Source organism: Pseudomonas sp. BN515 (assembly GCF_029873155.1).
GTDB lineage: Bacteria > Pseudomonadota > Gammaproteobacteria > Pseudomonadales > Pseudomonadaceae > Metapseudomonas.
Genome location: NZ_SSOH01000072.1, coordinates 112,358 through 167,972, shown reverse-complemented (window position 1 = coordinate 167,972; position 55,615 = coordinate 112,358). Strand labels below are relative to the sequence as shown.

The following is a 55,615-nucleotide window of genomic DNA, read 5'->3' as shown; positions in this document are numbered from 1 at the left end:
CCGGACTGGGCGCGGCGCCGAAGATGAGCATCTATGCCGCGTCCAAGCATGCGGTGATCGGCCTGACCAAGTCGGCGGCCGTCGAGTACGCGAAGAAGAAGGTCCGGGTAAATGCCGTATGCCCGGCGGTGATCGACACCGATATGTTCCGCCGTGCTTATGAAGCCGACCCGAAGAAGGCCGAGTTCGTCGCCACCATGCACCCGGTGGGGCGCATCGGTAAGGTGGAGGAAATCGCTGCGGCGGTGCTCTACCTCTGTTGCGATGCGGCTGGCTTCACTACCGGTCATGCCCTGGCGGTGGACGGCGGGGCTACCGCGATCTGATTTGGGGGCCGAATTGTGGGAGCGAATTCATTCGCGAATGAATTCGCTCCCACAAAAAGAGAAAGGCGCCAATCGGCGCCTTTTTCATTTGTCCTTGCCAGTGTCGACGTTGAGGACCAGCAGGGTCAGCACCCCGGCGATCAGGCCCCAGAAGGCCGAACCGATGGACAGCAAGGTCATGCCCGAAGCGGTAACCATAAAGGTGATCAGCGCCGCTTCACGCTCCTTGGGTTCCTGCATGGCGGCGGTCAGGCCGTTGCTGATGGAGCCGAACAGCGCCAGGGCAGCGATGGACAGCACCAACTCCTTGGGCAGGGCCGCGAAGAGCGCCGCCAGGGTTGCGCCGAAGGTGCCGGCGATTCCGTAGAAAATCCCGCACCAGACGGCGGCGGTGTAGCGCTTGTTGCGGTCCTCGTGGGCATGGGGCCCGGTGCAGATGGCCGCACTGATGGCCGCCAGGTTGATGCCGTGGGAGCCGAAGGGCGCCAGCAGCAGCGAGGCGATGCCGGTCACCGAGATCAGCGGCGAGGCGGGTACCTGATAGCCATCGGCGCGCAGTACCGCGATGCCGGGAATGTTCTGCGAGGCCATGGCCACCACGAACAGGGGGATGCCGATGCTGATTACCGCCGTGACGGAGAATTCAGGGGTGGTCCACACGGGTTCGGCCAGGGCGAACTCGAAGCCGCTGAAGTCCAGCAGGCCCAGCGCCGCCGCCATCACGCAGCCCACTACGAGCGCCACCAGCACGGCGTAGCGTGGCTGCAGGCGCTTGAACAGCAAGTAGCTGAAGAACATCGCCAGAACCAGGGCGGTGCGATGCTGCGCGGCGATGAAGATTTCGCTGCCGATCTTGAACAGAATGCCCGCCAGCAAAGCCGCGGCGAGGGAGGAGGGGAGACGTCGCATCAGGCGCTCGAAGCCACCGGTCAGGCCCACCAGGGCGAGCAGGGCGGCGCAGACGACGAAAGCGCCGATGGCTTCGCCGTAGCTCACACCCGGCAGGCTGGTGATCAGCAGCGCCGCGCCCGGCGTGGACCAGGCGACAACGATGGGGGTGCGGTAGCGCAAGGAGAGGCCGATGGTGGTCAGGGCCATACCGATGGACAGCGCCCAGATCCAGGAGGAGATCTGCGCGCTGCTGAGCCCCGCGGCCTGGCCGGCCTGGAACATCAGCACCAGGGAACTGGTGTAGCCGGTGAGCATGGCGATGAAACCCGCCACCACGGCAGAAGGCGAAGAGTCGGCCAGCGGGCGCAGCCGTGCGGGGTTGGCCGGGGATTCGGACACTTGGGTCATCAGATCTTTCCGTTGACGTCGACCAGGATGGGGTAGAGCGAAGCCACCAGCAGCAGGGCCATGCCTATGTTGAACAGGCGCAGTATGCGCGGTTCGGACAGCCAGCGACGCATCAGGCTGCCAGCCACCGTCCAGAGGCCGACGCTGGGGCAGTTGACCAGGGCGAACAGCGCGGCGATCAGGACCACATTGACCACGAAGTTTTCCTGCGGCGTGTAGGTGGTGATGGCGCCGATGGCCATGACCCAGGCCTTGGGGTTGACCCACTGGAAGGCCGCGGCCTGGAGGAAGGTAAAGGGCTTCGGCCGCTTCTCGGAGCTGTTGGCATCCGGTGCGCCGGAGCCGGCGATCTTCCAGGCGAGGTAGAGCAGGTAGGCGGCGCCGATGTAGCGCAGCGCGATGTAGAGCTCGGGGATTTGCTGGAACACCTGGGACAGGCCCAGGCCCACGGCCATCACCAGCACCATGAAGCCGAGGCTGATGCCAAGCATGTGCGGCACGCTGCGGCGCACACCGAAGTTCACGCCGGAGGCGAGCAGCATCATGTTGTTGGGGCCGGGGGTCACCGAGGTGACGAAGGCGAAGAGGATGAAGGCGAAGATCAGTTCCAGGCTCATGGCGGTCACCTTGTCGTTGTGTCCGCAGACTAAAGCTTGGGAACTTGCAACGTCCCCGTACAGCAACACGCGCGTTGAGCAATACAGTCGATTGGCACCTGGGGGATCTGCGGCTACTGTGTTGGTTTTCCGCCTGGAGAGACGCACATGGACGAGAATCCCTACGCCGCGCCGCGGGTGGATCTGGTCGAGGATGCCGGTCCACGGCAGATGAACGGCTGGACCCCGGGAAACCTGAGGCTGCTGGGTTGGCTGAGCCTGGTCAGCGCGGTGGGCACCCTGGTCATTACCGGTTTCGCGGTGGCCGCCGGTGTCACCGAGGACCCACGGCTGGTCAGCGTATCCGACTGGATCGGCGTGGCGCTGACGTTCCTCGGCTGCTACCTGCTGATCCGCTTCAAGCTGTTCGCCGAGGCGCGATTCTCCGCCGAAGGGCTGGCGCCGCCGATCTGGGCGGTGATCGTCGTCAGCCTGGGAATCGAAGTACTGGACCTGCTGATGGGCGATGCCAGTACCGAACCCGGCTGGCCGATGCTGCTCTACTTCGGGGTGATTGCCTTGCTGGGAGCCCTGACCGCGTGGTTCGGGATACGTCTGCTGAAGGTGCAGAACGTCTATCCGGTGTTTCGTGTGATGGCCTGGCTGGACCTGGTGGGCGGGATCATGATGGCCACCATCGTGCTGATGATGCTAGGCCTGTTGCCGCTGATCGCCAGCAGCGTGGCGATGATGCTGGTGTTCTTCCGTGGCGCGCGGGAGTTGGAGCCTTCTGCCTAGCCTTCCGAGGCTTCTCCCTGGCGTGCGGTGCACAGCGCCTGGTTGACCTCCAGCCAGCCGCGCACCGCTTCTTCACCGGCTTCGCCAAAGGCGCGTTGCAACAAGCGCGCCTGTTCCCGGCGCAGGGCCTGTTCCAGCTTCGCCCCTTCGTTGGTGAAGCCGAGCATGCGCTTACGCTTGTCGTCTATCGCGGCCACGCTTTCCACCAGCTTCAACTCGACCAACTGCCGTAGCGGTGTGTTCAGCGCCTGCTTGGTCACGCCCAGGTAGCCCAGTAGCTCCTTGACGCTGAGCCCCGGGTACTTGGCGATGAAGAACAGGATGCGGTGATGCACCCGCGACAGGCCCCGCCGGGCGAGGATTTCGTCCGGCTTGCTGGTGAAGGCCTGGTAGCCGAAGAAGAAGGCTTCCATGGCGGCTTGCTGAATGGTGGGATTTTTCAGGTCAAGCATATTGACGTATCTGTCACGGTCGTCGTAGTTTCGGTCAAGCAGTTTGACTTAATTTCCTCGCTTCCGCACCCGGTGACAATCCATGGCCTTCTCCGAACGCATCGCCCGCCTGAAAAGCTCCCTGATCCGCGAAATCCTTGCAGCCGCCCAGCGTCCGGAAGTGATGTCCTTCGCCGGAGGCCTGCCGGCCGAGCCGATGCTGCCGAAGGTGGATTGGGACGAGATGCCGGCCAGCATGGGCCAATACGGCATGAGCGAAGGCGAGCCGGCGCTGCGTGAAGCCATCGCCGCCGAAGCGCGTGCCCTCGGTGTGCCCTGCGAGGCGAGCCAGGTGCTGATTGTCAGCGGCTCCCAGCAGACCCTGGACCTGGCCTCCAAGCTGTTCATCGATCCGGGCACCGAAGTACTGCTGGAGGCCCCGACCTACCTGGCGGCCCTGCAGGCGTTCCAGCTGTTCGGCGCCGATTGCATCGCCGTTCCCCAGGAAGCCGATGGTCCCGAGATCGCCGCCCTGCGCCAGCGCCTGGAGCAGCACAAGCCGTCCTTTGCCTACCTGATCCCGACTTTCCAGAATCCGTCCGGCACCCGCTACAGCGAGGCCAAGCGCGATGCGGTCGCCGCGTTGCTGGACGAGTTCGGCGTCACCCTGATCGAAGACGAGCCCTATCGCGAGCTGGTGTTCGATGAAGGCGCCGCCACTCCCATCGTCAGCCGCCTGAAGAAGGCCAGCTGGATCTACACCGGCACCGTGTCCAAGACCCTGCTGCCGGGCCTGCGCGTGGGCTTCCTGATCGCCACGCCGGACCTCTTCCCGCACCTGCTGCGCCTGAAGCAGTCCGCCGACCTGCACACCAACCGCATCGGCCAGTGGCAGGCGCTGCAGTGGTTCGGTACTGAGCAGTACCGTCAGCACCTGGCCGAGCTGCGTGATTTTTACCGCGTGCGCCGTGATTCCATGCAGGCAGCGCTGCAAGAGCACTTCGGCGAGCTGGCCACCTGGGAAATCCCCCAGGGCGGGCTGTTCTTCTGGCTGACCCTGAAGCAGCCGCTGGACACCCGCACCCTGCTCAAGCCGGCGCTGGAGCAGAATGTCGCCTTCATGCCGGGCGAACCGTTCTTCATCGATCCGGACCAGCACCCGGGCCACCTGCGCCTGAACTTCAGCCACGTAGCACCCGAGCGGCTGGGCGAAGGCCTGAAGCGGCTCGCGGGCGTCATCCGTCAAGCCCAGGCAGCGGAAGCTGCCTGACCACCGGGGAGGAAGTAGCGATGTACAAGGTTTATGGCGACTACAAATCCGGCAACTGCTACAAGGTCAAGCTGATCCTCAATCTGCTTGGCCAGCCGTACCAGTGGATTCCGGTGGACATTCTCAAGGGTGAGACCCAGAGCGCCGAATTCCTGGAGAAGAACCCCAACGGCAAGATCCCGGTGCTGGAGCTGGAAGATGGCACGACCCTGTGGGAGTCCAACGCCATCCTGAATTTCCTCGCCGAAGGCACCGACCTGCTGCCCGCCGAGCCGCGCCTGCGTACCCAGGTACTGCAGTGGCAGTTCTTCGAGCAGTACAGCCACGAGCCCTATGTCGCAGTGGCGCGATTCATCCAGCTGTACCAGGGCATGCCGGAAGATCGCCTGGAGGAGTACAAGGTCTGCCAGGTGCGTGGGAACAAGGCACTGAAGGTGATGGAGAAGCAGCTGCAGCGCACGCCGTACCTGGTGGGCGACCAGTACTCCATCGCTGATATCGCCCTCTACGCCTACACCCATGTGGCCCACGAAGGCGGCTTCGACCTCTCCGGCTACCCGGCGATCCTCGCCTGGCTGGACCGAGTGGCCAGCCACCCGCGCCATGTGGGCATGTTCGGCTGAGGTTCTCGGGTTCACGAAAAAGCCGGCGCAAGCCGGCTTTTTCGTCTCTGGCGGACAGCGAGCGCCAGGCGGAAATCAGCTGCTCCGGACTGTCCGGTGTTCAAGGTCTGGGAACCCCTCGCGGTAAGGCGCAATACTGTTCACGACCTGGCTGCAGGTTGTTCTCATCTTATTGATTGGAATCAAGATTTTACCCGCTGCCAGCCACTAGCCTACCGGCCGTTTCGAAATTTCAGACAATGCCGGGCGGCGCGGTGAGGAGAGCAAGTGGCGTATCTCGAGTGGGAAAGTGATCTGGACACTGGCATCGAGGTCATCGATGGCCAGCACAAGCGCATCGTCGAGATGATCAACGACTTGCATGCCGCCCAGTTGCAGATGGACAAGGCGGCTGTGGCCCGGGTGATCGAGGAAGTAGTCGACTACACCTTGTCGCACTTCGCCTTCGAGGAAACCCTGCTGGAAGATGCCGGTTACCAGTTCAGCCGGGCCCACAAGAAGGTCCACGAACTGTTCATCCGACGAGTGAACGTGTTCCGCACACGTCATCAGGCCGGTGATGACGTGGCCGACGAACTCAAGGATCTGCTCGGCCGCTGGCTGTTCAATCACATCCGCAACGACGACGCCAACTACGTCGAAGCGGTCAAGGCCAACATGCAGCAGTTGACCCGGGATGACAGCAGCGGCGGCTGGCTATCGCGCTCGATGAGACGCTTCTTCGCTTGAGTGCTTGTTGCGGCCTCTTTTCGGCATTCATGGCGGACCTACCGACCCTGTACTAAGTTGGACGCTCCAGCCTGCCAACAGGCGTTTCCGGGAGTGTCGACCATGAAGTATCGAGGCAGCTGCCACTGCGGGAAGATCGCCTTCGAAGTGGAAGGCACCCTGGAGCAGGTCATGGAGTGCAACTGCTCGTTGTGCAGTCGGCGCGGTTACCTGCTCTGGTTCGTCCCGCGCGAGCAGCTCAAGCTCGCCACGCCCTTGTCCGATCTTTCCACCTACCGCTTCAATCGCATGCATATCGCCCACCACTTCTGCGCCAATTGCGGCTGCGCGCCCTTCGGCGAGGCCACCGATCCGAAGGGAAAGGACGTGGCCGCGGTGAACGTGCGCTGCCTGGAGGACGTGCCTCTGGACGGTCTCAAGGTGGTGAAGGTGGACGGGCGGAGTTTCTAGTCGGCAAAGCTCAGGCCGCTGACCAGGCCGCTATCGAACAGCCTGCCGAGCGCCTCGCCGGCTTCGGCTTCGTGCCCCTGCCAGGGGCAGGCCGCCAGCACCCAAAGGCCGGCATCGGGCTGTTCCAGCTGGCCACCGAAGCGCGCGACCAGGAGGTGCAGATGCTGTTGCAGCTTTCTCGCGCTCCGGTGCTGTGCGTGGATCAGGATTGTGCAGGGCGTTGTGGTCGACATGGTCCATCTCCTTCCGAGAGGCGTGAGCCGGGGAATGTTTGGAGATGCCAGCTTGCGCGCGCCATCGTGACAATCCGATAGCCAATCGCCCGGAATACACCGGGGCCAATCCCGTATTGGCCTCTGCGCCGAGCGGAAACAAAAAAGCCGGCTTGCGCCGGCTTTTTCGGGGGTAGCGAAACTCAGTTGTTGATCAGGCTGAGGAATTCGCTACGGGTGGCGGCGTTTTCGCGGAATTCGCCGAGCATCACCGAAGTGACCATGGAGGAATTCTGCTTCTCCACGCCGCGCATCATCATGCACATGTGCTGGGCTTCGATGACTACAGCGACGCCCAGGGCGCCAGTGACCTGCTGGATGGCTTCAGCGATCTGGCGGCTGAGGTTTTCCTGGATCTGCAGGCGGCGGGCGTACATGTCGACGATGCGCGCCACCTTGGACAGGCCCAGCACCTTGCCATTAGGGATGTAGGCCACGTGGGCCTTGCCGATGAACGGCAGCAGGTGGTGCTCGCAGAGCGAGTACAGCTCGATGTTCTTCACCAGCACCATTTCGCTGTTGTCGGAGCTGAACAGGGCGCCGTTGGTGACTTCTTCCAGCGTCTGCTGATAGCCGCGGCAGAGGTACTGCATCGCCTTGGCGGCACGCTTCGGGGTATCGAGCAGGCCTTCGCGGGAGACATCCTCGCCGAGCTGGCCGAGGATCGCGGTGTAATTCTGTTCCAGGGACATGGAAATTCCTGTGGGGGTTTACGCAAAGGCGCAGGGTAGGGCGCGAAGGGGCGGCTGGCAAGGGCGCCATGCGCCAGCGTGAGTCATTTTTCGGGCGCAGGCAGACGGCCGGCCCAGTGCTCGGCCCATTCCGCCAGCGGCAGGCAGTGCAGCGCCAGTTCTTTGCCGTCCGCCGTCAGCTCATAGCCCGCCTCGCCGTTTTCCACCAGCAGCGCCTGACGTAATTCTCCCAGGCGGGTGTTGAGAACCGAGGGTGACAGGCCTTCGCAGCGTGCCTGCAAGTCGCGAAAGGTCGCCGGACCCTGATGCAGTTCCCAGAGGATGCGCAGGCTCCAGCGTCGGCCGAGGAGGTCGAGCAGCGCCATGATCGGCCGCCCGCTGGTGGAACCGCGAACCGGTTGGCCGGGAAGGGGTGTGGTCATGTTCGTTCCTGTTGCTTCTAATTTAGTAGCTGGCATTGATTCTGGGTGCTACGTTTTCGGTAGCGTATCAGCCCAACAGGAGTACCGCCATGAACGAACCTCGCATCCAGCCCGTCGAGGCCCCCTACGATCCGGACATCCAGGCCGCCTTCGACCGGGTGATGTCAGGCGCACCACCCCTGCTGCTGTTCCGCTGCGTTGCGCGCAATCCGCGTGTGCTGCAGCGGATGATGGCCGGCGGGCTGCTGGATCGCGGCAGTATCAGCCTGCGTGAACGGGAGCTGCTGATCCTGCGCAGCACCGCGCGTTGCGGTGCCGAGTACGAATGGGGCGTGCACGTGGCGGCGTTCAACGCCAAAGCGGGGTTCAGCCCGGCGCAATTGGCCGACACCTGCCGGGTGCCGGTGGATGCTGGGCTATGGGAGGAGTCGGAGTTGGCATTGCTGGCCATGGCCGATGCCCAGCAGATCCGTGGTTACTCGTCGCGACCTTCGAGCATGGTCCGGCGCAGCATCACATAGACGGCGCCGGTGCCGCCGTGCTTCGGCATGCAGGAGGTGAAGCCCAGTACCTGCGGGTGCTGGCGCAGCCAGGTGTTGACGTGGCTCTTGATCAGCGGACGCTTGCCGTCCAGGCGTGCCGCCTTACCGTGGGTGACACGCACGCAGCGCACTTCGAAGCGGGTGGCTTCGGCGATGAAGTCCCAAAGGGTTTCGCGGGCCTTTTCCACCGTCATGCCGTGTAGGTCGAGGCTGCCCTCGAAGCCGATCTGGCCCTGCTTGAGCTTGCGCATCTGGCCTTCCTGCACGCCGTCGCGAGCCCAGTACAACTCGTCCTCCGCACCCACGTCGATGACGAACTGGTCGGACAGGCCATCCACCTTGATGTTCGTTTGCGTGACCGTGGCGTTCTGCCGACGGTTGGCGAGCTGGCGGTTGTCGATCCTGGGCTTGCCGGTGTCCGCGCGATCGTCATGGATACGCTTCACACCGCGCATCTGCTCGGTGAACAGGGAAAAATTATCGTCGTTGTGGGCGTCGTCTTGCATACAGGCCTCCGCGAAGGGCGGCTAGTGTACCCAAATGCCCGGCGCCAGGCTCAGTCGCGTTTCTTCATCAGGTGCGGGGACATGCTGAGGCCGTTGCGGTGCCTGGAACGTCGTCGGCAGAGGCGCCAGCCGAGTACGCCTATCCAGAGAAAGAGCAGGCCGAAGAGCAGCAGCACGATGGCAGCGCCGGTGCTGTCGTTGAGGGGGCCGAGGGCAGGTGGGCGGCCCAGGAGGGTGGCGGCGCCGGCCATTGCCAGCAGCACGCCGAAGCCGGCGAACAGTGCGGCCAGTGCCGCTGCGAAACGCCAGCGCCAACTGCCCGGGCCTCGGGGGCGCAGGCGGCGGGCATCGAAACCATCGGATAACTTCATCCGGACGTCCTCTTGCTTGATCGGGGTATGACCGGCGCCTTCTGGCGGTGGTTCCGGCCAACCCCGTCGCGGATGTCGCGGGATGTACGGCGCGTCCTTAGATGAGCGCCTTGGCCTGCGGCACCACGCTGGCGAAGTTATCGGCCAGGGCGATCACCTCGACTCGGTGCATTTCTTCCGCGCTGATGACGCCGCCATCGACGGTCGGCAGGTCGCGGGTCGCGCAGGCAGCGCTCACCAGCGTGCAGCGATAACCATAGTCCTTGGCGGCGCGGACCGTGGTGCTGATGCTGGAATGGGTCATGAAGCCGCAGACGATCAGGTCCAGGTGGCCAATGGCTTGCAGGCGGTCATGCAGGTCTGTGCCGGCGAAGGCGTTGGGCAGGCGCTTTTCCACCACGATCTCGCCCGGCAGGGGCGCGGCTTCGGGCAGGTGCTCGCCGCGTTCGCCACGGGGGTCGAAGATGCCGCCGGGGACGCCAAGGTGTTTCACGTGGACGATCGCGCTGCCCATGGCGCGGGCGGCAGCAAGGAGGCTGGCGATTTCGTCAAGGGCGGCATCGAGGCCGGGCAGGGCGAGAACACCGCTGCGGTACTCTTCCTGGGCGTCGACGATCACCAGGGTGGCATTGTTCAGATTGGCCGGCGGATAGCCGCGGCCACTGAGCTGGAACATGGATTTGGGAGCGGACATGCGAATCTCCAGGTACGACATGGCCACCATTGTCCGCCCTGCGACGGAATAAGTGAACCATGGACCAAGGTCCAGTTGCCTCGAGATTGTCGGCCTTCAGTTGTCATGCGGCTTGCTGGAGGGGATCGGGTGCAGCGTCGGGGAGGCCGTTCGTCGGCCACTGCGGGCTGCCCCTGAACGACAGGGGTGGTAGAATCTGCGGCCCGTTTTCTGAGGTAGCTGCCGTGTCCGAATCCCGCCTGCGCACCCTGCGTGACCACATCCGCTGGGCTGTCAGCCGTTTCCATGCCGAAAACCTGTTCTTCGGTCACGGCACCGATAACGCCTGGGATGAGGCTCGTCAGTTGGTGCTGGGCGCGCTGCACCTGCCCTATGAGATTGCCGACAGCTACCTGGATTGCCGTCTGGAAGAGGACGAGTGCGCGCACCTGCGTGAACTGCTGCGCCGCCGCATCGAAGAACGTGTGCCGGTGGCCTACTTGCTGGGCGAGGCCTGGTTCTGTGGCATGCCCTTCGTAGTGGATGAGCGGGTGCTGGTGCCGCGTTCACCCATTTCCGAACTGATCCAGCAGCAGTTCTCCCCCTGGTTGCCCCAGAACCCGGCGCGGGTGCTCGACCTCTGCACCGGCTCGGGCTGCATCGGCATCGCCTGTGCCCACGTGTTCCCCGAAGCCGAAGTGGTTCTTGGCGACCTCTCCTTCGACGCCCTGGAAGTGGCCAACCTGAACATCGAGCGCCACGGCCTGGAAGACCGCGTCTACACAGTGCAGGGCGATGGTTTCGACGGCCTGCCGGGACAGCGCTTCGACCTCATCGTGTCCAACCCACCCTACGTGGATGAGGAAGACTTCGCCGACATGCCGGTGGAGTACCACCACGAACCCGAACTGGGTCTGGCCTGCGGCAACGACGGCCTCGACCTGGTGCGGCGGATGCTGGCCGAAGCGGCGGACCATCTCACTGAGAAGGGCCTGCTGATCGTGGAAGTGGGGAACAGCCAGGTTCACGTCGAAGCGCTCTATCCGGAGGTGGACTTCCTCTGGCTGGACTTCGAACATGGCGGCCACGGCGTGTTCATGCTCAGCGCCAACCAGTGCCGCCAGCACCAGGCGCTGTTCCGCTCGCGGCTGACTCCCTGACCTGTCGGATCAGCGGGTAGTAATCCAGATCAGCAGGCCGGCCTGGAATACCGCAAAGGCGACCAGGCAGGCGATGGTGAAGCGCAGGCCGCCGTCTTCGCGCTTGTAGATGGCGATGCGCTCTTCCAGTTTGCGAATCTCCACGTCCTGCCTCTGCAGGTTCTGGTCGGCCTGTTCGAGCATGGCGGCGACTTCCTGCAACCCTAGGATCTGCACCTTCTCGCGGTGCCAGTCACCGTGCAGTTCGCTGACCCGGCCGGCGCCGTAGGTGGCTTTCAGCTGAACATTGTCCAGGTAGGTCACTTCGAAACCCTGTGCCTTGAGCACGTGGTCGCGGCGCAGGCGGGTTTCATTGTCCAGGGCGTCCTTGGCGGGCAGGGCGCCACCTTCCACCCGATAGTGCGCCCAGCGTTGCCTGGCCCAGGCAATGCCCTGGGCAAGCAGGAAGCGACCCAGGCCGCGGTTCTGTGGTTCCAGGTTAAGGCCGTTGTCTGGACCGAAGCGGACTTCCTTGCTGCGATGGTCGGCCCAGACCTCCAGCAGGTTCTGTTCCTTGCGCACCTTCTGTCCGGGCAAGCCGATGCTCAGGCGCAAAACGCTCTGCTCGCTGTTGTGGCGCTCCACGCGACCCAGCTCGACGAAACGCAGCGGCCGTGCCCCGGTATGGCGGTCAATGGGCAGGGGCGCGAGGCGCAGGAGGTCGAAGTGCTCGGCGACCAGCTCGGCCCAGGGATGGGGCTGGGGCACGGCGTCTTCGGCGCTCTGCTGTTCGGCTGGGCTTTCGGTCATCGGGAAGTACCTTGTAGGAGCCTGTGACGACGTATCTGGTACGTCAGTCCAGATTCTGTACGCAATTGCCCACGCCAGGCCAGATTTCCTACAGAACCGTTCGTCTTATCGGCCGATTCCCGCATTTCTGGAGTCGGGCAGCCCCTTGATAAACGCCAGGATGTGCGTGCTCAGTTCCTGCGCCAGGGGCAGTTGCGGATTGCGATAGGACGCCAGCTGCTGCTCCATGTCCATGGGCACGATGCGCAGCATGTGGTTCATGCCTTCGACGATCACCAGTTCGGCGTCGGGGCGGGCGACCTTGAGCTGCTCGGCATCGCTCACACTGACCTGGATATCGCTGCTGCCCTGCAGGATCAGCGCCGGAATCCGCAGTCGGCCGAATGCCTGCGCCGGGTCCTGGCGGAACAGGGAGATCAGGTAGGGCTGCACGCTGGGGCGGAATAGCGCCTCTAGCGGCTGGGGCACTTCGGCCACCTGCTGGCCGGCACGCAGGCTGGCCAGCAGTGCTTCGCTCTGGGTCAGCAGGGGCGGTGTCAGACGGCTTTGCAACTGGTCGCGCAACAGTTGGTCGATGGGGCGGGCACTACCGGAAATGCTGATCAACGCATCGGCGCCAGCCGCATCCGCCGCCAGGCTGGCGATCAGCGCACCCTCGCTGTGGCCAATGAGGATGAGCTTCGAGAAGCGCGGGTCCTGCTTGAGGGACTGCCCCCAGGCCGCCGCGTCGCGGGTGTAGAGCTCGATGCTCAGCTGGCGTTCGTCGGATCCTGCATCGCGACTGGCAGCAATGCCGCGTTTGTCGTAGCGCACGCTGGCGATGCCATTGCGCGCCAGCAGTTGGGCGAGTTTCTTCAGGCTGTCGTTGCGCCCGCCGATGGGGTTGTTGCCGTCGCGGTCGGTGGGGCCGGAGCCGGCGATGATCAGTGCCACCGGCACGGGCTGGTCGGTCTTCGGCCGCAGCAGGGTGCCGCGCAGGATGCCATTGCCGGTGTCCAGTTCAACCGGGCGTTGCAGCACGCTCTGGGGGGCAGCCTGGGCCAGGCTGGCGAGGAGGGGAAGGAGTAGCAGGAAGAGTCGCAGCATCGGGACGGAGTCGGTTGTAGGTTGGCGGGTTGGACGCGACTGGCGGCGCAAGGTTCGAGGGGTGAACTGGCCAGGCGCCGCGGGTATACTGCTCGACCTTCGAATCGAGGCCCATTTCTGCGGAGCACTGTGCATGTCCGGCAACACCTACGGCAAGCTGTTCACCGTCACCACCGCTGGCGAAAGCCATGGTCCGGCGCTGGTCGCCATAGTCGACGGCTGCCCGCCGGGGCTGGAACTGTCCCTTGAGGACCTGCAGCGTGACCTCGACCGCCGCAAACCGGGCACCAGCCGCCATACCACCCAGCGCCAGGAAGCCGACGAGGTGGAAATCCTCTCCGGCGTCTTCGAAGGCAAGACCACTGGTTGCGCCATCGGCCTGCTGATCCGCAACACCGACCAGAAGTCCAAGGACTACTCGGCGATCAAGGACCTGTTCCGCCCGGCCCACGCCGACTACACCTACCACCACAAGTACGGCATCCGCGACTACCGTGGCGGCGGCCGTTCCTCGGCGCGGGAAACAGCCATGCGCGTGGCTGCCGGCGCCATCGCCAAGAAATTCCTGGCCACCCAGGGCATCACCGTGCGCGGCTACATGAGCCAGCTCGGGCCCATCGAGATTCCCTTCAAGACCTGGGATTCGGTGGAGCAGAACGCTTTCTTCAGTCCTGATCCGGACAAGGTGCCCGAGCTGGAGGCCTACATGGACCAGCTGCGTCGCGACCAGGATTCGGTGGGTGCCAAGATCACCGTGGTCGCCGAAGGCGTGCCGCCGGGCCTGGGTGAGCCGATCTTCGACCGCCTGGACGCCGAACTGGCCCATGCGCTGATGAGCATCAACGCGGTGAAGGGCGTGGAAATCGGCGCCGGCTTCGACAGCGTCTCCCAGCGTGGCACCGAGCACCGCGACGAGCTGACGCCGGAAGGCTTCCTCAGCAACAACGCCGGCGGCATCCTCGGTGGCATCTCCTCGGGCCAGCCGATCGTCGCCAACCTGGCGCTCAAACCCACCTCCAGCATCACCACCCCCGGCCGTTCCATCGACATCAACGGCAACCCGGTGGAGGTGATCACCAAGGGCCGCCATGACCCTTGCGTGGGCATCCGCGCCACGCCGATTGCCGAAGCCATGATGGCCATCGTGCTGATGGACCACCTGCTGCGCCACCGTGCGCAGAATGCCGACGTGCGGGTGGAAACCCCGGTGCTCGGCCAGCTGTGACGGGCAGCGCGAACGCGCTGCCCTATTGGCGGCTGTCCAGTTTCTATCTCTTCTACTTTTCCCTGCTGGGCGCCACGGCGCCCTTCCTGGGCCTGTACTTCGCGCACCTGGGCTTCTCCAGTGCGCGCATCGGCGAACTGCTGGCCATCCCCATGCTGATGCGTTGCGTGGCGCCCAATCTCTGGGGCTGGCTGGGCGATCGCAGTGGCCGGCGGCTTGACATCGTGCGCTTCGGCGCCTTCTGCACCCTGCTGACCTTCTCGCTGATCTTCGTCAGCCACAGCTATGCCTGGCTGGCGCTGATCATGGCGCTGCACGCCTTCTTCTGGCATGCGGTGCTGCCGCAGTTCGAGGTGATTACCCTGGCACACCTGCGAGAGCAGGCGGCACGCTATAGCCAGGTACGGCTGTGGGGTTCCATCGGCTTCATCCTCACGGTGATCGGCCTGGGCAAGCTGTTCGAGCTGTTCAGCCTGGACCTCTATCCCTGGGCGCTGGTGTTCATCATGGGCGGCATCGTCCTCAGCAGCTTCTGGGTGCCCAACGCGACGCCCCAGGCCCGGCCGGACGCGGCGGGGCAGGGTGGTTTCCTGGCCCAGATGCGCCAGCCGGGCGTGCGGGCCTTCTATATATGTGTCGGGCTGATGCAGCTGTCCCATGGGCCCTACTACAGCTTCCAGACCATCTACCTGGAATCGCTCGGCTACTCGCGAAGCCTGATCGGCCAGCTCTGGGCGCTGGGGGTTGTGGCCGAGGTGCTGCTGTTCATCGTGATGGCGCGCATCCTTGCGCGTTACTCGGTGCGAGTGGTGCTGCTGGCCAGCTTCCTGATCGCGGCGTTGCGCTGGCTGCTGCTGGGTAATTTCGCCGACCAGCTGCCGGTCCTGCTGTTCGCCCAGGTGCTGCACGCCGCCACATTCGGCAGCTTTCACGCAGCCGCCATCCATTTCGTGCAACGTCGGTTCGGAGCGCGCCAGCAAGGTCAGGGTCAGGCGCTCTACGCAGCCCTGGCCGGTACCGGCGGCGCCCTCGGCGCCCTTTACTCGGGCTACGCCTGGAGCAGCCTTGGGCCGCTCTGGACCTACGTCATCGCCAGTCTCGCGGCACTTGCCGCAGCCGTTATCATTGCCACCCGATTGCAGGAGGAGCGGGCATGAATCGCCAACAACTCGCCCAGGAAATCATCGACGCAGGCCGCTTCCTGTACGGCCGCGGCTGGTCGCCGGCCACCAGCAGCAACTATTCGACGCGGCTCTCCGCCAGTGAGGCGCTGCTGACCGTATCCGGCAAGCATAAGGGGCAGCTCGGCCCGGACGACGTGCTGGCCACCGACATGGACGGCAACAGCCTGGAGCCGGGCAAGAAGCCTTCGGCGGAAACCCTGCTGCACACCCAGCTCTACCGCTGGAAGCCGGAAATCGGCGCGGTGCTGCATACGCACTCGGTGAACGCCACGGTGCTGTCGCGGCTGACCCTGGCCGATTCCCTGGTGTTCGCCGACTACGAACTGCAGAAGGCCTTCAGCGGCATCACTACCCATGAATCGCAGGTGCTGGTGCCGATCTTCGACAACGACCAGGACATCGCCCGTCTGGCCACCAAGGTGCAACCCTGGCTGGACGAGCATCCGGACTGCGTCGGATACCTGATCCGTGGCCACGGCCTCTATACTTGGGGGCCGCGCATGAGCGACGTCCTGCGCCAGGTCGAGGCCTTCGAATTCCTCTTCGAGTGCGAGCTGAAGACCCTCTCGATCACCCGACGCTGATGCTTCCTTCCCACGAAGGTGCCTGACTGACAATGGCGCCGTCCGACCCGCCCAAAGAGCCGGGAGGAGGCCCGCAAGGAGTACCCAGATGAGCAGCCTGACCGTCTACCACGAATCCAGCCCGGACCTGCCGAACAAGGTCCTGACCCACCTGGACGACATTGCCTCCACCCTGGCGTCCGTTGGTGTGCGCTTCGAGCGTTGGGAGGCTTCGGCCCCCATCGCCCCGGGCGCCAGCCAGGATGAGGTGATCACCGCCTACCGCCCACAGATCGACCGGCTGATGCGCGAGCAAGGCTATGTGACTGTCGACGTGGTCAGTCTGAACAGCGACCACCCGCAGAAGGCCGAACTGCGCGCCAAGTTTCTCGACGAGCACCGCCATGGCGAGGACGAAGTGCGCTTCTTCGTCGCCGGGCGCGGCCTGTTCACCCTGCATATCGACGATTACGTCTATGCCGTGCTCTGCGAGAAGAACGACCTGATCTCCGTGCCTGCTGGTACCCGTCACTGGTTCGACATGGGTGAGCACCCGCATTTCGTGGCCATTCGCCTGTTCAACAATCCAGACGGCTGGGTCGCTAATTTCACCGGCGACGAGATCGCCAAGCGCTTCCCGCAACTGGAAGACTGATCCCGGCCTCGGTAGGAGTTAGCTTGCTCGCGAAGCTTTTTGATTTGACCAGCAAGCTGGCTCCTACTTCGGCAACATCCGATTCACCTGGAGTTTCCCAATGCCCATCAAGGCCATCCTCACCGACATCGAAGGCACCACCAGCGCGGTGAGCTTCGTCTTCGACGTGCTCTTCCCCTTCGCTGCGCGTCACCTGCCCGAGTTTGTCCTGAACCACGCCGATGAACCGGCGGTGGTGCAGCAGATCGACGCGGTGCGTGCGGAAAGCGGCGAAGCCGGGGCTAGCCCTGAGCGGGTGGTGGAGATTCTCCTGGGCTGGATCGCCGAAGACCGCAAGGCTACGCCGCTGAAAGCACTCCAGGGGATGGTCTGGGAGCAGGGCTACCGCGCCGGTCAGCTAAAGGGCCATGTCTACCCGGATGCGGTGGAGGCGCTGCGCCGTTGGAAACAGGAGGGCTACGACCTCTATGTCTACTCCTCCGGTTCGATCCAGGCACAGAAGCTGATTTTCGGCTGCTCCGAAGCGGGTGACCTGACTCCGCTGTTCTCCGGCTACTTCGATACCACTACCGGGCCCAAACGCGAGGCGGCATCGTACCGGCAGATCGCCGCGGCCATCGGGCTGCCCGGCGAGCAGATTCTCTTCCTGTCCGATGTGGTCCAGGAGCTGGATGCTGCGCTCGAGGCGGGCATGCAGACCATCGGCCTGGCGCGCGAGGGCGGCGTGCTGGAAGGCCACGAGACCGTGGCCAGCTTCGCGGTGATCGATCTGGCGCGATTCTGACGCTGCCTGAAATCGTCTGACGGGACGCGAGGAAGGCCGCCGTCGGTCGATCTATCCTTGGGGTGACTGCATCCATCCGGGAGCGTCCCCCATGGGTTCCTGCCTCTGCGTCGCCGCGGCTTGTCCTGATCCGGGCCTGTTCGGGATCGCCTGTGGCCGGGTTCCGCCATTGGCGACCTGGCCATGACCCGTTTCGTCATCCTGACGCTCATCGCGCTGCTGGCATTGCCGGTGGCCGCCGACCAGAAGTCGGCCTGGCAGGCCCTGCGCGACGGCAAGGCCTTCCTCCTGCTGCGCCATACCACTGCCCCGGGCACCGGTGATCCGGAAGGATTCCGCCTGGGAGATTGCAGCACCCAGCGCAACCTCAGTGATCGGGGCCGTCAGGAAGCGCGTCGCTGGGGCAAGCTGCTGGTACGGCGCAAGGTGGATCAGCCACGCCTCTATACCAGCAACTGGTGCCGCGCCCAGGACACCGCTCAGGAGATGGGGCTGGGGGCCGTGGAAACCCTGTCGGCGCTGGATTCTTTCTTCCGTGATCCGGAAAGTCAGGCGGCGCAGATCGTGGAGCTGCGCAAGGCCATCGACAAGGTGCCCAAGGACCGGCCCGTGGTGATGGTCAGCCATCAGGTGAACATCAAGGCGCTGACCGGGGTGGAGCCTAGGAACGGGGAAGGGTTGATCATCGAGTTGCCGCTGGCGGAGCCGCCGAAGGTGCTGGCGCGCATCCGTCAGCCCTGAGTCAGATCAGCAGCAACTGATCCTGCTCCGGCTGCAGCTTCACGCCTTCCAGTTTCAGCAGTAGCGCCTTTCGCGCCAGGCCGCCGGCATAGCCCGTCAGGCTGCCGTCGCGGCCGATCACCCGATGGCAGGGAATGATGATGGAAATGGGGTTGGCGCCATTGGCTGTGCCCACCGCCCGCACCGACTTCGGATTGCCGATACGATCCGCCAACTCGCTGTAACTGGTGGTGTGCCCGTAGGGAATCTCCAGCAGGGCCTGCCAGACCCGCCGCTGGAAGGGCGTGCCACGGGGCGCGAGGGACAGGTCGAAGCGCTTCAGGCGGCCTTCGAAATAGCGGTCCAGTTGCCGGCAGGCTTCGTCGAACTGGCGGTCGGCCGGCTGCCAGTCGGCATTTGGGTATCCGCGTCGCTCGGTGTCCATGTAGAGCATCTGCAGGCCCGCATCGTCGCCCGCAAGCAGCAGGGAACCGGTGGGGCTGTCGTGAAAGCGGAAGTACATGTCAGTTGTCCTCGGCATAGCTCTGCCAGAGATAGACGGCGGCATAGGCGCGCCACGGCCGCCACTGTTCGGCGCGGCTGGTCAGTTCCCGGGCGCTGATGCCCTCCGGTCCCCAGAGCGGCGACTTGAGCAGGCCGAGGTCAGCGGCGGGGAAGGCGTCCGGCTGGCCGAAGGCGCGCAGGGCGATGTACTCGGCGGTCCAGCGGCCGATGCCGGGCAGGGCGCAGAGACGTTCGATCAGGGCTTCGACGCCTGCCGCCAGGCTCAGTTCCAGGCTTCCGTCTGCGACCGCCTGGGCAAAGCGGCGCAAAGTGTCGACACGTTTGCCGGGCATGCCGATGCCGGGCAGTGGATCGTCGGCGATGGCCTGGGGCGTGGGGAACAGCCGTTGCGGACCGTCGCCTTCGGCGTCTTCCAGCGGGTCGCCCAGTCGTTCCACCAGGCGTCCGGCAATGGTCACCGCGGCCTTTACCGTCACCTGTTGGCCGATGATGGTGCGCACCCCTTGCTCGAACGGGTCGAAGGCCACCGGCAGGCGCAGGCCTGGATAGCGTGCCAACAGGCCCTGCAGCAGCGGATCGCGTCCGAGGTGTCGCGCGATGGTGGCGGGGTCGCTGTCCAGGTCGAACATTTGCCGGATGCGTGGCGCAAGACGTGGGGCGAGATCGCTGGCTGCTGGACTCAGTTCGAGCTCCAGGGCGCCTCGTGAAGGCCGCAGGCGAAACCAGCCAGTGCGCTCGCCGAGGCGGAAGCTGCGGCAGTAACTGTCGTCGGTCAGCTGCTCGACACCGGGCAGGCGGCGCAGGGCGAAATGTTGCTGGAACTGCTTCCAGCTCCAGGGCTCGAAGTAATCAAGGCGCATGGGCTCGATGGGCTCGCGGGAATCAGTCGAGGGAGCGTTTGTGGTCATGGTGCGACGATATTCTCCTGGCGCCGTGTCGTCTCTGCAAAACTGACTTTCAAATTCGCCCGCCGTAGTTCGACCTGTCATCGAAGCCATCGTAGAATGCGCGCCTTTTCATGGGGCGGTGCACCGTCCGCGAATACAGCCAGCAGGGGAGACAACCCATGAGCGATTACCAGGAAACTCTCTACGACGGATACGGCCAGCGCTTCCGCATGGACAAGCTGCTGCACGAAGTGCGCACCGAGCACCAGCACCTGGTGATCTTTGAGAACGCGCGCATGGGGCGTGTGATGGCGCTGGACGGCGTGATCCAGACCACCGAGGCGGACGAGTTCATCTATCACGAGATGCTGACCCACGTTCCGATCCTCGCCCACGGCGCGGTGAAGAGCGTGCTGATCATCGGCGGTGGCGATGGCGGCATGCTGCGTGAAGTGCGCAAGCATCGTGATATCGAGCGCATCACCATGGTCGAAATCGATGGCACTGTCGTCGAGATGTGCAAGGAATTCCTGCCGAACCACTCCAAGGGTGCTTACGAAGACCCGCGCCTGAACCTGGTGATCGACGACGGCATGCGCTTCGTCGCCACCACCGAGGAGAAGTTCGACGTGATCATCTCCGACTCAACCGATCCCATCGGTCCGGGCGAGGTGCTGTTCTCCGAAAACTTCTATCAGGCCTGCCGCCGCTGCCTGAACGACGGCGGCGTGCTGGTGACCCAGAACGGCACGCCCTTCATGCAGCTCGGTGAAGTGCAGACCACGGCCAGTCGCATGGACAGCCTGTTCGCCGACTGGCACTTCTACCAGGCGGCCGTGCCGACCTATATCGGCGGCTCCATGACCTTCGCCTGGGGCGCCACCGATCCGGAGATGCGCAAGCTTCCGCTGGAAACCCTGCGCCAGCGCTACGCCGGTACCGGCATCGTGACCCGTTACTACAACCCGGAAATCCACATCGGCGCCTTCGCCCTGCCGCAGTACGTGCTGCACGCGATCAACAAGCCCAGCAACGACTGAGGTCGGCGGGTGGTTGAAGAAGAAGGGGCCGGAAGGCCCCTTTTTTTGTGCTTGTAGGAGCGAGCTTGCTCGCGAACAGTCCGTGCACGATCTTTCGCGAGCAAGCTCGCTCCTACAGGAGAGCAGAGCCGGTGGCCCAGGTTCAAATGAAAAAGCCCGGCACTTGGCCGGGCTTTTCTTTTGGAGCGGTGGATCAGATCTCTGCCGGCCGCACGTGGCCGAAGAGCTCTTGGGATACCCGCACGCGTTCTTCCGGGGTTTCCTGGATGCCCTTGGCCTTCAGCTCTTCGAGGCGGGCCTCGACGGCGTGGGCGCGGTGGGTCAGGCCGCAGTCGTTGGCGATCTGGATGTTCAGGCCGGGGCGGGCGTTGAGCTCGAGGATCAACGGGCCCTTGTCCTGGTCCAGCACCATGTCGACACCGATGTAGCCCAGGCCGCACAGCTCGTAGCAACCGGCCGCCAGCTTCATGAAGCCGTCCCAGTTCGGCAGCTGCACGCCGTCCACCGCGTTGGTGGTGTCCGGGTGCTTGGCGATCTTGTTGTTCAGCCAGGTACCGCGCAGGGTGACGCCGGTGGCCAGGTCCACGCCGACGCCGATGGCGCCCTGGTGGAGGTTGGCCTTGCCGTTGGACTGGCGGGTCGGCAGGCGCAGCATGGCCATCACCGGGTAGCCCATCAGCACGATGATGCGGATGTCCGGCACGCCTTCGTAGCTGATGCTCTTGAAGATCTGGTCCGGGGTCACGCGGTACTCGATCAGCGCGCGGTCGCGGTGCCCGCCGAGGGAGTAGAGGCCGGTGAGGATCGAGGAAATCTGGTGCTCGATTTCATCGTGGCTGATGATCTTGCCGGATACCGTCTTGTAGCGGCCTTCGAAGCGGTCGGCGATCACCAGGATGCCGTCGCCGCCGGCGCCCTGCGCCGGCTTGATCACGAAGTCGTTACGCTCGCCGATGATGTCGTTGAGCTTCTCGATTTCCTTCTCGGTGGAAATGATCCCGTACATCTCGGGTACGTGGATTCCCGCCTCGATGGCGCGCTGCTTGGTGATGATCTTGTCGTCGACGATCGGGTACAGGTGCCGCTTGTTGTACTTCAGCACGTAGTCCGCGTTTCGCCGATTGATGCCCATGATGCCTTTGGCTTCGAGGGCTTTCCACGTCTTGAGCAGGCCGAACATGGCTCAGTCCTTCAGGAAGGCTTTGAAGCGGAAGAGCTCGGTCAGGCGGTAGCCGCGGTAGCGACCCATCGCCAGCATGAAGCCCACCATGATCAGCAGTACTGCCGGGAAGGTGAAGATGAAGTAGGTCAGCTCCGGCACGGTCATCAGCAGGTGCGCCAGGGTGGCCGCGACCAGGGTGCCAATGGCTACCTTGAAGGCATGGCCACCGCCGCGCTCTTCCCAGGTGATGGACAGGCGTTCGATGGTCATGGTCAGGATCACCATCGGGAACAGGGCCACGGACAGGCCGCGCTCCAGGCCGAGCTTGTGGCTCAGCAGGCTGATCACCGCAATCAACACCACCACGAAGGTCAACACCACCGAGAGCCTTGGCAACATCTGTAGCTTCAGGTGCTCGAGGTATGACCGTAGCGACAGGCCGAGCGCGGTGATGATGGTGAACAGCACGATGCCGAAGCCCAGCTGGGTTTCGCGGAAGGCGAGGGCGATCAGCACCGGGGTGAAGGTACCCAGGGTCTGCAGGCCGCCGAGGTTACGCAGGATCAGGATCACCAGCACACCGATCGGGATCATGATCATGATCTGGTAGGTCTGCTGGGTCTGCAGCGGCAGGCCGTAGAGCGAATACTCGAGGAAGTCGGCGTCGGTGTTCTCGTCGGTCAGCTTGGCCAGGCGAATGGCGTTCATTTCGCTGTTGTTCATGCTGAAGGTCACCTGGACCTTCTTGCCGCCGTCGACATTGATCAGGTTGTCGTCACCGGTCCACCAGATCAGACGGTCGCTGGGCAGGCCCTGCTCGCCGTTGTCCGGGTTGAAGTACAGCCAGTTTTCGCCGTTGAAGCTGCGCAGCCAGAGCTCGGGGTTCTGGGCCTGCTCGCTCATCAGGCGAATGGTGTGCACGCGTTCCATCGGCACATGGGCGATGGACAGCAGCAGCTCGATGGCCTTGGCCTTGTTCGGGGTGCTGGTGTCGCCGGCCAGCAGCAGCTTGACGTTGTCATCGTTCAGGTTGTTGACCCGTTTGATGGTCTCGCTGATGAAGGTCTCGACGTCAGCCGAGTGCTGGCGGATGGGGGCCAGCAGGGCTTCGGCGGCGATCTTCTCGGGGCCTTCCACCGGGATGCTGTCGCGGAAGATCGGCCCCTTGTCCTTGGGCTTCTCGCCGCTATAGCGCTTGGTCAGCACCAGGCGGTAGTAGAGGGTCTGGTTGCCACTGGCGCGACGCGCGGACCAGGTCACCTTGCGGTTGCCATCCACGCGATTGATGCTCACCCCGTAGTTGTTGGAGATGAAGCTCTCGTTGAGGCTGACGTAGTCCCGGTTCAGCGGCGGAACGAACATCTGGACCTTGACCGGGTCGCGCGGATTCGCCTGGAACTCGACTTTGGCGTCGATGTTCCAGAGGTCGTCGGTCGCATCCTCGGTGATCGGGATGCCCTGGATGAAGATCTGGTAGGCCGTTATCAGAACGCCCAGGCTCACCAACAGGGTGATCAGGACTTTCAGATGCAGGGTAAGAGAGCGCATGTGGGTTACTCGTCAGAGTTTGCGTCGGTGGCACAGCCGGGTTTGCCGGCAGCGTATTTAAGGCTCGGGTCGACCAGTGCATCGAAGCGCTTGAGCGCCTCGGAACCGATCAGAAGCGGGTATTGGAAAGCACTGCGGTCGGTGAGGTTCACTTCGATCTGCCGCAGGGCCTTGCCCATGCACACCTCCAGTTCGATGACCGGGCGTGCAGTGTAGGTCTTGCCTTCATCGGGGTTGTAGTCCCCGGCGCGGCGTTTGATCTTGCTGATCCGCGCCAGCGGGCGCTCGATCGGGTGTTCGTGAGCGTCGTCGATGGCGAGATAGAAACGCACCCAGGCTTCGCCATCCTTCTTGAAGCGCTTGATGTCGCGGGCACTGAGGGAAGCGGTCTTGGCGCCGGTGTCGAGTTTGGCTGCGACTTCCAGGTCGAGGCCTTTCAGCTTGGCGTATTCGTTTAGGCCGTAGACGGTCTTCTCGGTAGCGAAGCCAAGGCCGGGGAGGGCGAGCAGGCAGGCAATCGGGGCGAAGGGCTTGAGTGTCATAAGTCCTTTGAGCGTAACGCGGTCATCGGTCCAGGAGCCCGGCCCACGGCCATCTTGGCTGCGGCGCCTGGTCTGGGAGTCTAGCAGGCAAGTCATTGGCGCCCAGACTGGCGCTGGCGGCGCGCATTCTAACACGCGGATTTTCCGGCGCGACAGACGCTTATGACGTAGGTGACCGGAGCGTGACGCTGTAGATGAATTTTTTGGAATTAGACAGATTGTCGACAATTAGTCGAATGGTGTTTGACAGGCTTGCTTATATGGCAGTAGTTTTGCGCCACCAAACAAGAATGTGTCGACAATCATGCTGGACACCCCCGAAAGCACCGTCACCGAACAGCTGGACTCGGAAACCCTGGCCGAAAGCGTCTTCCGCCGCATCCAGACGGCCATCGTGCGTGGCGACATCGCCCCCGGCAGCAAGATTTCCGAGCCCGAGCTGGCGCGCACCTACGGCATCAGCCGTGGCCCGCTGCGCGAGGCTATCCATCGCCTGGAAGGGCAGCGGCTGCTGGTGCGCGTCCCCCACGTCGGCGCTCGGGTCGTATCCCTCAACCATGCCGAGCTGATCGAGCTTTACGAGATTCGCGAATCCCTCGAGGGCATGGCCTGCCGCCTGGCCGCCGAGCGCATGAGCCAGGCCGAGATCGACGAATTGCGCCTGGTGCTGGATACCCACGAGCGTGACGAGGCTTTCCAGGCCGGCCGTGGCTACTACCAGCAGGAAGGCGACTTCGACTTCCACTACCGGATCATCCAGGGCAGCGGCAACCAGACCCTGACCAAGATGCTCTGCGGCGAGCTGTACCAGCTGGTGCGCATGTACCGCCTGCAGTTCTCCACCGTTCCGAATCGGCCGCGCCAGGCCTTCAACGAACACCACCGGATTCTCGATGCCATCGCCGACCGAGACGGCGAACTGGCCGAGTTGCTGATGCGCCGTCACATCGGTGCCTCCAAGCGCAATATCGAGCGCCACTACCAGGAAGCGCTCGCCAACCCGTCCAAAACACGAGGTGAGTCATGACTCAGAAAACTGCCGGCCAGCGCTTCCGCGACGCCATTGCCGAGGAAAGTCCGCTGCAGGTCATCGGCGCGATCAACGCCAACCACGCGCTGCTGGCCAAGCGTGCCGGTTTCAAGGCCATCTACCTGTCCGGTGGCGGTGTCGCCGCTGGCTCGCTGGGCCTGCCGGACCTGGGCATCAACACTCTGGACGACGTGCTCACCGACGTACGCCGCATCACCGACGTGTGCGACCTGCCGCTGCTGGTGGACATCGACACTGGTTTCGGTCCGAGCGCCTTCAACATCGAGCGCACCGTCAAGAACCTGATCAAGGCCGGCGCCGCTGCCGCCCACATCGAAGACCAGGTCGGCGCCAAGCGCTGCGGCCATCGTCCGGGCAAGGAGATCGTCTCCACCGAAGAGATGGCTGACCGCGTCAAGGCCGCTGCCGATGCCAAGACCGATCCGAACTTCTTCCTGATTGCCCGTACCGACGCCATCCAGGCTGAAGGTGTGGACGCTGCCATCGAGCGCTGCCAGCGCTACGTCGAAGCCGGCGCTGACGCCATCTTCGCCGAGGCCGCATACGACCTGCCGACCTACAAGCGCTTCGTCGACGCGCTGAACGTGCCGATCCTGGCCAACATCACCGAATTCGGCGCCACCCCGCTGTTCTCCCGCGACGAGCTGGCTTCGGTCGGCGTAGCCATCCAGCTCTACCCGCTGTCGGCCTTCCGCGCCGCCAACAAGGCTGCCGAGGCTGTCTACACCGCCGTTCGCCGCGATGGCCACCAGAAAGAAGTCATCGATCTGATGCAGACCCGCGCGGAACTGTACGACCGCATCGGCTACCACGCCTTCGAACAGAAGCTCGACGCCCTGTTCGCCGCCAAGAAATGACCGGACGCAGGTCGCTCTGCAGAAGGGCGACCTGCGTAAAAACAAGACCGAAGCAACCGGATTGAAATGAGGAGAATCACGCGATGAGCGCTACCGAAAACACCACCGCCTTCAAACCGAAGAAGTCCGTGGCCCTGAGTGGCACCGCCGCCGGCAACACCGCCCTGTGCACCGTTGGCCGCACCGGTAACGACCTGCACTACCGCGGCTATGACATTCTCGACTTCGCCACCTCCTGCGAATTCGAGGAAATCGCCCACCTGCTGGTGCATGGCAAGCTGCCGAACGTGGCCGAACTGGCCGGCTACAAGGCCAAGCTGAAGGCCCTGCGTGGCCTGCCGGCCGGCGTCAAGGCTGCCCTGGAACAACTGCCGCCGTCCGCCCACCCGATGGACGTGATGCGCACCGCCGTTTCCGTGCTGGGCTGCCTGTCCCCGGAGAAAGATGACCACAACCATCCGGGCGCCCGCGACATCGCTGACAAGCTGATGGCTTCCCTCGGCTCCGCGCTGCTCTACTGGTACCACTTCAGCCACAACGGCAAGCGCATCGACGTCGAGACCGACGACGACTCCATCGGTGGCCACTTCCTGCACCTGCTGCACGGCGAGAAGCCGCGTGACTCCTGGGTCCGCGCCATGCACACCTCGCTGATCCTGTACGCCGAGCACGAATTCAACGCGTCGACCTTCACCTCCCGCGTGATCGCCGGCACCGGTTCCGACATGTACTCCTGCATCACCGGCGCCATCGGCGCGCTGCGTGGGCCGAAGCATGGCGGTGCCAACGAAGTGGCCTTCGAGATCCAGAAGCGCTACGACAATCCGGACGAGGCGGAAGCGGACATCCGCGCCCGCGTCGAGAAGAAAGAAGTGGTGATCGGCTTCGGCCACCCGGTCTACACCGTGTCCGACCCGCGCAACAAAGTGATCAAGGAAGTGGCTCGCGAGCTCTCCCACGAGCAGAAGAACACCAAGATGTTCGACATCGCCGAGCGCCTTGAATCGACCATGTGGGAAATCAAGAAGATGTTCCCCAACCTCGATTGGTTCAGCGCCGTGAGCTACCACATGATGGGTGTGCCCACCGCCATGTTCACCCCGCTGTTCGTGATCGCCCGTACCTCCGGCTGGTCCTCCCACGTCATCGAGCAGCGCATCGACGGCAAGATCATTCGCCCGAGCGCCAACTACGTCGGCCCGGAAGACCTCAAGTTCGTGCCCCTGAAGGATCGCGCCTAATCATGAACAGCCAATACCGCAAGAGCCTGCCGGGCACGGCGCTCGACTACTTCGATACCCGCGAGGCGGTGGATGCCATCGCCCCCGGCGCCTACGCCAAGCTGCCGTACACCTCCCGCGTGCTGGCCGAGCAACTGGTGCGCCGTTGCGATCCGGCCATGCTGACCGATTCGCTCAAGCAGCTGATCGAGCGCAAGCGTGACCTGGACTTCCCCTGGTACCCGGCCCGCGTGGTCTGCCACGACATCCTCGGCCAGACCGCGCTGGTGGACCTGGCCGGTCTGCGCGACGCCATCGCCGAGCAGGGCGGTGACCCGTCGAAGGTCAACCCGGTGGTGCCGACCCAACTGATCGTCGACCACTCCCTGGCCGTCGAATTTGGTGGTTTCGACCCGGACGCGTTCGAGAAGAACCGTGCTGTCGAAGAGCGCCGCAACGAGGACCGCTTCCACTTCATCGAGTGGACCAAGACTGCGTTCAAGAACGTCGACGTGATCCCGGCCGGCAACGGCATCATGCACCAGATCAACCTGGAGAAAATGAGCCCGGTGATCCAGGCGCGTGGTGGCGTGGCCTTCCCCGACACCTGCGTCGGCACTGACAGCCACACTCCGCACGTGGACGCCCTGGGCGTGATCGCCATCGGCGTCGGCGGCCTGGAAGCTGAAACCGTAATGCTCGGCCGCGCTTCGATGATGCGCCTGCCCGACATCGTCGGCGTCAAGCTGACCGGCAAGCGTCAGCCCGGCATCACCGCGACCGATATCGTCCTGGCGCTGACCGAATTCCTGCGCAAGGAGAAGGTGGTAGGTGCCTATGTCGAGTTCTTCGGCGAGGGTGCTGACAGCCTGTCCATCGGCGACCGCGCCACTATCTCCAACATGTGCCCGGAATACGGCGCCACTGCGGCGATGTTCTACATCGACCAGCAGACGATCGAGTACCTCACGCTCACCGGTCGCGAGCCGGAGCAGGTGGCACTGGTCGAGAACTACGCCAAGACCACCGGTCTGTGGGGCGACGCGCTGGTTACCGCCGAGTATGAGCGTGTGCTGCAGTTCGACCTGTCCACCGTGGCACGCAACATGGCTGGCCCGTCCAACCCGCATCGTCGCCTGCCGACTTCGGCGCTGGCCGAGCGCGGCATCGCCGACGAAGCCAAGCTCGAAGCGGGCAAGGCTGAGGAAGCCGACGGCCTGATGCCGGATGGCGCGGTGATCATCGCCGCCATCACCAGCTGCACCAATACCTCCAACCCGCGCAACGTCGTGGCTGCCGGTCTGGTGGCGAAGAAGGCCAACGAACTGGGGCTGGTACGCAAGCCCTGGGTGAAGACTTCCTTCGCGCCGGGCTCGAAGGTCGCCAAGCTGTACCTGGAAGAAGCCGGCCTGCTGCCGGAACTGGAGAAGCTTGGCTTCGGCATCGTCGCCTACGCGTGCACCACCTGTAACGGCATGTCCGGCGCGCTCGATCCTGTGATCCAGCAGGAAATCATCGACCGCGACCTCTACGCGACTGCCGTGCTGTCGGGTAACCGCAACTTCGACGGTCGTATCCACCCCTACGCCAAGCAGGCCTTCCTCGCCTCGCCGCCGCTGGTGGTGGCCTACGCCATCGCCGGTACCGTGCGCTTCGACATCGAGCAGGACGTGCTGGGCCATGACCAGGCGGGCAATCCCATCACCCTGAAGGACCTGTGGCCGAGCGACGAGGAGATCGACGCCATCGTCGCCGCCTCGGTGAAGCCCGAGCAGTTCAAACAGATCTACATCCCGATGTTCGATCTGGGTGCGGTGAAGGAAGCCGAGAGCCCGCTCTACGACTGGCGTCCGATGTCCACCTACATCCGTCGTCCGCCGTACTGGGAAGGCGCCCTGGCCGGCGAGCGTACCCTCAAGGGCATGCGTCCGCTGGCGGTGCTGCCGGACAACATCACCACCGACCACCTGTCGCCGTCCAACGCGATCATGGCGAACTCGGCGGCTGGCGAATACCTGGCGAAAATGGGCCTGCCGGAGGAGGACTTCAACTCCTACGCGACCCACCGCGGCGATCACCTGACCGCCCAGCGCGCCACCTTCGCCAACCCGCAGCTGGTGAACGAAATGGCCGTGGTCGACGGCGAGGTGAAGAAGGGTTCCCTGACCCGCGTCGAGCCGGAAGGCAAGGTGATGCGCATGTGGGAAGCCATCGAGACCTACATGGATCGCAAGCAGCCGCTGATCATTATCGCTGGCGCCGACTACGGTCAGGGCTCGTCCCGTGACTGGGCGGCCAAGGGCGTGCGCCTGGCGGGTGTCGAGTCCATCGTCGCCGAAGGCTTCGAGCGTATCCACCGCACCAACCTGATCGGCATGGGCGTGCTGCCGCTGGAGTTCAAGCCGGGTACCACCCGCAAGACCCTCGGCATCGACGGCACCGAGACCTTCGACGTGATCGGCGAGCGCAAGCCTCGCGCTGACCTGACCCTGGTGATCCGCCGTACCAACGGCGAAGCCATCAAGGTTCCGGTGACCTGCCGCCTGGATACCGCCGAAGAGGTGTCGATCTACGAGGCCGGCGGCGTACTTCAGCGCTTCGCCCAGGACTTCCTGGAAGCCTCGTCGGAAAAAGCTGTCGGCTAGCCCAGCTGTAGGAGCGAGCTTGCTCGCGAGTGGCTCCCGGTGCGGGGGCGATTCGCGGGCAAGCCCGCTCTTACCTACCTACAGGACATGAGAATGGCCCACGTACCCCAAGTGAAAATCCCCGCCACCTACATTCGCGGTGGCACCAGCAAGGGCGTGTTCTTCCGCCTGCAAGACCTGCCCGAGCGCTGCCAGGTGCCCGGCGAGGCGCGCGACAAGCTGTTCATGCGAGTGATCGGCAGTCCCGACCCGTATTCGGCACATATCGACGGCATGGGCGGAGCGACGTCCAGCACCAGCAAGTGCGTGATCCTGTCCAAGAGCAGCCAGCCCGGCCACGATGTGGATTACCTCTATGGCCAGATTTCCATCGACAAGGCCTTCGTCGACTGGAGCGGCAACTGCGGCAACCTGTCCACCGCAGCCGGCTCCTTCGCCCTGCACGCAGGGCTGGTCGATCCGGAGCGCATTCCGGAGAACGGCACCTGCGTGGTGCGTATCTGGCAGGCCAATATCCAGAAAACCATCATCGCCCACGTACCGGTCACCAACGGCCAGGTACAGGAAACCGGCGACTTCGAGCTCGACGGCGTGACCTTCCCGGCCGCGGAAATCGTGCTGGAGTTCATCGATCCGTCCGACGACGGGGAGGAGGGGGGCTCGATGTTCCCCACCGGCAACCTCGTGGACGACCTGGAAGTGCCCGGTGTAGGCACCTTCAAGGCGACCATGATCAGCGCCGGCATCCCGACCGTGTTCGTCAACGCCGAGGACATCGGCTACACCGGCGCCGAGCTGCGTGAAGCCATCAATGGCGATCCGGAGCAACTGGCGCGTTTCGAGAAGATCCGCGTTGCCGGCGCGCTGCGCATGGGCCTGATCAAGAGCCCTGACGAAGCGGCGACCCGCCAGCACACGCCGAAGATCGCCTTCGTCGCCCCGGCAAAGAACTACCGCACCTCTAGCGGCAAGGAAGTGCAGGCCGGCGAAATCGACCTGCTGGTTCGCGCTCTGTCCATGGGCAAGCTGCACCACGCCATGATGGGCACCGCTGCCGTGGCCATCGGCACCGCCGCGGCTGTTCCGGGGACCCTGGTGAACCTTGCCGCCGGTGGTGGCGAGCGCAGCGCCGTACGTTTCGGTCATCCCTCCGGCACCCTGCGCGTGGGCGCAGAGGCGAAGCAGGTGGATGGCGAGTGGACGGTCACCAAGGCCATCATGAGCCGCAGCTCCCGCGTGCTGATGGAAGGTTGGGTACGGGTGCCGGGCGACGCTTTCTAGAACGCTGGTTCCCAGGCATGAAAAAGCCCGCCGAGGCGGGCTTTTTCTTTGGGCGTCGGGCTTACTTGAGCCGGCGCTCGACGCCTTTTTCCACCAGGATCTTGGCGGAGATTTCCTCTACCGAGAAATGGGTGGAGTTGATGAAGTTGATGTTCTCGCGACGGAACAGGGTTTCTACTTCGCGCACTTCGAACTCGCACTGGGCGAAGCTCGCGTAGCGGCTGTTGGGCTTGCGCTCGTTGCGGATGGCGGTGAGGCGATCGGGGTCGATGGTCAGGCCGAACAGCTTGTCCTTGTACTTCTTGAGGGCGGCGGGGAGCTGCAGTCGCTCCATGTCTTCCTCGGTCAAGGGATAATTTGCGGCACGAATTCCGTATTGCATTGCCATATACAGGCAGGTCGGCGTTTTGCCGCAGCGGGACACGCCCACCAGGATCAGGTCGGCCTTGTCGTAGTAGTGGGTGCGGGCGCCGTCGTCGTTGTCGAGGGCGAAGTTGACCGCCTCGATGCGCTCCATGTAGTTGGTGTGGTGGCCGATGGAGTGGGATTTGCCGACGGAGTAGGAAGAGTGCGAGGTAAGTTCCTGTTCCAGCGGCGAAAGAAATGTGGAGAAGATGTCGATCATGAAGCCATTTGAAGTGGCCAGGATGTCACGGATCTCCTGGTTCACGATGGTGTCGAAGATGATCGGCCGGACGCCGTCCGTCTCCGCAGCCTTGTTGATTTGCTGTACCATGGCGCGCGCTTTCTCGACGCTGTCTATATAGGGGCGCGTGAGCTTGTTGAAGGTAATGGTTTCGAACTGCGCCAGGAGGCTCTGGCCAAGGGTTTCCGCAGTGATACCGGTACCATCGGAGATGAAGAAAGCGGTTCGTTTCATTTGCGCCAAAGGCCTTAAGTCAGGAACGATTCTTGGCTATGATAGGCCGCGTTTTTCGCCAGGCCCGAGCCGGTCGGCATTGTGACGTATTTTTCTGGACCAAAGCCAGAATGCTGCGGAGTGGTTCCGCATGAGCTTTTCCAACAAATAGTGGAGAGATCACCTTGGTAGAGTACGTAGTTTCCCTCGATAAGCTCGGCGTCCATGATGTTGAGCATGTGGGGGGCAAGAACGCATCCCTGGGCGAGATGATCAGCAATCTGGCTGGCGCCGGTGTTTCCGTTCCCGGTGGTTTCGCCACTACCGCCCAGGCCTACCGTGACTTCCTCGAGCAGAGCGGCCTGAACGAACGTATCCATGCCGCCCTCGACAGGCTCGATGTGGATGACGTCAACGCCCTCGCCAAGACCGGCGCCGAAATCCGCCAGTGGGTGATGGACGCCGAGTTCCCCGCCCGCCTGGACGCCGAAATTCGTACCGCTTTCACCGCTATGGCCGCCGGTAACGACAACATGGCCGTGGCCGTGCGTTCCTCCGCCACCGCCGAAGACCTGCCCGACGCTTCCTTCGCCGGCCAGCAGGAAACCTTCCTGAACATCCGTGGCGTGGACAACGTGATCCGCGCTGCCAAGGAGGTTTTCGCCTCCCTGTTCAACGACCGCGCCATCGCCTACCGCGTGCACCAGGGCTTCGACCACAAGCTGGTCGCCCTGTCCGCCGGTGTGCAGCGCATGGTCCGCTCGGAAACCGGTACCGCCGGTGTGATGTTCACCCTGGATACCGAATCCGGCTTCCGTGACGTGGTGTTCATTACTGCCGCCTACGGCCTCGGCGAAACCGTCGTCCAGGGCGCCGTGAACCCCGACGAATTCTACGTGCACAAGGCGACTCTGGAAGCCGGTCGCCCCGCCATCCTGCGCCGCAACCTGGGCAGCAAGGCGATCAAGATGATCTATGGCGAAGAAGCCAAAGCCGGCAAGTCGGTGAAGACCGTCGACGTGGACCGCGCCGACCGCGCCCGCTTCGCCCTCTCCGACGCCGAAGTGACCGAACTGGCCAAGCAGGCGCTGATCATCGAGAAACACTACGGCCGCCCGATGGATATCGAGTGGGCCAAGGACGGTGACGACGGCAAGCTGTACATCGTGCAGGCCCGTCCGGAAACCGTTAAGAGCCGCGCCAGCGCCACCGTGATGGAGCGCTACCTGCTGAAGGAAAAGGGCAAGGTCCTGGTGGAAGGCCGTGCCATCGGTCAGCGCATTGGTGCCGGTCCGGTTCGTGTGATCCACGACGTATCCGAGATGGACAAGGTCCAGCCGGGCGACGTACTGGTCTCCGACATGACCGACCCGGACTGGGAGCCCGTGATGAAGCGCGCCAGCGCCATCGTCACCAACCGTGGCGGCCGTACCTGCCACGCGGCGATCATCGCCCGTGAACTGGGCATTCCGGCAGTCGTGGGTTGCGGCAACGCCACCCAGGTACTGCAGGATGGTCAGGGCGTGACCGTTTCCTGCGCCGAAGGCGACACCGGCTTCATCTTCGAAGGCCAACTGGGCTTCGATATCCGCACCAACTCGGTCGACGCGATGCCTGACCTGCCGTTCAAGATCATGATGAACGTCGGTAACCCGGATCGCGCCTTCGACTTCGCCCAGCTGCCCAACGAGGGCGTGGGTCTGGCGCGTCTGGAATTCATCATCAACCGCATGATCGGCGTACACCCGAAGGCGCTGCTGAACTTCGCCAGCCTGCCGGTGGAAATCAAGGAAAGCGTCGAGAAGCGCATCGCCGGTTACGACGATCCGGTCGGCTTCTATGTCGAGAAGCTGGTAGAAGGCATCAGCACCCTGGCTGCGGCTTTCTGGCCGAAGAAAGTCATCGTGCGCCTGTCGGACTTCAAGTCCAACGAATACGCCAACCTGATCGGCGGCAAGCTCTACGAACCGGAAGAAGAGAACCCGATGCTCGGCTTCCGTGGCGCTTCCCGCTACATCAGCGAGTCCTTCCGTGACTGCTTCGAGCTGGAATGCCGTGCGCTGAAGAAAGTGCGCAACGAGATGGGCCTGACCAACGTCGAGATCATGGTTCCCTTCGTGCGTACCCTCGGCGAAGCCAGTCAAGTGGTCGAGCTGCTGGCCAGCAACGGCCTGAAGCGCGGCGAAAACGGCCTGAAGGTCATCATGATGTGTGAACTGCCGTCCAACGCCCTGCTGGCCGAGGAGTTCCTGGAGTTCTTCGATGGCTTCTCCATCGGCTCCAACGACCTCACCCAGCTGACCCTGGGCCTGGACCGTGACTCCGGCATCGTCGCCCATCTGTTCGACGAGCGTAACCCGGCCGTGAAGAAGCTGCTGGCCAATGCCATTGCCGCCTGCAACAAGGCTGGCAAGTACATCGGCATCTGCGGCCAGGGCCCGTCCGACCACCCGGATCTGGCCAAGTGGCTGATGGAGCAGGGCATCGAGAGCGTCTCGCTGAACCCCGACTCCGTACTGGACACCTGGTTCTTCCTGGCGGAAGGTCAGGCCTGATCCTTCGTTAGCCAAAACGAAAAGGGCGGGTTCCAGAACCCGCCCTTTTTTTGTGCAAGCAGCAATCATGCAAAGCAGTAGCGAACTCTTTCCCGTGGCGCTGATCAGCGCAGAACTCCGTGGCGACCTGACCGAAGACGTCTATCGCCTCAAACCCGGCAATAGCCCTGACCCCAGCGTCGAACTGGTCCTTACTCGCCTTGGCCGCTTCGGCCACGAAGGCGCTCGTGGCGTGCCGGTAATCCTGGTGCACGGCAGCTTTTCCAATCGCCGTTTCTGGTACTCGCCCAAGGGTCTGGGACTCGGCCCGCACCTGGCGCGTGCCGGCTTCGACGTGTGGATCGCAGAGATGCGCGGGCACGGCCTGTCGCCGCGCAATCAGCACTACCGCCGCAACCGGGTAGCGGATTACGCCCAATACGACCTGCCGGCCATTGCGGCCTTCGTTCGTGAACAGGCTGGTCAGGCGCCGCACTGGGTCGGTCATTCCCTGGGTGGCACGACGCTGGCTGCGGCTTTGGGTGGGCACTACCTGGGCGAGGAGGGCGTCGCGTCCGCTGCGCTCTTCGGTAGCCAGGTCAGCCGTGTCTACTGGCCGCTCAAGATGCCGCCGGTCGAGTGGGGTGGCCGCGCGCTGCTCAAGCGCTTCGGCGTGCTTTCCGGCTCGTGGCTGAAGCGCGGGCCGGAAGACGAACCGATCGGCCTCGCCCTGGAGAGCATGCGCTGGCACGGCCTGTTCGGACGCTTTGGCGATGCCGAGCGGGACTGGTGGGCCGGTCTTACGGATGTGCGCGTGCCGGTTTTGGCGGTAGCTGCCGCAGGCGACCTGCAGGACCCAGTCTGGGCCTGCCGCAAGCTGGTAGAGCAGGTGCCCGAGGACTGCCGTCACTTCCTGAAACTGGCGAAGGATGAAGGGTTCAGCGACGACTTCGGTCACATCGAGATGCTGGTGAGCAAGGCCGCCGAGCGCGAGGTATGGCCTCTGGTGGCTCATTGGCTGAAGCATCAGGCCTTGCCGGGCACGGCGCAAGGCGCCGAGGCCCTGCTGCTCTAGCTCGCTGCCCGCCGGTGTTTTCCAGTTTCGGGAGGCGGGAGGCTGTGCTAAAGATGGCGGGAATGGGGGAGCGCTGGAGGCTCCATGTTCGTAGCGCTGGAACGACTGATCAACCTGCAGGACGGCTATCGCGGTACTTTTCAGGTGCAAGGGCGGCATTTATTGCTGATCGTCGTTGATCAGCAACCGATCCTCATGGAAAATCGCTGCCCACACCAGGGGCGCCCCTGCACACCGGCACGCTCGAACAGGGGATGCTGCGTTGTTCCAGGCATGGCATCGCCTTCGACCTGGCCAATGGTCGTCCGGTCAATGCGCCTTGCCCGCCGTTGTAGCGCGTGCTGCTGACCCATGACGGCGACCGCATCGGTCTCGATCTGTAACTGCAATCAAGGAGATGTCCATGCAATACGTTACCCCTGATCTGTGCGATGCCTATCCGGACCTGGTCCAGGTCGTCGAGCCGATGTTCAGCAACTTCGGCGGCCGCGACTCCTTCGGCGGTGAGATCGTCACCATCAAGTGCTTCGAGGACAACTCCCTGGTCAAGGAGCAGGTCGACCTGCCGGGCAAAGGCAAGGTGCTGGTAGTGGATGGCGGCGGTTCCCTGCGTCGGGCCCTGCTGGGCGACATGCTGGCCGAGAAGGCCGCGAAGAACGGTTGGGAAGGCATTGTGGTCTATGGCTGCATCCGTGACGTCGATGTGATCGCCCAGACCGACCTGGGCGTCCAGGCGCTGGCCAGCCACCCGATGAAGACCGACAAGCGCGGCATCGGCGACCTGAACGTGGCTGTCACCTTTGGCGGCGTCACCTTCCGCCCCGGCGAATTCGTCTATGCCGACAACAACGGCATCATCATTTCGCCAAAGCCCCTGGAAATGCCGGCCTGACCTAGGAAGCCCGGCGAAAGCCGGGCTTTTTCTTCCAAGGAGATTGAATGTTCGAGGAACAGAACGCCCAGTGGGGGCTGGTACACGCCTTCGTGCTGGATGGGCAGGGTGGCGCCGAGTCGATCTCCCGTGAGGCGCTGGCCGATCTGCAGTTGAGGCCGGAGCAGAGCGTCTGGCTGCACTGGGATCGCAGCCATCCGTTGGCGCGACGCTGGCTGCGCGAGCAGAGCGGGCTGTCCGAGTTCACCTGTGACTTGCTGCTGGAAGAAAGCACGCGGCCACGCATGCTGGCCCAGCCTGGTGACGAACTTCTGCTGTTCCTCCGCGGCGTGAACCTGAATCCGGGGGCGGAACCGGAGGACATGGTCTCGGTGCGCATCTTCGCTTCGTCGCAGCGCATCCTCTCTCTGCGCCTGCGCCCATTGCACGCCACCGATGAGCTGATCGAGCAGTGGGCCAGCGGCACCGGCCCGAAGGTGGCGTCCGAGGTGCTCCTGTATTTGGCCGAGCACCTGACCGACAAGGTCGATTCGCTGGTGGCCGAGCTGTCGGAGAAGATCGACGAGCAGGAAGAACACCTCGACAACAACGAGCGCTTCCGCCCGGACCACGACCTGATGCTGCAGATCCGTCGACGGGCAGCGGGACTCAAGCGTTTCCTCGCACCCCAGCGAGACATTTACGGGCAGTTGGCGCGTAGCCGGATGCCCTGGTTCGTCGAAGACGACAGTGATTACTGGAACGAGCTGAACAACCGATTGACCCGTTACCTGGAAGAGCTGGAGCTGATCCGCGAACGCATCGGCCTGGTGCTGGAAAGCGAGAGTCGCCGCCAGGGTGAACGCACCAGTCGCACCATGTACCTGCTCGGCATCACGACGGGTTTCTTCCTGCCGCTGAGCTTCATCACTGGCTTGCTAGGCATGAACGTGGGCGGTATTCCCGGAGACGAGACGCCTTATGGCTTTATCCTGGCCTGCGTGCTGATCTTCGGAATTGCAGGGTTCCAGTTATGGCTGTTCCGTCGGCTTCGATGGCTTTGATGTGACCCGACCAGCTCCAGCCACGTCTAGCCGACATATCCACGTGAGGTGCGCATGCACGATCCGTTCGAAGAATCTTTGCGGGACCTGCTCAAGGCGTCTCCGCATTCCGACCACGACGACGACGCAACCCTGGGCCGCGTGCTCAAGACCGCGAATCGTCAGGTGGGCGCCGGGGATCTGTTCAGCCTCATGGGCCACTGGCTCGAGGCGATGATGATCGCCCTCAACAATGGTTCGCCCCATCTGGCGCCCGTTTCGCGCCGCAATGCTTCTGTCCGTTCTGCAGATAAGGCTGATTGAACATGGAATTCGACCCCTGGACCCAAGGACTCGTTAACGCCATGACCACGGTGTGGACACCGGTGGCGGGCTTCATTCCGCGCCTGTTCGGCGCGCTGGTCGTGGTACTGCTGGGCTTCGTGGTGGCCAAGCTGCTGGATACCCTGCTGTCCAAGTTGCTGGCCAAGGTTGGGCTGGATCGCCTGATGGCGGGTACCGGCCTGACCAAGATGCTGGCCCGCGCCGGCATTCAGGTGCCGGTTTCCACCTTGATCGGAAAGATCGTCTACTGGTTCGTGCTGCTGATCTTCCTGGTCTCCGCAGCTGAATCCCTGGGCCTGGACCGCGTTTCGGCCACCCTTGACGTGCTCGCTCTCTACCTGCCCAAGGTGCTGGGTGCAGCGCTGGTACTGCTGGCTGGCGTTCTGTTGGCGCAACTGGTCAGCGGCCTGGTGCGCGGCGCGGCCGAAGGCGTGGGCCTGGACTACGCCCACGGGCTGGGCCGTATCGCCCAGGGCCTGGTCATCATCATCAGCATCTCCGTGGCCATCGGCCAACTGGAGGTCAAGACCGACCTGCTGAACAACGTCATCGCCATCGTGTTGATTTCCATCGGCCTGGCGGCGGCACTGGCGTTGGGTCTCGGCAGTCGCGAAATCGCCGGGCAGATCCTCGCCGGCATCTATGTGCGTGAGCTCTATCAGGTCGGGCAACAAGTCAAGGTCGGCGATGTCGAAGGGCAGATCGAGGAAATCGGTACGGTGAAAACCCTGCTGCTTACCGAAGAAGGTGAGCTGGTATCGGTGTCGAATCGTACTTTGCTCGATCAACGGGTAACCAGCCGCTAACACGACGGCTTTTCCCTGCTAATGTATGCCGCCAGACAGGGTGCGCGAACCCCGCGCCCCCGGCGGCTTTTGACCTGACTGTCGGCCCGACCCGTTTTGAACAAGCCCCAATCGCTTTCCTTGCGCTATGACCCACGCGAGCTCTCCGATGAAGAGCTCGTGGAGCGTGCGCATGTCGAGCTATTCCATGTCACCCGCGCCTATGAAGAATTGATGCGGCGCTATCAACGTACCTTGTTCAACGTCTGTGCCCGCTATTTAGGCAACGACCGCGACGCAGATGATGTCTGCCAGGAAGTGATGCTGAAGGTGCTTTATGGATTGAAGAACTTCGAAGGCAAGTCGAAGTTCAAGACATGGCTATATAGCATCACGTACAACGAGTGCATTACCCAATATCGGAAAGAGCGTCGAAAGCGACGTTTACTTGACGCGCTGAGTCTGGATCCTCTTGAAGAAGCCTCGGACGAGAAAGCCCCCAAGGTCGAGGAACGTGGGGGGCTGGAGCGATGGCTGGTACATGTCAATCCCATTGACAGGGAAATTCTTGTGCTACGTTTTGTCGCAGAGCTCGAGTTTCAAGAGATTGCAGACATTATGCATATGGGCTTGAGCGCCACGAAAATGCGCTACAAGCGTGCGCTCGATCGCCTTCGCGAAAAATTTTCCGGACTCGCTGAAACTTAGTTCGGGAAAAATTATCTCTTATGGGCCGGCGTGTTCTGCTAGAATTGCCGCCCAAGTTGTCCGGAGATTGTTCGACAACTTACTGACCACCAAGATGGGGATTTACGGATGAAACTGAAAAACACCTTAGGCGTAGCCGTTGGCTCTCTTGTTGCCGCCTTTTCGCTGAACGCGCTGGCTCAGGGCCAAGGCGCAGTTGAGGTGGAAGCTTTCGGTAAGCGTTACTTCACCGATAGTTCTCGCGATCTCGAGAACGGCAACCTGTACGGCGGCTCGGTAGGCTACTACCTGACCGACGACGTCTCCCTGGCTCTGTCGTATGGCGAATACCACGACATGACCTCCGAAGACTCCTTCGGTACCGATGGCCACAAGGACATCAAGGGCAACCTGGCTTCCCTGGACGCCATCTACCACTTCGGCACCCCGGGTGTTGGCCTGCGTCCGTACGTTTCTGCCGGCTTCGCCCATCAGAACATCAGCAACATCCCGCCGCGTACTGGCCGTGACCACAGCACCTTCGCCAACGTTGGCACCGGTCTGAAGTACTACTTCACCGAGAACTTCTTCGCCAAGGCAAGCCTGGACGGTATGTACAACCTGGACGCCCAGGAATCCGAGTGGATGGCTGGCGTAGGTGTTGGCGTGAACTTCGGCGGTTCCACCAAGCAAGCCGAGCCGGCTCCGGCTCCGGTTGCTGAAGTGTGCGCTGACAGCGACAACGACGGCGTTTGCGACAACGTCGACAAGTGCCCGGACACCCCGGCCAACGTCACCGTTGACGCCGATGGCTGCCCGGCTGTTGCCGAAGTCGTACGTGTTGAGCTGGACGTGAAGTTCGACTTCGACAAGTCCAAGGTGAAAGAAGAAAGCTACGGCGACATCAAGAACCTGGCTGACTTCATGAACCAATACCCGGCTACCACCACCACCGTTGAAGGCCACACCGACTCCGTTGGTACCGACGCCTACAACCAGAAGCTGTCCGAGCGCCGTGCCAACGCCGTTCGTGAAGTTCTGGTCAACCAGTACGGTGTTGGTGGCGAGCGCGTCAACGCTGTTGGCTACGGCGAAACCCGCCCGGTTGCTGACAACGCTACTGCTGACGGCCGCGCTGTTAACCGCCGCGTAGAAGCCGAAGTAGAAGCCCAGGCCAAGTAATTGGTTTGAGCGGTAAGAGAAACCCGGCCTTGGCCGGGTTTTTCTTTGCCTTGAAAAAGGTGCTTGCCGCATAAAAGGCTATGTCTGCGTTAGCTGTTGCCAGAGTTCGGCCATCGTCCAGGGGCCTTGTAGGAGCTAGCTTGCTAGCGAAACGGGGCCATTCGCTGGCAAGCCAGCTCCTACGGGCAATCCAGCCACTTGCAACACTTAATGCGGACACAGCCCATAAAAAAGCCCGGCATAGCCGGGCAAGCACTACTTCGCAGGAGCGAAGACAGATCAGGCGCTTTGCGCCAGCGGGAAGGCTGCTTGTGCTGCGGCGACTTCCCCGATGACCAAGATCGCGGGACTCTTGAGTTCGAAGGCCTTGGCATCCACTTTCATGCGCGCGAGGGTGCTGCGGCATTCGCGTTGCTCTGGCAGTGAAGCGTTCTCGATCATCGCCACCGGCATTGTGCCGGGCATGCCACCTTCCAGCAGTCCTTGATGGATGTCCGCCAGCTTGGCTACGCCCATGTAAATGACCAGGGTGGTACCGGACTGCGCCAGGGCGTGCCAATTGAGGGAACTGTCGTCCTGGGTGTGGGCAGTGACCAGGGTCACGCCACGGCTGATGCCGCGCAGGGTGAGGGGAATACCGCAGTTGGTCGCTCCGGCCAGGCCCGCGGTGATGCCATTGACCAACTCACTTTCGATGCCGCGCTCGGCAAGCCACTCGGCCTCTTCGCCTCCGCGACCGAAAATGCACGGATCGCCGCCTTTCAGACGCACCACGCACTTGCCCTGGCGCGCATAGCGCAACATCAGGCGATGAATGAATTCCTGGGGTGTCGAGCGACAGCCACCGCGCTTGCCGACTCGGACCACCCGAGCTGTGGGAGAGTGCTCGAGCACAGATGGATTGACCAGGTCGTCGATCATGACCACATCCGCCTGATTCAAGGCCTTCACCGCCTTCAGGGTGAGGAGCTCAGGGTCGCCGGGGCCTGCACCTACCAGCCAGACTTTGCCGTTCATTTAAATTCTCCCGGGCGCATTGCGCTCCACAATTGATTCAGGTCCAGGCGAGCACGTCGCTGGAAGCCAGTTCGATCTGCCAGTCATGCAGGGGGCACGCCTCGTGGCCCTCGGCTGCGTGACCGGCATGGTGGAGGTCACCAGCGCAGAACATCTCGATGCCGGCGATCTTGAGTCGGGTGCCCGTGCGCGCCCCCTGGTAACGGGCGAAACCGAGCATGGCCAGGTGATTGGCACAGACCTTGGCCTGCTCCATCAGCGGCGCTACCAGGCCATAGGAAACACCGCGATGGTTGGCGCATTCACCGATGGCATAGATGCGCGGGTCGTAGGTCTGCAGGGTGTCGTCGACCAGGATGCCGTGCTTGCAGGGCAGACCCGCCCGTTCGGCGAGTTCGGTATTGGGCGTGATACCGGCCGCCATCACCACCAGGTCGGCTGTGATGATTTCGCCGCCCGCCAGTTGTACCGCGCATACCTGGCCACCCCCGTTGTCGATCAACTCTTCAGTGGCGGTGCCCAGGCGGAATCGGATGCCCCGGGCCTGCAATACGCGCAGCAGCTTGTCGCCGGCCGGCTGGTCGAGTTGCTTCTCCAGCAGCCAGTCGGCCAGGTGCACCACGGTTACGTCCATGCCGCGTTGCTTGAGGCCATTGGCCGCTTCCAGGCCGAGCAGGCCGCCGCCTATCACCACGGCGTGGCTGTGGGTGCGGGCGGTTTCGATCATGGCGCGCGCGCCGGCGATATCACGGTAGCCGATCACGCCTTGCAGCCGATTGCCGGGGATGGAGAGGCGGCTCGGCGTGGAACCGGTGGCGATCACCAAGCGGTCGTAATCGGCGCAGGTGCCGTCTTCGGCGATCACCTGGCGGCGCTGGCGATCGATTTTCACCACCTTGCGGTCCAGCAAGAGTTCGATGCCGTTATCCGCGTACCAGGCCAGGTCATTGAGGATGATCTCCTCGAAGGACTGTTCGCCCGCCAGCACCGGGGAGAGCAGGGTGCGGTTGTAGTTCGGATGGGGTTCGGCGCCGAACACCGTGATCTGGTATTGCTCCGGCGCGAGCTTCAGCAGCTCTTCGAGGGTACGCACTCCGGCCATACCGTTTCCGATCACCACCAGCTTGGATGTCTTCATGCCGGGACACTCCTGCATAAACGTCGAGCAAACAAAAAAGGCGTCCCGCTGTTGCCAGCAGGACGCCTTTGTCCAAGTCCCGTTCGACCGGGAAAGTGCCGTCTCGTCGTTGAGGCGGGCGCTTTTTGTAGATTGTCGAATGGGTTATTGCAGGTGCCGTGCCAACCCTTGCATGCCATGAATCACGTGGTCCTGGGCGTTGACTCCCAGGTCACTCCGCACTTTCCTGGGGCGGGCCGCATTGAACTGGTGCGTCAGCCCAGCAGGGCGACCAGCAGCATCAGATTGAGCACCAGCGACAGCAGGGCCAGCCCGCGCCAGACCTTCAGCGGTTCGCGTTCCAGCAAGGGCCTGGGTTTGGCGGTGAGGGCGTGGTGTTCCCCTTGTTCCAGGGCCAGTAGCCATTCCTCCATCGTTTCGTAGCGCCCGATCGGGTCAGCGGCGACCGCGCGCGTCAGGCATTCGTCCAGCCAGGCGGGCAGGTCGGGGCGGTAGCGGCTGGGCGGGGCAGGCGTACCGAAACGTGGATGCTGGAAGGCCTCGACTTCGCCGTACGGGTAGTGCCCGGTGAGCAGGTGGTAGAGGGTGACGCCCGCAGCGTAGAGATCCTGCCGGGGAGACGGTGGCGTTCCGGAAAATGCTTCCGGGGCGATGTAGCTGGGAGTGCCCGGCAGGCTGTGAGCCTCATCCTGGGACAGGCCGGGGCAATAGGCCAGGCCGAAATCCAGCAGGCGCAACTCGCCGTCATCGCCCCAAAGCAGGTTCTCCGGTTTGACGTCGCGATGCAGGATGTTGCGGCGGTGCAGCTGGCCCAGCGCCTTCAGCAGGCGCGGGGCGATATCCAGCCACTCCGGGAGCACCATGGGGCCGCTAAGGCGCAGGTGCTCGGCCAGCGTCTGCCCGGCGTATTCGCGCTGCACGTAATAAAGATGCTGGCGCGCGGGCAGAGGATGCACTTCAGGGAAGTGACGCCCGGCGACCCGGCGCAGGAACCACTCCTCCAGCATCAGGGCCGGGGCTGCGCCGGGTTCGTCGTGGCGGCTGGCAGGCAGGGTCTTCAGTAGCCAGCGGCGGTCCTGGCTATCGCGCACCCGATAGACCATGGACTGGCGGGATTCGGCGACCAAACGGTCTACCTGCCAGCCCTCGAAGTCGTGACCTTCCTGCAGGCGCGGTGGCAGTGGCCAGTGATCGAGTTGCGCCAGGGTATCGGCCAAACCCGCTTGGGGCAGGTTGTCGACGCGAATCAGCAGGGCGCTGGCATTGTCCTGGCCACCCGCCAGGTGCGCGGCGCTGACCAGTGCCTGGGCGGCGGCGGGGAGGTCCTGTTCATCCTGAAGGATGCGCTGGATGCCCTGGTCGCCGAGCACGGCCCAGACGCCATCGCTGACCAGGACGAAACCCTCGCGCTCCGCCAGTTCGCCATCGAGGTAATCCACCACCAGGTGCTGGTCCAGACCGAGGGCCCGCTTGAGCACGTGCTGCATGCCCGGCTGTTCCCAGACGTGGTCCTCGCTGAGACGGGTGAGCTGGCGGCCGTCCCAGCGATAGGCGCGGCAGTCGCCCACATGGGCCAGGGTGAAGCGGCGTCCGCGCAGCACCATGGCGGTCAGGGTGGTGAGCAGTGGTTGGCCGCCGCCATTGGCCTGGAGCCAGCGGTTGTGGGCCACCAGCAGCCGGTCCAGGGATTGGGCGACGGCCCAGGTTTCCGGGGTGGAGTAGTAGTCCAGCGCCAGGGCCTGCAGGGTGGCGCGAGCGGCCAGACCACCGTCGGCGCACTGGCTGACGCCGTCGGCCAGGGCGAACAGGTAACCCTTGCTGGCAGCCAGCGCAGGCGCCGGGGTGACCACCCGCAGGGCGTCCTGGTTCTCCGCGCGCGGGCCGGTGGCACTGGCTTCGCCGAAGCTGAGTTGCAGGGTCATCGGGCATGGGTCCTGTATGGCGAAAGGAGCGCTAGGCGCTCCTTGTCGAGTCTGGCTCGGCGCCGCACTGGGCGCCGATTCGTGTAGTACGTCAGACACGGGCGGCAGTGACGGCAGCCGAACCCCAGGTGGTGCGCCAGCGCTGCTTCACGCCATAGAGGCCGAACCACGCCACCACGCCCAGGCTGGCGAACAGCCACAGGCCAAGCTGGTAGTCGCCGGTTTGCTGCTTGATGGCACCCAGGCCCGCGGTCAGGCAGAAGCCGCCGATGCCGCCAGCCATGCCGATCAGGCCGGTCATCACGCCGATTTCCTTGTGGAAGCGCTGGGGCACCAGCTGGAACACCGCACCGTTGCCGGCGCCGAGGCTCAGCATGGCGACCACGAACAGGGCCAGGGCGACGGTGGAGCTGGAAATGTGGAAGCCCACCGCGGCGATGCATATCGAGGCAACCGTGTAGACCACCAGGAGGGTGCGGATGCCGCCGATGCGGTCGGCGAAGGCGCCACCCAGCGGGCGCATAAGGCTGCCGGCGAAGACGCAGGCGGCTGTGTAGTAGCCGGCAGTCACCGGGGGCAGGCCGTACTGATCGTGGAAGTAGCCGGGCAGGGTGCTGGCCAGGCCGAGGAAGCCGCCGAAGGTCACGCTGTAAAACAACATGAACCACCAGCTGTCACGGTCGCCCAGGGCTTTCAGGTAATCGCCAAGGGCCTTGGGTGCCGGGCGGTTGGGGGCGTTGCGCGCCGCCAGGAAGAAGATCGCCAATGTCAGCACCAGCGGGATCAGCGCCAGGCCGAAGACATTGTTCCAGCCGTACAGCGAAGCCAGGCCGGGGGCGAAGAGGGCGGCCAGCACGGTGCCGGAGTTGCCGGCACCGGCAATGCCCATCGCCTTGCCCTGGTGCTGCGGCGGATACCACTGGGAAGCCAGCGGCAGGGCCACGGCGAAGGATGCACCGGCGAAGCCGAGGAACAGGCCGAGGAGTAGCGCCTGCTCGTAGGTGCGAATACCTACCTGCCAGGCGACGAAGAGGGCGGCAATCACCACGACCTGGCCGATGAGGCCTGCTGTCTTGGGCGAGGTGCGGTCGGCGAGCATACCCATCAGGAAGCGCAGCACGGCACCGGCCAAGATGGGTGTGGCGACCATCATGGCGCGCTGCTGGGTGCTGAGTTGCAGGTCGCTGGCGATCTGCACCCCGAGCGGGCCGAGGACGTACCACACCATGAAACTCAGGTCGAAATAGAGGAAGGCGGAGAACAGGGTGGGCGTGTGGCCGGCTTTCCAGAAACTCGTTGTCATCGAACACCTCATCTGCAGTTAGGGGCCGGGAGGTGCTCGCGCCATGATCGTGGGCACGGCGGTCGCACCTCCCGGTAAAACGTCGCGCTTGTGGCGCGTCGTCCTGCGGCCGAAGCCGCAGCGGGATTGAGTGAGCTGCAAGCGAACGTCCGGATTCCGGCCCGTCCACCGCCCCATCACTGGGGCCGGAACGAAAAAGGCGCCGCACCACTGCCCGCATTTCTGCGGAGTGACGCGACGCCTTTGTCGTGTAGTAGGGCAACCGCCGTTGGCTACCTCTGACTGTCCCATAGCAAGAGCCGGGCCAATCTCCGGAAATGCCGATTTAGAGCGGTTTCTGCGAGGGGTTCGATTTTTCTGCCTGAATCAAAACGGGGCGAAGGAGCTCCCATTGCACCGAGTTGAAGCTGCACTGGCTCAGTCCAGCCAGTTCACCCCGGGGAAGGTCTGGCGAAAGCCCTCTGGCATGGGGACTACGCGGGACTCGTGGTAGTTGAAGAATACGAATCCGGATTTGGCCATGGCCACCAGCTTGCCGTCGGCCGGGCGTGTGATACGGAAGGTGATGTCGCCGCCGTATTTGTTGAAGTCCATGACGCCCACCTCGAACAGCAACTGGTCGCGTGCATGGGCCTCGGCGCGGTAGGTGGTGGCCAGGTCGGTGACGATGATCCCAATGCCGTCCTCGGTTGTCTCGCTGATGCCGAATTCGAACAGGAAGCGCGCCCGCGCTTCGGAAATCATCGAGATCATCGAGTCGTTGCCCAGATGGTTGGCCCCGTTGATGTCGGTGACTCGCACGGTCAGGTGCGTGGAGTAGCAGTACTGGTCTTCAGGGAAATTCAGGGTAAGGCGGGCCATCGGAACCTCGGGCGTGGAAACAGCGAAGCGCTGATTCTACGCCCGTGCCAGGGGATGGCTCGGCATTTGCCGGCTGAATATCAGCGATGCAGGCCGTTCAGCCAGTAGAAGGTGACGCGGCCACCCTCATTCTCGGCACCGTAGTTGTCCTGGATGTAGGCGCCGGCCTTGAAGTAGAGCTGCTGATAGCCCCAGTAGCCGCTGAGTTCACGGTAGAGATTGCCGTCGTCACCGTTGCTGGTAATAACGATACCCAGCCTACCGCTGGGGGTGATGCGCAGGTCGTAGCCGAATCGCTCGCCGAGGTCGACGTTCTCCGCCAGCAGGATGTTCTCCACTTCCGTATCGCCGGGGCGCTTGCGCAATAGTGCTTCGATGCGGCCATTGCCGCGCAGGTAGTGGTACTGGATCTTCAGCAGCGGGTCGTTTTCGCTGCCAGGCTGATCTTTGCTGTGGATCTGGCCGATGACGATCTTTTGCGTGCTGGGCACCTGCTCTACAGAGAGCACGGCACTGAGGTAGTTGTCCGCGCTGGCGTGATACCAATAGCTGAGGGTCCCGTCGGTCTGGGTCTCTCGCAATTCGGTACGGGGATAGCTGGAGTCTTCAGTACGAGCGCCATTCACTGGAACCCAGAGGCTGATGCTGCCATCGGAGTTGCGACGAAAGTACTGACTTTCATAGCCGTTGTTGAGACGGCCAGTTTCGATGAGGGTATTGGAGGTGGTGGCTGGGACCGTCAGGTTCCAGGTGCTGAGGTCGATCACTGTATGTCCTTACTGCTGGAATTCTTGGGGGCAGCAGTTCGTACATGCAGGAGGGTGAAAAGTTCCGGGCCGGAGGAGAGGAATATTGGGACTCTGGTACCCGCTTGGCTGGAGGGGGCGGTCAGGTAGCTACAGGAATTAATGCGGATATATATGGAGTTTAATATTGGGTGAAGTTCCCTGTTTGTATTTGCACGGAAACTTCTTTTTGAAACTGGGCATCCCTGCCCAGCTATCTCTTACCAGGAGGCGAGTGCGGGATTCACTCGAGTAGGAGTGAGATTTTCAGCTCTGTTGCTTGCCCACTTCACCAGCAGCGTCATCGCGACGAAGCCAAGGCAGATGAACAGCGGGTAAGCGAACATGATTTCGCCAAGGGAGTATTTCCAGCTGAGCGGACGAGCGATGCCCAGCATGGCTCCGTAGAACCAGGAAACTCCGGAGACGACGCCCGAGAACACCGCGAGGGTGCGGGCATTGGTTTCCATTTTGACCAGCGAGCCAGCCTTCTTGATGGCCGGCAGTACAGCGCTGTGAAGCAGGAAACCGTTAACGGTCAACAGTGCCACGACCAGGATCTTGGCCTGGAGTTTAGGGTTGAGGAAGTACACCGCGCCTTTGACAGAGTAATCCAACAGGATGATACCTATCCCTGTAACCCAGAGTGCCGCGAGTGCAAGCAGTACAGTGTTCTTCAGAGTATCAAGATGGGTTTTGTCGCTATGGGCAGCGTCGTCTTCGCCGGAGATCATTTGCTTGATCATGGCGATGTCGCTGGTCAGGACCAGGCCGATAGCCACGCAGCAAGCGATCAGGTGGGCATAAACGACACCCATGCGCATTAGTTCCATGGTTGCTTCCTGTTTGAACAGGGAAGTAATTAGATGATACAGCTCCATGGTTGACCTCTTGTTTTACAAAGTAAGTTGGTGTGCTGATGCAGGAATGGCACCGATGTTTGTTTTATATTGACTCGTTGGTCTCTTTGGACTTTGAGTGATGGTCAGGTTGAACTCGCATATCTAGTTATATTTCATGTCTTCATAAGCACTCCTCCTTTTTTGAGGCAGAGAAACCACCTGCACGTGAACTAGTGCATTTGGAATCACTCCGGACTCAAGGGGAATTAGATAGACATGCGCGCCGGTGACCAGCCATGGTTCAAGAAGCGGCGCGATGAACTTCGGCTTTCATGAGAGTCATCCTACCCCCGTTTTGTTCAAAAATTGAGCTGAAAGCCGACGGGCGGTAGTGACTTGAGGGGCGCTACAAGCGCTTGAAAAGGCAAGGGAACCTTGCCAGGTGGGCGTTTCGGGGAAGTTCAGTGGGAAGTGCGCCCCCTGTGACCTGGGGGCGCAATTCGGCGTCACGCCTTACCGGTTTTCCGGGATTTGGACGCTGCCGGCGACTCAAGGAGCCCGTCCGCACGGAACATGCCCTTGATGCCGCGAACGGCCTGGCGGATACGATCCTGGTTCTCGATCAGAGCGAAGCGCACGTGGTCGTCGCCGTAGTCGCCAAAGCCCAGCCCGGGCGATACGCAGACCTTGGCTTCGGCCAGGAGCTTCTTGGAAAACTCCAGAGAACCCATGGCGGCGTAGGGCTCGGGGATCTTGGCCCAGACATACATCGATGCCTTGGGGTTCTCCACCATCCAGCCAATCTCATGCAGCCCCTTCACCAGCACGTTGCGGCGCTGACGGTACTGCTCGGCAATGTCGCGAACGCACTGCTGGTCGCCTTCCAGGGCGGCAATCGCGGCAACCTGCAGCGGGGTGAAGGTGCCGTAGTCGTGGTAGCTCTTGATCCGCGCCAGGGCGCTGACCAGCTCCGGGTTGCCGACCATGAAGCCGATGCGCCAGCCCGCCATGTTGTAACTCTTGGACAGGGTGAAGAACTCCACCGCAATGTCCTTGGCGCCAGGCACCTGCATGATGGAGGGGGCTTTCCAGCCGTCGTAGACGATGTCGGCGTAGGCCAGGTCGTGGACCACCAGGACGTCGTACTGCTTGGCCAGGGCGACCACGCGCTCGAAGAAATCCAGCTCCACGCACTGGGCGGTGGGGTTGGAGGGGAAGCCGATGATCATCATCTTCGGCTTCGGAATGCTTTCGCGAATGGCCCGTTCCAGTTCGGCGAAGAAGTCCACGCCAGGCACCAGGGGCACCGAGCGCACCTGGGCGCCGGCGATCACCGCACCGTAGATGTGGATCGGGTAGCTGGGGTTGGGCACCAGCACGGTGTCGCCGTGGTCCAGGGTGGCGAGCATCAGGTGTGCCAGGCCTTCCTTGGAGCCGATGGTGACGATGGCTTCGGTTTCAGGATCGATCTCCACGTCGTAGCGGTCCTTGTACCAGCGCGAGATGGCTCGGCGCAGGCGGGGAATGCCGCGGGAGGTGGAGTATCCGTGGGTGTCTTCACGCTGGGCGACCTGCACGAGCTTTTCCACGATGTGCGGCGGAGTGGCGCCGTCGGGGTTGCCCATGGAGAGGTCGATGATGTCTTCACCGCGACGGCGTGCTGCCATCTTGAGTTCGGCGGTGATGTTGAAGACGTAGGGGGGGAGACGATCGATGCGCGCAAAACGGCGCGGTGAACGCTGGTCAGCCATGCTTTCCTCGGATACGTAAGCGCCCGGAACCGTCCGAGCGACGTCGGCCACTGCGGTGGCCTGGCGGCGAAGATAAGGGCTTCTCGGGCCGTTTGTCGAGGGAAGTTTTTCTGCGTAGCTGGCGCATCCCGTCCGTGGGGGATGCGCCAGCCAGGGGGCTTCAGCGGGAGCCGCTCTTCAAGCGGGCGAGCAGGTGCGCCAGGTGCTCGATATCGGCGTCGGTGGTGCGCCAGGAGGAAACGCTGAGGCGGAATGCCGGGCGGCCCTGCCACAGCGTGGGGCCGAACCAGACCTCGCCAGATGCCTGGGCTGTGGTGCGGATGGCCACCGTTTCCTCGTCGGTGTCGGCTCGCACCAGAACCTGGTTGAGGACCACGCGGTTGACCACCTGATAGCCGGCTGAGCGCAGGCGTCCGGCGAGGTGATCGGCCTGGCGCAGGTGGCGGTCGATCATGTCTGCGAGGCCATTGCGACCGAGCGCGGCCAGTGCGGCCCAGATGGGAATGCCACGGGCGCGACGGGAGAATTCCAGGGTCAGGTTTTTCTGCGCATCCCGCGAGGCCGTGGCATAGGCAGCATCGCTGTTCATCGCTGTGGCCAGGGCGTCGGCATCGCGACAGATGGCCATGGCGCCGTCGTAGGGAGTGTTCAGCCATTTGTGGCCGTCGCAGGTCCAGCTATCGGCCTGCTCGACGCCAGCGGCAAGGTGCGCCTGGGACGAGGCGCGGACCCAGAGGCCGAAGGCACCGTCGACATGGACCCAGGCGCCGGCAGCCCTTGCGCGGGGAATCAGCTCGGCGAAGGGATCGAACTCGCCGGTGTTGACCTCGCCCGCCTGCAGGCAGAGGACGGTCATGTCGTCCAGCGGCGGCAGGCGCGCCGGGTCGATGCGGCCGTATTCGTCGGTGGGTGCGACCAACAGGCGGTTCATGCCGAAGCCGAGGATGCGCAGCGCCTTCTTCACCGTGATGTGGACACTGGCGGAAACCACCACGCGCACTTCGGGCGCACCTATCAGGCCGTCGCCGTCGAAGTCCCAGCCCTTGCGCGCCAGCAGCGTGCGGCGTGCCGCGGACAGGCAGGCGAGGGTGCAGGCGGTGGCGCTAGTGCCGAAGCCCACGGCGCTGCCGATGGGCAGTCCCAGGCTTTCCAATACCCAGCGTGCGGCCACTTTTTCGATGCGATCGGCGGCGGGGGAGTTGTCGAAGGAGGACGCGCATTGGTCCCAGGCCAGTGCCAGGCGCTCGGCAGCTGCGGCGGCTGGCAGGGTGGCGCCGATCACAAAGCCGAAGTAGCGCCCGCCGTTGGAAGCAGTGGTGGCAGGGGAACCCAGCTCATCGAGTTGATGCAGCACTTCCTCGGCCGGGCGGCCCTGGTTCGGCAATGGCCCGTCGAAGGCAGACAGCGCCTGGATGGCCTCTGGGGCGGGGAAAACCCGGCGCTGTGGTATCCCGTCGACGTAGGCGAGGGCACGGCGGTCGGCGTCTTCGAGGAGCTGGCGTTCATTATCCATGGCGGTCTCGCGGGAGGGAGAGAGTGCTCCTTACCTTAGCGGGACCGCGCGAACGCCAGCAGATACACCTGACGGCATACAGTTGCGCTGGGCTCGGGCCTCAATGGCCGAGCATGTCGTGCATTGCGATGATCTGCTCAGCAACCTGGATCAGCTTCTGCTGGCGGCTCATGGCCTGGCGGCGCATCAGCGTATAGGCCTCTTCTTCGCCGCAATGCTTCATCTTCATCAACAGGCCTTTGGCCAGTTCGACGCGCTTGCGTTCGGCCAGTTGCTGGTCGCGGGCGTTGAGCTGGGCGCGCAGCGCCTGGTCGGCCTCGAAGCGCGCCATGGCGACGTCGAGTATCGGTTGCAGGCGGTCGGTCTGGATGCCTTCGACGATGTAGGCGCTGACGCCGGCCTGGATGGCCTGGCGCATGACCTTGGGGTCGTGCTCGTCGGTGAACATGACGATGGGGCGGGGCTGGTCGCGGCTGACCAGCACGACCTGCTCCATCACGTCGCGGCCAGGGGATTCGGTATCGATCAGCACCACGTCCGGGCGGACGGCTTCGACGCGGGCCGGCAGGTCGATGGTCAATCCGGACTCGTCGATGACTTCGAAGCCGGCTTCCACCAGGGCGGTCTTGAGGCGCCCGACTTTCTTTGCGGTGTCGTTGATCAGCAGGATGCGCAACATGGTGGCGGTCTTCCCCAGCGGCTACAGGGCAATGGCGCGGGCGTGGCCGGCCAGGGAATGGATCGGGAAGCTCCGAGCATAGGCGACAGGGTCGCTGCCGTCCCAGAGGCGACCGTCGATCAGGGTGGCGCTGCGCATTAGGTCGGGGACCGGGATATCGAGCGCTTCTGCTGCGTCGCGGTAGATGTCCAGACGTTGCACGCGTCGGGCAATGGCCAGGTAGTCCGGGTCGTCCCGCAGCAGGCCCCAGCGGCGGAACTGGGTCATGAACCAGATGCCGTCGGAGAGGAAGGGCATGTTCACCTGGCCGCCGTCGAAGAAGCGCAGCGGGTGCTGGTCCTCCCAGGCATTGCCGAGGCCATCCTGGTAGTGCCCGAGGAAGCGTGGCTCCACGGCCGATAGCGGCACGTCCACGTAATCGCTGCCGCTGATGAGCCGGGCCGTGCTACGGCGGTTTTCCTCGCTGGCATCGATGAAGCGGCTGGCTTCCAGGACTGCCATGGTCAAAGCGCGGGCGGTGTTGGGGTATTGCTCGGCGAACTCGCGAGTGACGGCCATGACCTTTTCAGGGTGATCGGGCCAGATCATCTGGCTGGTGGCCAGGGTGAAGCCCTGGCCCTGGTCGACCGCCAGTGCACCCCAGGGGCCGCCGGCGCAGAAACCGTCGATACGTGCTGCCTTGAGGTGGGCGACCATCTGCGAGGGTGGGACCACAACTGTGTCCACGTCCCGCAGTGGGTGGATGCCCTGGGCCGCCAGCCAGTAGTTCAACCACATGGCGTGGGTGCCGGTGGGGAAGGTCTGGGCGAAGGTCAGGCGCGCACCGCCATGGTGCACATGATTGGCCAGCGCCTCGGAACTGGTCACGCCAATGCGCTTGAGTGGTTCGGAGAGGTTGATGGCCTGGCCGTTCTGGCAGAGCCCCATGAGGATGGCCATCTCGGCGTCGGGGCCACCGATGCCCAGTTCAATGCCATAGACCTGCCCATAGAGCGCCTGCGCGGCATCCAGTTCGCCAGCGAGCAGTTTGTCGCGCAGGGTGGCCCAGGACGACTGGCGATGGAGGTCTAGGGTCAGTCCATATGGCTGCGCGAAGCCCTGGGTGGCGGCGACTATCAGCGAGGCCGAGTCGGTCAGGGGCATGAAGCCCAGGTTGAGCACGCACTTCTCCGGGGCGTCGCTGCCTGCGACCCAGGCCAGGTTGTCCGGGCGCGTGGTGTTCTGCTTGTCCGTCATGTCGATTGCCACCTATCAGCAAAATGGCGTCGATCCGGTGTGTCCGGAGTCGACGCCATTGTCATCAGCCCGCTCCGCCGTTGGAGCGCGCCTCGTTGTTGCTGTTGAAGCAAGCGATATGCCAGTGACGCAAAAAAGAGCCCCGCAATGGCGGGGCAAGATTCGGAGGCCGGAGCTACCTCAACGTTCGATGATCTGCTTCACCTGGTTTTGTGGAATCTGCTGGGTCCGGCCTTCATGGTCCTCGAATTCGAGCATGCCGGTGTCTCGATCCAGTTCGGGTTTTTCGTCGGTGGCGATGAGTTGGCCGTCTGTCGTGGCGATCAGGTATTCACTTGAGCAGCCTGCCAGGCCAAGGGTGCAAGTGAGGATCAGGAACCAGGTTTTCATGGAGGCCTCCCCCCGTTATGGAGTTCATATCTGCAACATAGCTGCTGAAGGGGTGCCTGCAAGTCGGTTCGATGGGAATGCGGAAAGGCCTGTGATGCGGATTGCAGAAAAGAAAAAGCCCCGCACGAGGCGGGGCTTTCTCATTACCGAGCTACCGATGGGGCCTTAGGCCTGGACCACCGGGATCTTGGCGTTTGCAGCGGCTTCCTTGTACTCGGCGATCTGGTCGAAGGACAGGTAGCGGTAGATATCGGCAGCCATGCTGTCGATGTTCTTCGCGTATTCCATGTACTCCTCGACGGTCGGCAGTTTGCCCAGGATGGAGGCAACGGCCGCCAGTTCGGCGGAGGCCAGGTAGACGTTGGTGGCGTCGCCCAGGCGGTTCGGGAAGTTACGGGTGGAGGTGGAGACCACGGTGGCACCGGTCTGTACGCGGGCCTGGTTGCCCATGCACAGGGAGCAGCCCGGCATTTCCATGCGCGCGCCGGCCTTGCCGTAGATGCCGTAGTAGCCTTCTTCCGTCAGCTGGTGCTGGTCCATCTTGGTCGGCGGGGCCAGCCACAGACGGGTCGGGATACCACCCTTGACCTTGTCGAGCAGCTTACCGGCAGCGCGGAAGTGACCAATGTTGGTCATGCAGGAGCCGATGAACACTTCGTCGATCTTGTCGCCGGCCACGGTGGACAGCAGGCGGGCATCGTCCGGGTCGTTCGGCGCGCAGAGCACAGGCTCTTTCACGTCGGCCAGGTCGATTTCGATGACGGCGGCGTATTCGGCGTCCTTGTCGGCTTCCAGCAGTTGCGGCTTGGCCAGCCAGGCTTCCATCGCCTGGGCGCGACGCTCCAGGGTACGGGCGTCGCCGTAGCCTTCACCGATCATCCAGCGCAGCAGGGTGATGTTGGACTTCAGGTATTCGGCGATGGCGTTTTCCGGCAGCTTGATGGTGCAACCAGCAGCGGAACGCTCGGCCGAGGCGTCGGACAGCTCGAAGGCTTGCTCGACGGTCAGGTCGTTCAGACCTTCGATCTCGAGGATGCGGCCGGAGAAGATGTTCTTCTTGCCCTTCTTCTCGACGGTCAGCAGGCCAGCCTGGATGGCGTAGTAGGGGATGGCATGCACCAGGTCACGCAGGGTGATACCGGGCTGCATCTTGCCCTTGAAGCGCACCAGAACGGATTCCGGCATGTCCAGCGGCATGACGCCAGTGGCGGCGGCGAAGGCTACCAGGCCGGAACCGGCCGGGAAGGAGATGCCGATCGGGAAGCGGGTGTGGGAGTCGCCACCGGTGCCGACGGTGTCAGGCAGCAGCATGCGGTTCAGCCAGCTGTGGATGATGCCGTCGCCCGGACGCAGGGACACGCCGCCGCGGGTCTTGATGAAGTCCGGCAGGGTGTGGTGGGTGTTGACGTCGATGGGCTTCGGATAGGCAGCGGTGTGGCAGAAGGACTGCATCACCAGGTCGGCGGAGAAGCCGAGGCAGGCGAGGTCTTTCAGCTCATCGCGGGTCATCGGGCCAGTGGTGTCCTGGGAACCGACGGTGGTCATCTTCGGCTCGCAGTAGGTGCCCGGACGGACGCCTTGGCCTTCGGCCAGACCGCAGGCGCGGCCAACCATCTTCTGGGCCAGGGTGAAGCCCTTGCCGCTGTCGGCCGGCGATTCCGGCTTCTTGAACAGGTCGGAAGCACCCAGACCCAGCTCGGCACGGGCCTTCTCGGTCAGACCGCGGCCGATGATCAGCGGGATACGGCCGCCGGCGCGGACTTCGTCCAGCAGGACCGGGGTCTTCAGTTCGAAGGTGGTGACGACTTCGCCGCTGTCGTGGCGAACGACCTTGCCTTCATAGGGGTATACGTCGATGACGTCGCCCATGGCC

57 protein-coding genes and 1 pseudogene (2 of these 58 cut by a window edge) are annotated in these 55,615 nt (G+C 63.4%); 28 read left to right on the top strand and 30 right to left on the bottom strand.

Annotated features, from left to right (window positions below; all coding sequences use genetic code 11):
• A protein-coding gene (locus tag E8E91_RS18835; protein WP_280363702.1) for an SDR family oxidoreductase crosses the window boundary here: on the top strand, positions 1–326 show its final stretch. It extends 436 nt beyond the left edge of the window; the window shows 326 of its 762 coding nt (coding positions 437–762); its start codon lies off the left edge, out of view; it ends in the stop codon at positions 324–326.
• Between the two features lie 84 nt (positions 327–410).
• On the opposite strand, the gene E8E91_RS18830 is transcribed toward E8E91_RS18835, so the two are convergent.
• A complete protein-coding gene (locus tag E8E91_RS18830) occupies positions 411–1,625 on the bottom strand; it encodes a benzoate/H(+) symporter BenE family transporter (protein WP_280377730.1) in 1,215 nt (404 codons plus the stop codon).
• Complete coding sequence (locus E8E91_RS18825) at positions 1,625–2,242, bottom strand: LysE family translocator (protein ID WP_280377728.1); 618 nt, start codon at positions 2,240–2,242, stop codon at positions 1,625–1,627. The genes E8E91_RS18830 and E8E91_RS18825 overlap by 1 nt, the downstream gene beginning before the upstream one ends.
• 147 nt (positions 2,243–2,389) lie before the next feature.
• On the opposite strand from E8E91_RS18825, the gene E8E91_RS18820 reads away from it, so the two are divergent.
• Positions 2,390–3,019: a hypothetical protein gene (locus tag E8E91_RS18820; RefSeq protein WP_280377725.1), complete on the top strand. Its 630-nt coding sequence runs from the start codon at positions 2,390–2,392 to the stop codon at positions 3,017–3,019.
• Here E8E91_RS18820 and E8E91_RS18815 read toward each other — a convergent pair.
• Positions 3,016–3,471, bottom strand: a complete 456-nt coding sequence (locus tag E8E91_RS18815; RefSeq protein ID WP_280377724.1) for a helix-turn-helix domain-containing protein — start codon at positions 3,469–3,471, stop codon at positions 3,016–3,018. The two genes, E8E91_RS18820 and E8E91_RS18815, sit on opposite strands and share 4 nt — an antisense overlap.
• Positions 3,472–3,553: 82 nt before the next feature.
• On the opposite strand from E8E91_RS18815, the gene E8E91_RS18810 reads away from it, so the two are divergent.
• From E8E91_RS18810 to E8E91_RS18795, 4 genes are all read left to right on the top strand, one after another.
• The gene (locus E8E91_RS18810) at positions 3,554–4,720 is read left to right on the top strand and encodes a PLP-dependent aminotransferase family protein (RefSeq protein WP_280377722.1); all 1,167 of its coding nucleotides are present in this window, start codon (positions 3,554–3,556) and stop codon (positions 4,718–4,720) included.
• Between the two features lie 20 nt (positions 4,721–4,740).
• Positions 4,741–5,343, top strand: coding sequence for a glutathione S-transferase family protein (locus E8E91_RS18805; protein ID WP_190829756.1), 603 nt, complete (start codon positions 4,741–4,743; stop codon positions 5,341–5,343).
• Between the two features lie 267 nt (positions 5,344–5,610).
• A complete protein-coding gene (locus E8E91_RS18800) occupies positions 5,611–6,072 on the top strand; it encodes a bacteriohemerythrin (RefSeq protein ID WP_280363717.1) in 462 nt (153 codons plus the stop codon).
• A 102-nt stretch (positions 6,073–6,174) separates the two neighbouring features.
• Positions 6,175–6,522, top strand: coding sequence for a GFA family protein (locus E8E91_RS18795; RefSeq protein ID WP_280377720.1), 348 nt, complete (start codon positions 6,175–6,177; stop codon positions 6,520–6,522).
• Here E8E91_RS18795 and E8E91_RS18790 read toward each other — a convergent pair.
• From E8E91_RS18790 to E8E91_RS18780, 3 genes are all read right to left on the bottom strand, one after another.
• On the bottom strand, positions 6,519–6,755 hold the full coding sequence (locus tag E8E91_RS18790) for a hypothetical protein (RefSeq protein ID WP_280363721.1): 237 nt from the start codon (positions 6,753–6,755) through the stop codon (positions 6,519–6,521). The genes E8E91_RS18795 and E8E91_RS18790 overlap by 4 nt on opposite strands.
• Positions 6,756–6,937: 182 nt before the next feature.
• Positions 6,938–7,486, bottom strand: a complete 549-nt coding sequence (folE, locus tag E8E91_RS18785) for a GTP cyclohydrolase I FolE (RefSeq protein ID WP_280363724.1) — start codon at positions 7,484–7,486, stop codon at positions 6,938–6,940.
• An 83-nt stretch (positions 7,487–7,569) separates the two neighbouring features.
• Positions 7,570–7,908 carry a helix-turn-helix domain-containing protein gene (locus E8E91_RS18780; protein ID WP_280377718.1) on the bottom strand — a complete coding sequence of 113 codons (339 nt, stop codon included), beginning with the start codon at positions 7,906–7,908 and terminating at the stop codon, positions 7,570–7,572.
• 89 nt (positions 7,909–7,997) lie between these two features.
• Between E8E91_RS18780 and E8E91_RS18775 the strand changes: the two genes are divergently transcribed.
• Entirely contained in the window at positions 7,998–8,429 is a 432-nt protein-coding gene (locus E8E91_RS18775) for a carboxymuconolactone decarboxylase family protein (RefSeq protein ID WP_280377716.1), read from the top strand.
• Here the strand turns inward: E8E91_RS18775 and E8E91_RS18770 are convergent.
• The 3 genes from E8E91_RS18770 to E8E91_RS18760 all read right to left on the bottom strand — a co-directional run bounded on the left by E8E91_RS18770 (position 8,384) and on the right by E8E91_RS18760 (position 10,021).
• Positions 8,384–8,956: a Smr/MutS family protein gene (locus E8E91_RS18770; RefSeq protein WP_280377714.1), complete on the bottom strand. Its 573-nt coding sequence runs from the start codon at positions 8,954–8,956 to the stop codon at positions 8,384–8,386. The two genes, E8E91_RS18775 and E8E91_RS18770, sit on opposite strands and share 46 nt — an antisense overlap.
• A gap of 50 nt (positions 8,957–9,006) precedes the next feature.
• Complete coding sequence (locus E8E91_RS18765) at positions 9,007–9,327, bottom strand: hypothetical protein (protein ID WP_280377712.1); 321 nt, start codon at positions 9,325–9,327, stop codon at positions 9,007–9,009.
• Between the two features lie 97 nt (positions 9,328–9,424).
• Positions 9,425–10,021, bottom strand: a complete 597-nt coding sequence (locus E8E91_RS18760; RefSeq protein WP_280377710.1) for a cysteine hydrolase family protein — start codon at positions 10,019–10,021, stop codon at positions 9,425–9,427.
• A 224-nt stretch (positions 10,022–10,245) separates the two neighbouring features.
• On the opposite strand from E8E91_RS18760, the gene prmB reads away from it, so the two are divergent.
• Positions 10,246–11,160, top strand: coding sequence for a 50S ribosomal protein L3 N(5)-glutamine methyltransferase (prmB, locus tag E8E91_RS18755; protein WP_280377708.1), 915 nt, complete (start codon positions 10,246–10,248; stop codon positions 11,158–11,160).
• A 9-nt stretch (positions 11,161–11,169) separates the two neighbouring features.
• Here the strand turns inward: prmB and E8E91_RS18750 are convergent, their stop codons facing one another.
• Both E8E91_RS18750 and E8E91_RS18745 read right to left on the bottom strand, forming a co-directional pair.
• Entirely contained in the window at positions 11,170–11,949 is a 780-nt protein-coding gene (locus E8E91_RS18750; protein WP_280377706.1) for a hypothetical protein, read from the bottom strand.
• A 105-nt stretch (positions 11,950–12,054) separates the two neighbouring features.
• Entirely contained in the window at positions 12,055–13,035 is a 981-nt protein-coding gene (locus E8E91_RS18745; RefSeq protein ID WP_280377703.1) for an alpha/beta fold hydrolase, read from the bottom strand.
• 133 nt (positions 13,036–13,168) lie between these two features.
• Between E8E91_RS18745 and aroC the strand changes: the two genes are divergently transcribed.
• The 6 genes from aroC (at position 13,169) to E8E91_RS18715 (ending at position 18,187) form a co-directional block, all read left to right on the top strand.
• Positions 13,169–14,260, top strand: coding sequence for a chorismate synthase (gene aroC / locus E8E91_RS18740; protein WP_280363742.1), 1,092 nt, complete (start codon positions 13,169–13,171; stop codon positions 14,258–14,260).
• Positions 14,257–15,417 (top strand): MFS transporter, encoded by a 1,161-nt coding sequence (locus tag E8E91_RS18735; protein WP_280377701.1) that lies wholly within the window; start codon positions 14,257–14,259, stop codon positions 15,415–15,417. Before aroC ends, E8E91_RS18735 begins: the two co-directional genes overlap by 4 nt.
• Positions 15,414–16,028: a methylthioribulose 1-phosphate dehydratase gene (locus E8E91_RS18730; protein WP_280363748.1), complete on the top strand. Its 615-nt coding sequence runs from the start codon at positions 15,414–15,416 to the stop codon at positions 16,026–16,028. Before E8E91_RS18735 ends, E8E91_RS18730 begins: the two co-directional genes overlap by 4 nt.
• 88 nt (positions 16,029–16,116) lie before the next feature.
• Positions 16,117–16,662, top strand: coding sequence for an acireductone dioxygenase (locus E8E91_RS18725; protein WP_280377698.1), 546 nt, complete (start codon positions 16,117–16,119; stop codon positions 16,660–16,662).
• Between the two features lie 100 nt (positions 16,663–16,762).
• Complete coding sequence (mtnC, locus tag E8E91_RS18720) at positions 16,763–17,446, top strand: acireductone synthase (protein WP_280377695.1); 684 nt, start codon at positions 16,763–16,765, stop codon at positions 17,444–17,446.
• A 183-nt stretch (positions 17,447–17,629) separates the two neighbouring features.
• Positions 17,630–18,187 carry a histidine phosphatase family protein gene (locus tag E8E91_RS18715; RefSeq protein WP_280377692.1) on the top strand — a complete coding sequence of 186 codons (558 nt, stop codon included), beginning with the start codon at positions 17,630–17,632 and terminating at the stop codon, positions 18,185–18,187.
• Between the two features lies 1 nt (position 18,188).
• Here the strand turns inward: E8E91_RS18715 and E8E91_RS18710 are convergent, their stop codons facing one another.
• Positions 18,189–18,689 carry a methylated-DNA--[protein]-cysteine S-methyltransferase gene (locus E8E91_RS18710; RefSeq protein WP_280377690.1) on the bottom strand — a complete coding sequence of 167 codons (501 nt, stop codon included), beginning with the start codon at positions 18,687–18,689 and terminating at the stop codon, positions 18,189–18,191.
• A gap of 1 nt (position 18,690) precedes the next feature.
• On the bottom strand, positions 18,691–19,551 hold the full coding sequence (locus E8E91_RS18705; protein ID WP_280377817.1) for a DNA-3-methyladenine glycosylase: 861 nt from the start codon (positions 19,549–19,551) through the stop codon (positions 18,691–18,693).
• A gap of 206 nt (positions 19,552–19,757) precedes the next feature.
• On the opposite strand from E8E91_RS18705, the gene speE reads away from it, so the two are divergent.
• On the top strand, positions 19,758–20,618 hold the full coding sequence (speE, locus tag E8E91_RS18700) for a polyamine aminopropyltransferase (RefSeq protein WP_280377688.1): 861 nt from the start codon (positions 19,758–19,760) through the stop codon (positions 20,616–20,618).
• A 193-nt stretch (positions 20,619–20,811) separates the two neighbouring features.
• Here the strand turns inward: speE and E8E91_RS18695 are convergent, their stop codons facing one another.
• From E8E91_RS18695 to E8E91_RS18685, 3 genes are read right to left on the bottom strand one after another with little or no spacing between them, the layout of a single operon-like run.
• On the bottom strand, positions 20,812–21,798 hold the full coding sequence (locus tag E8E91_RS18695; protein ID WP_280377687.1) for an alpha-L-glutamate ligase-like protein: 987 nt from the start codon (positions 21,796–21,798) through the stop codon (positions 20,812–20,814).
• A gap of 3 nt (positions 21,799–21,801) precedes the next feature.
• A complete protein-coding gene (locus E8E91_RS18690) occupies positions 21,802–23,328 on the bottom strand; it encodes an inactive transglutaminase family protein (protein WP_280363765.1) in 1,527 nt (508 codons plus the stop codon).
• Between the two features lie 5 nt (positions 23,329–23,333).
• Positions 23,334–23,870 carry an ATP-dependent zinc protease gene (locus E8E91_RS18685; protein ID WP_280363767.1) on the bottom strand — a complete coding sequence of 179 codons (537 nt, stop codon included), beginning with the start codon at positions 23,868–23,870 and terminating at the stop codon, positions 23,334–23,336.
• Positions 23,871–24,174: 304 nt separating this feature from the next.
• On the opposite strand from E8E91_RS18685, the gene E8E91_RS18680 reads away from it, so the two are divergent.
• The 5 genes from E8E91_RS18680 (at position 24,175) to prpF (ending at position 30,924) form a co-directional block, all read left to right on the top strand.
• Positions 24,175–24,897: a GntR family transcriptional regulator gene (locus E8E91_RS18680; protein WP_280363770.1), complete on the top strand. Its 723-nt coding sequence runs from the start codon at positions 24,175–24,177 to the stop codon at positions 24,895–24,897.
• The gene (gene prpB, locus E8E91_RS18675) at positions 24,894–25,778 is read left to right on the top strand and encodes a methylisocitrate lyase (RefSeq protein WP_280363772.1); all 885 of its coding nucleotides are present in this window, start codon (positions 24,894–24,896) and stop codon (positions 25,776–25,778) included. The genes E8E91_RS18680 and prpB overlap by 4 nt, the downstream gene beginning before the upstream one ends.
• A gap of 83 nt (positions 25,779–25,861) precedes the next feature.
• Positions 25,862–27,019, top strand: a complete 1,158-nt coding sequence (prpC, locus tag E8E91_RS18670; RefSeq protein WP_280377685.1) for a 2-methylcitrate synthase — start codon at positions 25,862–25,864, stop codon at positions 27,017–27,019.
• A gap of 2 nt (positions 27,020–27,021) precedes the next feature.
• Positions 27,022–29,643, top strand: a complete 2,622-nt coding sequence (acnD, locus tag E8E91_RS18665) for a Fe/S-dependent 2-methylisocitrate dehydratase AcnD (protein WP_280377683.1) — start codon at positions 27,022–27,024, stop codon at positions 29,641–29,643.
• 93 nt (positions 29,644–29,736) lie between these two features.
• Positions 29,737–30,924, top strand: coding sequence for a 2-methylaconitate cis-trans isomerase PrpF (gene prpF, locus E8E91_RS18660; RefSeq protein WP_280377681.1), 1,188 nt, complete (start codon positions 29,737–29,739; stop codon positions 30,922–30,924).
• Between the two features lie 61 nt (positions 30,925–30,985).
• Here the strand turns inward: prpF and E8E91_RS18655 are convergent, their stop codons facing one another.
• Positions 30,986–31,804, bottom strand: coding sequence for a pyruvate, water dikinase regulatory protein (locus tag E8E91_RS18655; RefSeq protein WP_280363784.1), 819 nt, complete (start codon positions 31,802–31,804; stop codon positions 30,986–30,988).
• A 164-nt stretch (positions 31,805–31,968) separates the two neighbouring features.
• On the opposite strand from E8E91_RS18655, the gene ppsA reads away from it, so the two are divergent.
• The 8 genes from ppsA to E8E91_RS18610 all read left to right on the top strand — a co-directional run bounded on the left by ppsA (position 31,969) and on the right by E8E91_RS18610 (position 40,305).
• Positions 31,969–34,338, top strand: a complete 2,370-nt coding sequence (ppsA, locus tag E8E91_RS18650; RefSeq protein ID WP_280363786.1) for a phosphoenolpyruvate synthase — start codon at positions 31,969–31,971, stop codon at positions 34,336–34,338.
• A 67-nt stretch (positions 34,339–34,405) separates the two neighbouring features.
• Complete coding sequence (locus tag E8E91_RS18645; protein WP_280377679.1) at positions 34,406–35,392, top strand: alpha/beta fold hydrolase; 987 nt, start codon at positions 34,406–34,408, stop codon at positions 35,390–35,392.
• 403 nt (positions 35,393–35,795) lie between these two features.
• Positions 35,796–36,284 carry a ribonuclease E activity regulator RraA gene (gene rraA / locus E8E91_RS18635; RefSeq protein ID WP_151134994.1) on the top strand — a complete coding sequence of 163 codons (489 nt, stop codon included), beginning with the start codon at positions 35,796–35,798 and terminating at the stop codon, positions 36,282–36,284.
• Between the two features lie 47 nt (positions 36,285–36,331).
• Positions 36,332–37,327 (top strand): zinc transporter ZntB, encoded by a 996-nt coding sequence (locus tag E8E91_RS18630; protein ID WP_280377677.1) that lies wholly within the window; start codon positions 36,332–36,334, stop codon positions 37,325–37,327.
• Between the two features lie 48 nt (positions 37,328–37,375).
• Entirely contained in the window at positions 37,376–37,630 is a 255-nt protein-coding gene (locus tag E8E91_RS18625) for a CrfX protein (RefSeq protein ID WP_178119356.1), read from the top strand.
• 2 nt (positions 37,631–37,632) lie between these two features.
• Positions 37,633–38,457 (top strand): mechanosensitive ion channel domain-containing protein, encoded by an 825-nt coding sequence (locus tag E8E91_RS18620; protein ID WP_280363799.1) that lies wholly within the window; start codon positions 37,633–37,635, stop codon positions 38,455–38,457.
• Positions 38,458–38,553: 96 nt separating this feature from the next.
• Positions 38,554–39,144 (top strand): RNA polymerase sigma factor SigX, encoded by a 591-nt coding sequence (gene sigX / locus E8E91_RS18615; protein ID WP_083245941.1) that lies wholly within the window; start codon positions 38,554–38,556, stop codon positions 39,142–39,144.
• Positions 39,145–39,252: 108 nt separating this feature from the next.
• A complete protein-coding gene (locus E8E91_RS18610; protein ID WP_190832512.1) occupies positions 39,253–40,305 on the top strand; it encodes an OmpA family protein in 1,053 nt (350 codons plus the stop codon).
• A 279-nt stretch (positions 40,306–40,584) separates the two neighbouring features.
• Here E8E91_RS18610 and cobA read toward each other — a convergent pair whose 3' ends face one another.
• The 13 genes and pseudogenes from cobA to acnB all read right to left on the bottom strand — a co-directional run.
• Positions 40,585–41,322, bottom strand: coding sequence for a uroporphyrinogen-III C-methyltransferase (gene cobA / locus E8E91_RS18605; protein ID WP_280377675.1), 738 nt, complete (start codon positions 41,320–41,322; stop codon positions 40,585–40,587).
• A 136-nt stretch (positions 41,323–41,458) separates the two neighbouring features.
• Positions 41,459–42,460, bottom strand: a pseudogene (locus E8E91_RS18600) (FAD-dependent oxidoreductase); the annotation flags it as partial.
• 254 nt (positions 42,461–42,714) lie between these two features.
• Positions 42,715–44,382, bottom strand: a complete 1,668-nt coding sequence (locus E8E91_RS18595) for a bifunctional protein-serine/threonine kinase/phosphatase (RefSeq protein ID WP_280377673.1) — start codon at positions 44,380–44,382, stop codon at positions 42,715–42,717.
• Positions 44,383–44,473: 91 nt separating this feature from the next.
• Positions 44,474–45,685, bottom strand: a complete 1,212-nt coding sequence (locus E8E91_RS18590; RefSeq protein ID WP_280377668.1) for a nitrate/nitrite transporter — start codon at positions 45,683–45,685, stop codon at positions 44,474–44,476.
• Positions 45,686–46,102: 417 nt separating this feature from the next.
• On the bottom strand, positions 46,103–46,546 hold the full coding sequence (locus E8E91_RS18585; protein WP_280377666.1) for a thioesterase family protein: 444 nt from the start codon (positions 46,544–46,546) through the stop codon (positions 46,103–46,105).
• An 80-nt stretch (positions 46,547–46,626) separates the two neighbouring features.
• Complete coding sequence (locus E8E91_RS18580; protein WP_280377662.1) at positions 46,627–47,313, bottom strand: polysaccharide lyase family 7 protein; 687 nt, start codon at positions 47,311–47,313, stop codon at positions 46,627–46,629.
• A 239-nt stretch (positions 47,314–47,552) separates the two neighbouring features.
• Positions 47,553–48,212, bottom strand: a complete 660-nt coding sequence (locus E8E91_RS18575; RefSeq protein ID WP_190832500.1) for a hypothetical protein — start codon at positions 48,210–48,212, stop codon at positions 47,553–47,555.
• 467 nt (positions 48,213–48,679) lie between these two features.
• Positions 48,680–49,924, bottom strand: a complete 1,245-nt coding sequence (gene alaC / locus E8E91_RS18570; RefSeq protein ID WP_280377656.1) for an alanine transaminase — start codon at positions 49,922–49,924, stop codon at positions 48,680–48,682.
• A 160-nt stretch (positions 49,925–50,084) separates the two neighbouring features.
• Entirely contained in the window at positions 50,085–51,437 is a 1,353-nt protein-coding gene (locus E8E91_RS18565) for a pyridoxal-dependent decarboxylase (RefSeq protein ID WP_280377654.1), read from the bottom strand.
• Between the two features lie 100 nt (positions 51,438–51,537).
• On the bottom strand, positions 51,538–52,116 hold the full coding sequence (locus E8E91_RS18560; RefSeq protein WP_280363819.1) for an ANTAR domain-containing response regulator: 579 nt from the start codon (positions 52,114–52,116) through the stop codon (positions 51,538–51,540).
• A gap of 21 nt (positions 52,117–52,137) precedes the next feature.
• On the bottom strand, positions 52,138–53,352 hold the full coding sequence (locus E8E91_RS18555; RefSeq protein WP_280377652.1) for a CmpA/NrtA family ABC transporter substrate-binding protein: 1,215 nt from the start codon (positions 53,350–53,352) through the stop codon (positions 52,138–52,140).
• A gap of 180 nt (positions 53,353–53,532) precedes the next feature.
• A complete protein-coding gene (locus E8E91_RS18550; protein ID WP_280363823.1) occupies positions 53,533–53,742 on the bottom strand; it encodes a YgdI/YgdR family lipoprotein in 210 nt (69 codons plus the stop codon).
• A gap of 165 nt (positions 53,743–53,907) precedes the next feature.
• Positions 53,908–55,615, bottom strand: the 3' portion of a protein-coding gene (acnB, locus tag E8E91_RS18545; protein WP_280377813.1) for a bifunctional aconitate hydratase 2/2-methylisocitrate dehydratase. The gene runs 902 nt beyond the window's last position; 1,708 of the gene's 2,610 nt are visible here — the last part of the coding sequence; the start codon falls outside the window, past its right edge — the gene reads right to left on this strand; the stop codon is at positions 53,908–53,910.

Coding starts and splice junctions, on each gene's coding strand:
- E8E91_RS18685 (WP_280363767.1), bottom strand. CDS start 23,870: ATGACACTCAAGCCCTTCGCCCCGATTGCCTGCCTGCTCGCCCTCCCC.
- E8E91_RS18815 (WP_280377724.1), bottom strand. CDS start 3,471: ATGCTTGACCTGAAAAATCCCACCATTCAGCAAGCCGCCATGGAAGCC.
- E8E91_RS18595 (WP_280377673.1), bottom strand. CDS start 44,382: ATGACCCTGCAACTCAGCTTCGGCGAAGCCAGTGCCACCGGCCCGCGC.
- E8E91_RS18745 (WP_280377703.1), bottom strand. CDS start 13,035: ATGCTGCGACTCTTCCTGCTACTCCTTCCCCTCCTCGCCAGCCTGGCC.
- aroC (WP_280363742.1), top strand. CDS start 13,169: ATGTCCGGCAACACCTACGGCAAGCTGTTCACCGTCACCACCGCTGGC.
- E8E91_RS18725 (WP_280377698.1), top strand. CDS start 16,117: ATGAGCAGCCTGACCGTCTACCACGAATCCAGCCCGGACCTGCCGAAC.
- E8E91_RS18715 (WP_280377692.1), top strand. CDS start 17,630: ATGACCCGTTTCGTCATCCTGACGCTCATCGCGCTGCTGGCATTGCCG.
- prpC (WP_280377685.1), top strand. CDS start 25,862: ATGAGCGCTACCGAAAACACCACCGCCTTCAAACCGAAGAAGTCCGTG.
- E8E91_RS18825 (WP_280377728.1), bottom strand. CDS start 2,242: ATGAGCCTGGAACTGATCTTCGCCTTCATCCTCTTCGCCTTCGTCACC.
- folE (WP_280363724.1), bottom strand. CDS start 7,486: ATGTCCCTGGAACAGAATTACACCGCGATCCTCGGCCAGCTCGGCGAG.
- E8E91_RS18630 (WP_280377677.1), top strand. CDS start 36,332: ATGTTCGAGGAACAGAACGCCCAGTGGGGGCTGGTACACGCCTTCGTG.
- E8E91_RS18770 (WP_280377714.1), bottom strand. CDS start 8,956: ATGCAAGACGACGCCCACAACGACGATAATTTTTCCCTGTTCACCGAG.
- E8E91_RS18775 (WP_280377716.1), top strand. CDS start 7,998: ATGAACGAACCTCGCATCCAGCCCGTCGAGGCCCCCTACGATCCGGAC.
- E8E91_RS18680 (WP_280363770.1), top strand. CDS start 24,175: ATGCTGGACACCCCCGAAAGCACCGTCACCGAACAGCTGGACTCGGAA.
- E8E91_RS18820 (WP_280377725.1), top strand. CDS start 2,390: ATGGACGAGAATCCCTACGCCGCGCCGCGGGTGGATCTGGTCGAGGAT.
- E8E91_RS18550 (WP_280363823.1), bottom strand. CDS start 53,742: ATGAAAACCTGGTTCCTGATCCTCACTTGCACCCTTGGCCTGGCAGGC.
- E8E91_RS18565 (WP_280377654.1), bottom strand. CDS start 51,437: ATGGATAATGAACGCCAGCTCCTCGAAGACGCCGACCGCCGTGCCCTC.
- E8E91_RS18710 (WP_280377690.1), bottom strand. CDS start 18,689: ATGTACTTCCGCTTTCACGACAGCCCCACCGGTTCCCTGCTGCTTGCG.
- E8E91_RS18750 (WP_280377706.1), bottom strand. CDS start 11,949: ATGACCGAAAGCCCAGCCGAACAGCAGAGCGCCGAAGACGCCGTGCCC.
- E8E91_RS18830 (WP_280377730.1), bottom strand. CDS start 1,625: ATGACCCAAGTGTCCGAATCCCCGGCCAACCCCGCACGGCTGCGCCCG.
- E8E91_RS18795 (WP_280377720.1), top strand. CDS start 6,175: ATGAAGTATCGAGGCAGCTGCCACTGCGGGAAGATCGCCTTCGAAGTG.
- E8E91_RS18780 (WP_280377718.1), bottom strand. CDS start 7,908: ATGACCACACCCCTTCCCGGCCAACCGGTTCGCGGTTCCACCAGCGGG.
- mtnC (WP_280377695.1), top strand. CDS start 16,763: ATGCCCATCAAGGCCATCCTCACCGACATCGAAGGCACCACCAGCGCG.
- E8E91_RS18575 (WP_190832500.1), bottom strand. CDS start 48,212: ATGGAGCTGTATCATCTAATTACTTCCCTGTTCAAACAGGAAGCAACC.
- prpB (WP_280363772.1), top strand. CDS start 24,894: ATGACTCAGAAAACTGCCGGCCAGCGCTTCCGCGACGCCATTGCCGAG.
- prpF (WP_280377681.1), top strand. CDS start 29,737: ATGGCCCACGTACCCCAAGTGAAAATCCCCGCCACCTACATTCGCGGT.
- E8E91_RS18690 (WP_280363765.1), bottom strand. CDS start 23,328: ATGCGCTCTCTTACCCTGCATCTGAAAGTCCTGATCACCCTGTTGGTG.
- E8E91_RS18585 (WP_280377666.1), bottom strand. CDS start 46,546: ATGGCCCGCCTTACCCTGAATTTCCCTGAAGACCAGTACTGCTACTCC.
- E8E91_RS18705 (WP_280377817.1), bottom strand. CDS start 19,551: ATGCGCCTTGATTACTTCGAGCCCTGGAGCTGGAAGCAGTTCCAGCAA.
- E8E91_RS18620 (WP_280363799.1), top strand. CDS start 37,633: ATGGAATTCGACCCCTGGACCCAAGGACTCGTTAACGCCATGACCACG.
- E8E91_RS18590 (WP_280377668.1), bottom strand. CDS start 45,685: ATGACAACGAGTTTCTGGAAAGCCGGCCACACGCCCACCCTGTTCTCC.
- E8E91_RS18730 (WP_280363748.1), top strand. CDS start 15,414: ATGAATCGCCAACAACTCGCCCAGGAAATCATCGACGCAGGCCGCTTC.
- E8E91_RS18760 (WP_280377710.1), bottom strand. CDS start 10,021: ATGTCCGCTCCCAAATCCATGTTCCAGCTCAGTGGCCGCGGCTATCCG.
- alaC (WP_280377656.1), bottom strand. CDS start 49,924: ATGGCTGACCAGCGTTCACCGCGCCGTTTTGCGCGCATCGATCGTCTC.
- E8E91_RS18645 (WP_280377679.1), top strand. CDS start 34,406: ATGCAAAGCAGTAGCGAACTCTTTCCCGTGGCGCTGATCAGCGCAGAA.
- E8E91_RS18790 (WP_280363721.1), bottom strand. CDS start 6,755: ATGTCGACCACAACGCCCTGCACAATCCTGATCCACGCACAGCACCGG.
- E8E91_RS18560 (WP_280363819.1), bottom strand. CDS start 52,116: ATGTTGCGCATCCTGCTGATCAACGACACCGCAAAGAAAGTCGGGCGC.
- E8E91_RS18610 (WP_190832512.1), top strand. CDS start 39,253: ATGAAACTGAAAAACACCTTAGGCGTAGCCGTTGGCTCTCTTGTTGCC.
- rraA (WP_151134994.1), top strand. CDS start 35,796: ATGCAATACGTTACCCCTGATCTGTGCGATGCCTATCCGGACCTGGTC.
- E8E91_RS18555 (WP_280377652.1), bottom strand. CDS start 53,352: ATGACGGACAAGCAGAACACCACGCGCCCGGACAACCTGGCCTGGGTC.
- E8E91_RS18765 (WP_280377712.1), bottom strand. CDS start 9,327: ATGAAGTTATCCGATGGTTTCGATGCCCGCCGCCTGCGCCCCCGAGGC.
- E8E91_RS18655 (WP_280363784.1), bottom strand. CDS start 31,804: ATGAAACGAACCGCTTTCTTCATCTCCGATGGTACCGGTATCACTGCG.
- E8E91_RS18810 (WP_280377722.1), top strand. CDS start 3,554: ATGGCCTTCTCCGAACGCATCGCCCGCCTGAAAAGCTCCCTGATCCGC.
- E8E91_RS18805 (WP_190829756.1), top strand. CDS start 4,741: ATGTACAAGGTTTATGGCGACTACAAATCCGGCAACTGCTACAAGGTC.
- speE (WP_280377688.1), top strand. CDS start 19,758: ATGAGCGATTACCAGGAAACTCTCTACGACGGATACGGCCAGCGCTTC.
- acnD (WP_280377683.1), top strand. CDS start 27,022: ATGAACAGCCAATACCGCAAGAGCCTGCCGGGCACGGCGCTCGACTAC.
- cobA (WP_280377675.1), bottom strand. CDS start 41,322: ATGAACGGCAAAGTCTGGCTGGTAGGTGCAGGCCCCGGCGACCCTGAG.
- E8E91_RS18695 (WP_280377687.1), bottom strand. CDS start 21,798: ATGTTCGGCCTGCTCAAGACGTGGAAAGCCCTCGAAGCCAAAGGCATC.